49 protein-coding genes and 6 pseudogenes are annotated in these 49,523 nt (G+C 71.4%); 19 read left to right on the top strand and 36 right to left on the bottom strand.

All coding sequences use genetic code 11. The features are described 5' to 3' along the window. From ACWC2T_RS39210 to ACWC2T_RS39185, 6 genes and pseudogenes are all read right to left on the bottom strand, one after another. Positions 1-638 (bottom strand): annotated as a pseudogene (locus tag ACWC2T_RS39210) (proton-conducting transporter membrane subunit); the annotation flags it as partial. Beyond that, positions 638-1,330 (bottom strand): hypothetical protein, encoded by a 693-nt coding sequence (locus ACWC2T_RS39205; RefSeq protein WP_450675099.1) that lies wholly within the window; start codon positions 1,328-1,330, stop codon positions 638-640. The pseudogene ACWC2T_RS39210 and the gene ACWC2T_RS39205, both read right to left, overlap by 1 nt. Next, the gene (locus tag ACWC2T_RS39200) at positions 1,327-2,283 is read right to left on the bottom strand and encodes a respiratory chain complex I subunit 1 family protein (RefSeq protein WP_450675098.1); all 957 of its coding nucleotides are present in this window, start codon (positions 2,281-2,283) and stop codon (positions 1,327-1,329) included. The genes ACWC2T_RS39205 and ACWC2T_RS39200 overlap by 4 nt, the downstream gene beginning before the upstream one ends. Further along, positions 2,283-4,316 (bottom strand): proton-conducting transporter transmembrane domain-containing protein, encoded by a 2,034-nt coding sequence (locus tag ACWC2T_RS39195; RefSeq protein ID WP_450675097.1) that lies wholly within the window; start codon positions 4,314-4,316, stop codon positions 2,283-2,285. Before ACWC2T_RS39195 ends, ACWC2T_RS39200 begins: the two co-directional genes overlap by 1 nt. Further along, the gene (locus tag ACWC2T_RS39190) at positions 4,313-4,795 is read right to left on the bottom strand and encodes an NADH-quinone oxidoreductase subunit B family protein (protein WP_450675096.1); all 483 of its coding nucleotides are present in this window, start codon (positions 4,793-4,795) and stop codon (positions 4,313-4,315) included. The genes ACWC2T_RS39195 and ACWC2T_RS39190 overlap by 4 nt, the downstream gene beginning before the upstream one ends. A 145-nt stretch (positions 4,796-4,940) precedes the next feature. Further along, positions 4,941-5,291 carry an ArsR/SmtB family transcription factor gene (locus ACWC2T_RS39185; protein WP_450675095.1) on the bottom strand — a complete coding sequence of 117 codons (351 nt, stop codon included), beginning with the start codon at positions 5,289-5,291 and terminating at the stop codon, positions 4,941-4,943. 75 nt (positions 5,292-5,366) lie between these two features. Between ACWC2T_RS39185 and ACWC2T_RS39180 the strand changes: the two genes are divergently transcribed. After that, on the top strand, positions 5,367-5,552 hold the full coding sequence (locus ACWC2T_RS39180) for a hypothetical protein (protein WP_450675094.1): 186 nt from the start codon (positions 5,367-5,369) through the stop codon (positions 5,550-5,552). Between the two features lie 23 nt (positions 5,553-5,575). Here the strand turns inward: ACWC2T_RS39180 and ACWC2T_RS39175 are convergent, their stop codons facing one another. The 7 genes and pseudogenes from ACWC2T_RS39175 to ACWC2T_RS39145 form a co-directional block, all read right to left on the bottom strand. Further along, a complete protein-coding gene (locus ACWC2T_RS39175) occupies positions 5,576-5,989 on the bottom strand; it encodes an anti-sigma factor antagonist (RefSeq protein ID WP_450675093.1) in 414 nt (137 codons plus the stop codon). Between the two features lie 58 nt (positions 5,990-6,047). Continuing rightward, complete coding sequence (locus tag ACWC2T_RS39170) at positions 6,048-6,473, bottom strand: ATP-binding protein (RefSeq protein WP_450675092.1); 426 nt, start codon at positions 6,471-6,473, stop codon at positions 6,048-6,050. Beyond that, the gene (locus tag ACWC2T_RS39165) at positions 6,473-6,880 is read right to left on the bottom strand and encodes a pyridoxamine 5'-phosphate oxidase family protein (protein ID WP_450675091.1); all 408 of its coding nucleotides are present in this window, start codon (positions 6,878-6,880) and stop codon (positions 6,473-6,475) included. Before ACWC2T_RS39165 ends, ACWC2T_RS39170 begins: the two co-directional genes overlap by 1 nt. Then, complete coding sequence (locus tag ACWC2T_RS39160) at positions 6,877-8,601, bottom strand: SulP family inorganic anion transporter (protein ID WP_450675090.1); 1,725 nt, start codon at positions 8,599-8,601, stop codon at positions 6,877-6,879. The genes ACWC2T_RS39165 and ACWC2T_RS39160 overlap by 4 nt, the downstream gene beginning before the upstream one ends. Continuing rightward, positions 8,598-8,939: an ArsR/SmtB family transcription factor gene (locus ACWC2T_RS39155; protein WP_450675089.1), complete on the bottom strand. Its 342-nt coding sequence runs from the start codon at positions 8,937-8,939 to the stop codon at positions 8,598-8,600. The genes ACWC2T_RS39160 and ACWC2T_RS39155 overlap by 4 nt, the downstream gene beginning before the upstream one ends. A 166-nt stretch (positions 8,940-9,105) precedes the next feature. Continuing rightward, positions 9,106-9,411, bottom strand: coding sequence for a zinc ribbon domain-containing protein YjdM (locus ACWC2T_RS39150; protein ID WP_450675102.1), 306 nt, complete (start codon positions 9,409-9,411; stop codon positions 9,106-9,108). Next, positions 9,394-10,133, bottom strand: a pseudogene (locus tag ACWC2T_RS39145) (type I glyceraldehyde-3-phosphate dehydrogenase); the annotation flags it as partial. The pseudogene ACWC2T_RS39145 and the gene ACWC2T_RS39150, both read right to left, overlap by 18 nt. A 133-nt stretch (positions 10,134-10,266) precedes the next feature. Here ACWC2T_RS39145 and ppk2 point away from each other — a divergent pair. Further along, positions 10,267-11,070: a polyphosphate kinase 2 gene (ppk2, locus tag ACWC2T_RS39140; protein ID WP_450675088.1), complete on the top strand. Its 804-nt coding sequence runs from the start codon at positions 10,267-10,269 to the stop codon at positions 11,068-11,070. Between the two features lie 17 nt (positions 11,071-11,087). Here ppk2 and ACWC2T_RS39135 read toward each other — a convergent pair whose 3' ends face one another. The 6 genes and pseudogenes from ACWC2T_RS39135 to ACWC2T_RS39110 all read right to left on the bottom strand — a co-directional run bounded on the left by ACWC2T_RS39135 (position 11,088) and on the right by ACWC2T_RS39110 (position 16,274). After that, positions 11,088-11,957, bottom strand: a complete 870-nt coding sequence (locus ACWC2T_RS39135) for a universal stress protein (protein WP_450675087.1) — start codon at positions 11,955-11,957, stop codon at positions 11,088-11,090. A 5-nt stretch (positions 11,958-11,962) separates the two neighbouring features. Next, entirely contained in the window at positions 11,963-12,985 is a 1,023-nt protein-coding gene (gene adhP, locus ACWC2T_RS39130) for an alcohol dehydrogenase AdhP (protein WP_450675086.1), read from the bottom strand. A 42-nt stretch (positions 12,986-13,027) separates the two neighbouring features. Then, the gene (locus ACWC2T_RS39125) at positions 13,028-13,933 is read right to left on the bottom strand and encodes a universal stress protein (RefSeq protein WP_450675085.1); all 906 of its coding nucleotides are present in this window, start codon (positions 13,931-13,933) and stop codon (positions 13,028-13,030) included. Between the two features lie 301 nt (positions 13,934-14,234). Further along, the gene (locus ACWC2T_RS39120) at positions 14,235-14,837 is read right to left on the bottom strand and encodes an APC family permease (protein WP_450675101.1); all 603 of its coding nucleotides are present in this window, start codon (positions 14,835-14,837) and stop codon (positions 14,235-14,237) included. Further along, positions 14,762-15,322: an amino acid permease gene (locus ACWC2T_RS39115; RefSeq protein ID WP_450675084.1), complete on the bottom strand. Its 561-nt coding sequence runs from the start codon at positions 15,320-15,322 to the stop codon at positions 14,762-14,764. The genes ACWC2T_RS39120 and ACWC2T_RS39115 overlap by 76 nt, the downstream gene beginning before the upstream one ends. A 258-nt stretch (positions 15,323-15,580) precedes the next feature. Then, positions 15,581-16,274, bottom strand: a pseudogene (locus tag ACWC2T_RS39110) (response regulator). 187 nt (positions 16,275-16,461) lie between these two features. On the opposite strand from ACWC2T_RS39110, the gene ACWC2T_RS39105 reads away from it, so the two are divergent. After that, positions 16,462-17,043 carry a hypothetical protein gene (locus tag ACWC2T_RS39105; protein WP_450675083.1) on the top strand — a complete coding sequence of 194 codons (582 nt, stop codon included), beginning with the start codon at positions 16,462-16,464 and terminating at the stop codon, positions 17,041-17,043. Positions 17,044-17,222: 179 nt separating this feature from the next. Further along, entirely contained in the window at positions 17,223-17,687 is a 465-nt protein-coding gene (locus tag ACWC2T_RS39100; RefSeq protein ID WP_450675082.1) for a pyridoxamine 5'-phosphate oxidase family protein, read from the top strand. Positions 17,688-18,071: 384 nt separating this feature from the next. Here the strand turns inward: ACWC2T_RS39100 and ACWC2T_RS39095 are convergent. The 4 genes and pseudogenes from ACWC2T_RS39095 to ACWC2T_RS39080 form a co-directional block, all read right to left on the bottom strand. Further along, positions 18,072-18,335 (bottom strand): annotated as a pseudogene (locus ACWC2T_RS39095) (radical SAM protein); the annotation flags it as partial. Beyond that, positions 18,332-18,585 (bottom strand): annotated as a pseudogene (locus ACWC2T_RS39090) (glycine radical domain-containing protein); the annotation flags it as partial. The pseudogenes ACWC2T_RS39090 and ACWC2T_RS39095, both read right to left, overlap by 4 nt. Positions 18,586-18,852: 267 nt before the next feature. Beyond that, positions 18,853-19,197, bottom strand: coding sequence for a pyridoxamine 5'-phosphate oxidase family protein (locus ACWC2T_RS39085; RefSeq protein WP_450675081.1), 345 nt, complete (start codon positions 19,195-19,197; stop codon positions 18,853-18,855). An 11-nt stretch (positions 19,198-19,208) separates the two neighbouring features. Further along, entirely contained in the window at positions 19,209-19,571 is a 363-nt protein-coding gene (locus ACWC2T_RS39080) for a hypothetical protein (protein WP_450675080.1), read from the bottom strand. A 154-nt stretch (positions 19,572-19,725) separates the two neighbouring features. Between ACWC2T_RS39080 and ACWC2T_RS39075 the strand changes: the two genes are divergently transcribed. Then, a complete protein-coding gene (locus tag ACWC2T_RS39075) occupies positions 19,726-20,160 on the top strand; it encodes an Rv1733c family protein (RefSeq protein ID WP_450675079.1) in 435 nt (144 codons plus the stop codon). Positions 20,161-20,480: 320 nt separating this feature from the next. Here the strand turns inward: ACWC2T_RS39075 and ACWC2T_RS39070 are convergent, their stop codons facing one another. The 3 genes from ACWC2T_RS39070 to ACWC2T_RS39060 all read right to left on the bottom strand — a co-directional run bounded on the left by ACWC2T_RS39070 (position 20,481) and on the right by ACWC2T_RS39060 (position 24,056). Beyond that, positions 20,481-21,932 (bottom strand): protein kinase domain-containing protein, encoded by a 1,452-nt coding sequence (locus tag ACWC2T_RS39070; protein WP_450675078.1) that lies wholly within the window; start codon positions 21,930-21,932, stop codon positions 20,481-20,483. A 395-nt stretch (positions 21,933-22,327) separates the two neighbouring features. Then, positions 22,328-23,515 carry a DUF6397 family protein gene (locus ACWC2T_RS39065; protein ID WP_450675077.1) on the bottom strand — a complete coding sequence of 396 codons (1,188 nt, stop codon included), beginning with the start codon at positions 23,513-23,515 and terminating at the stop codon, positions 22,328-22,330. 127 nt (positions 23,516-23,642) lie between these two features. Then, the gene (locus ACWC2T_RS39060) at positions 23,643-24,056 is read right to left on the bottom strand and encodes a roadblock/LC7 domain-containing protein (protein ID WP_450675076.1); all 414 of its coding nucleotides are present in this window, start codon (positions 24,054-24,056) and stop codon (positions 23,643-23,645) included. Positions 24,057-24,147: 91 nt separating this feature from the next. Here ACWC2T_RS39060 and ACWC2T_RS39055 point away from each other — a divergent pair, with 91 nt between their 5' ends. Beyond that, positions 24,148-24,576 carry a PPOX class F420-dependent oxidoreductase gene (locus ACWC2T_RS39055; protein WP_450675075.1) on the top strand — a complete coding sequence of 143 codons (429 nt, stop codon included), beginning with the start codon at positions 24,148-24,150 and terminating at the stop codon, positions 24,574-24,576. Between the two features lie 8 nt (positions 24,577-24,584). On the opposite strand, the gene ACWC2T_RS39050 is transcribed toward ACWC2T_RS39055, so the two are convergent. The 5 genes from ACWC2T_RS39050 to ACWC2T_RS39030 form a co-directional block, all read right to left on the bottom strand. Beyond that, on the bottom strand, positions 24,585-25,187 hold the full coding sequence (locus ACWC2T_RS39050; RefSeq protein WP_351204768.1) for a GTP-binding protein: 603 nt from the start codon (positions 25,185-25,187) through the stop codon (positions 24,585-24,587). Positions 25,188-25,384: 197 nt separating this feature from the next. Further along, entirely contained in the window at positions 25,385-25,795 is a 411-nt protein-coding gene (locus ACWC2T_RS39045) for a DUF742 domain-containing protein (protein WP_450675074.1), read from the bottom strand. A 19-nt stretch (positions 25,796-25,814) separates the two neighbouring features. Then, the gene (locus ACWC2T_RS39040; RefSeq protein WP_450675073.1) at positions 25,815-26,252 is read right to left on the bottom strand and encodes a roadblock/LC7 domain-containing protein; all 438 of its coding nucleotides are present in this window, start codon (positions 26,250-26,252) and stop codon (positions 25,815-25,817) included. Then, the gene (locus tag ACWC2T_RS39035) at positions 26,249-28,798 is read right to left on the bottom strand and encodes a sensor histidine kinase (protein WP_450675072.1); all 2,550 of its coding nucleotides are present in this window, start codon (positions 28,796-28,798) and stop codon (positions 26,249-26,251) included. Before ACWC2T_RS39035 ends, ACWC2T_RS39040 begins: the two co-directional genes overlap by 4 nt. Before the next feature lie 48 nt (positions 28,799-28,846). After that, positions 28,847-29,620 (bottom strand): MHYT domain-containing protein, encoded by a 774-nt coding sequence (locus ACWC2T_RS39030; protein WP_450675071.1) that lies wholly within the window; start codon positions 29,618-29,620, stop codon positions 28,847-28,849. A gap of 151 nt (positions 29,621-29,771) precedes the next feature. Here ACWC2T_RS39030 and ACWC2T_RS39025 point away from each other — a divergent pair, with 151 nt between their 5' ends. After that, a complete protein-coding gene (locus ACWC2T_RS39025) occupies positions 29,772-30,371 on the top strand; it encodes a class I SAM-dependent methyltransferase (protein ID WP_450675070.1) in 600 nt (199 codons plus the stop codon). Positions 30,372-30,398: 27 nt separating this feature from the next. Here ACWC2T_RS39025 and ACWC2T_RS39020 read toward each other — a convergent pair whose 3' ends face one another. Continuing rightward, positions 30,399-31,154, bottom strand: coding sequence for an alpha/beta fold hydrolase (locus tag ACWC2T_RS39020; RefSeq protein WP_450675069.1), 756 nt, complete (start codon positions 31,152-31,154; stop codon positions 30,399-30,401). A 110-nt stretch (positions 31,155-31,264) separates the two neighbouring features. Between ACWC2T_RS39020 and ACWC2T_RS39015 the strand changes: the two genes are divergently transcribed. Continuing rightward, positions 31,265-31,798, top strand: coding sequence for a PadR family transcriptional regulator (locus tag ACWC2T_RS39015; protein WP_450675068.1), 534 nt, complete (start codon positions 31,265-31,267; stop codon positions 31,796-31,798). Here the strand turns inward: ACWC2T_RS39015 and ACWC2T_RS39010 are convergent. Next, a complete protein-coding gene (locus ACWC2T_RS39010; protein WP_450675067.1) occupies positions 31,775-32,683 on the bottom strand; it encodes an oxygenase MpaB family protein in 909 nt (302 codons plus the stop codon). The two genes, ACWC2T_RS39015 and ACWC2T_RS39010, sit on opposite strands and share 24 nt — an antisense overlap. A gap of 95 nt (positions 32,684-32,778) precedes the next feature. Here ACWC2T_RS39010 and ACWC2T_RS39005 point away from each other — a divergent pair, with 95 nt between their 5' ends. Together ACWC2T_RS39005 and ACWC2T_RS39000 are read left to right on the top strand one after the other, a co-directional pair. Continuing rightward, on the top strand, positions 32,779-33,075 hold the full coding sequence (locus tag ACWC2T_RS39005) for a hypothetical protein (protein ID WP_450675066.1): 297 nt from the start codon (positions 32,779-32,781) through the stop codon (positions 33,073-33,075). Between the two features lie 142 nt (positions 33,076-33,217). After that, the gene (locus tag ACWC2T_RS39000; RefSeq protein WP_450675065.1) at positions 33,218-34,096 is read left to right on the top strand and encodes a hypothetical protein; all 879 of its coding nucleotides are present in this window, start codon (positions 33,218-33,220) and stop codon (positions 34,094-34,096) included. A gap of 439 nt (positions 34,097-34,535) precedes the next feature. On the opposite strand, the gene ACWC2T_RS38995 is transcribed toward ACWC2T_RS39000, so the two are convergent. Beyond that, complete coding sequence (locus tag ACWC2T_RS38995) at positions 34,536-34,718, bottom strand: hypothetical protein (protein WP_031226809.1); 183 nt, start codon at positions 34,716-34,718, stop codon at positions 34,536-34,538. A gap of 870 nt (positions 34,719-35,588) precedes the next feature. Between ACWC2T_RS38995 and ACWC2T_RS38990 the strand changes: the two genes are divergently transcribed. Next, positions 35,589-35,756, top strand: coding sequence for a hypothetical protein (locus tag ACWC2T_RS38990; RefSeq protein ID WP_450675064.1), 168 nt, complete (start codon positions 35,589-35,591; stop codon positions 35,754-35,756). A 222-nt stretch (positions 35,757-35,978) separates the two neighbouring features. Then, positions 35,979-37,349, top strand: a pseudogene (locus ACWC2T_RS38985) (esterase-like activity of phytase family protein). Here the strand turns inward: ACWC2T_RS38985 and xylA are convergent. Next, complete coding sequence (gene xylA / locus ACWC2T_RS38980) at positions 37,310-38,476, bottom strand: xylose isomerase (RefSeq protein ID WP_450675063.1); 1,167 nt, start codon at positions 38,474-38,476, stop codon at positions 37,310-37,312. The pseudogene ACWC2T_RS38985 and the gene xylA overlap by 40 nt on opposite strands. Before the next feature lie 153 nt (positions 38,477-38,629). Between xylA and xylB the strand changes: the two genes are divergently transcribed. From xylB to adh, 7 genes are all read left to right on the top strand, one after another. Further along, a complete protein-coding gene (gene xylB / locus ACWC2T_RS38975; RefSeq protein WP_450675062.1) occupies positions 38,630-40,084 on the top strand; it encodes a xylulokinase in 1,455 nt (484 codons plus the stop codon). A 34-nt stretch (positions 40,085-40,118) separates the two neighbouring features. Further along, on the top strand, positions 40,119-41,327 hold the full coding sequence (locus tag ACWC2T_RS38970; protein WP_450675061.1) for an ROK family protein: 1,209 nt from the start codon (positions 40,119-40,121) through the stop codon (positions 41,325-41,327). A gap of 269 nt (positions 41,328-41,596) precedes the next feature. Then, the gene (locus ACWC2T_RS38965) at positions 41,597-43,084 is read left to right on the top strand and encodes an APC family permease (RefSeq protein ID WP_450675060.1); all 1,488 of its coding nucleotides are present in this window, start codon (positions 41,597-41,599) and stop codon (positions 43,082-43,084) included. A gap of 85 nt (positions 43,085-43,169) precedes the next feature. Further along, on the top strand, positions 43,170-44,183 hold the full coding sequence (locus ACWC2T_RS38960) for an acetamidase/formamidase family protein (RefSeq protein ID WP_450675059.1): 1,014 nt from the start codon (positions 43,170-43,172) through the stop codon (positions 44,181-44,183). Between the two features lie 111 nt (positions 44,184-44,294). Beyond that, entirely contained in the window at positions 44,295-44,939 is a 645-nt protein-coding gene (locus ACWC2T_RS38955) for an N-acetylmuramoyl-L-alanine amidase (RefSeq protein ID WP_450675100.1), read from the top strand. Between the two features lie 57 nt (positions 44,940-44,996). Next, the gene (locus ACWC2T_RS38950) at positions 44,997-46,304 is read left to right on the top strand and encodes a GAF domain-containing protein (protein ID WP_450675058.1); all 1,308 of its coding nucleotides are present in this window, start codon (positions 44,997-44,999) and stop codon (positions 46,302-46,304) included. A gap of 57 nt (positions 46,305-46,361) precedes the next feature. Next, a complete protein-coding gene (adh, locus tag ACWC2T_RS38945; protein WP_450675057.1) occupies positions 46,362-47,885 on the top strand; it encodes an aldehyde dehydrogenase in 1,524 nt (507 codons plus the stop codon). Between the two features lie 162 nt (positions 47,886-48,047). Here the strand turns inward: adh and ACWC2T_RS38940 are convergent, their stop codons facing one another. After that, positions 48,048-49,376 (bottom strand): tyrosine-type recombinase/integrase, encoded by a 1,329-nt coding sequence (locus tag ACWC2T_RS38940; protein ID WP_450675056.1) that lies wholly within the window; start codon positions 49,374-49,376, stop codon positions 48,048-48,050. Positions 49,377-49,523: the final 147 nt, after the last annotated feature.

Below are 49,523 nucleotides of genomic sequence, written 5' to 3'. Positions count from 1 at the left end.
ATCCCGGCCGAGCAGATCACCACGTACTTCCAGGCCGCCTCCACGGAGGCGCGCGTGTGGCGGTGGCCCACGAGGAAGGCGGTGACGATCGTGGTGGCCTCCACCGCAACCCACAGCACGCCCAGGTTCGCGGTGACCACGGCCAGGGACATGGCGGCCAGGAACGCCTGCACCAACGCGTGATAGCGCCACACGGTACGGTCGTTCGCCCGCCCGGCGACCCGCTCACCTCTCAGAAACGCGGGGGCGGAGCCGCAGGCGATCAGTGCGACGGCGCCGACCACCAGCAGCATCCACGCGGTCAGCGCATCCGCTCGCAGCAAGCCCGAGTACGCCCGCCGCGGTCCTCCGCCGACCACATCCCTCGCCAGCAGGCTCCCGCAGGTGAGGATCACGGCGGGCGAGACGAGCCCGGCCCAGTCCCGCGCATCCCACCTGGGCACCTTGCCGGGCTCGGGCGCCTCGGCCACCAGGACGGAGCCCTGTGCGGACACGCGCTGCCGGGCCTCGGTGAACGTCACGGCGAGGGTTGCGGCAGCCGTGCGCGTGCGCAGTGCGGCGAGTGCGTACCCGCCGGCCACGACCAGCGGAACAGCGGCGGGCGCGGTGAGGAGCATCGCGGAAGCAGTCGGGCTCATCAGTCGTGCAGCTCCCGCAGGTCGTCGATGTCGGTCGTGCCGAACGCCTCCCGCATCCGGGTGGTGAGGATCTGCAGCACCAGCACCGCCAGCAACACGTCGAAGGAGACGCCCAGTTCGACGATCAGCGGCACGCCGGAGGTGGCGAGGAAGGCGGTGGCGGTGATGCCGTTGTCCAGCAGCAGGAAGCCGACCACCTGGGCCAGCGCCCGCCTGCGGGTGACCAGCACGAAGAAGCCGATCAGGACGACGGCCAGGCCCACCGGCAGGGCGCGGGTGGCCGGCGTGGGGTCCAGTGCGGTCAGGGGCCGGGCGACGGCGTAGGCGAGCAGGGTGAGCAGGGAGGCGGTGAGCAGCGAAGCGGCGACGTTGACCAGTGGCTGGGTCTCCCGGGTCTCGGCGCCTCCGGTGCCGTGGCCTTGCCGGTCCTCGGCGAGCGCGGCCAGGGCATGCCGCATGAGATACGGCAGGACGCCCGCCCTCAGTACGCCGACACCGAGGCCCACGGCGACCAGGTCCCACCGCTCTTCGTGCACACCGAGCAGGACGGCGATCGCGGCCAGGGCGACGCCCTGGAGGGCGAAGACTCGGACGATCGCGGCGAGTTCGCGCCGCCACAGCACGATGACGGCGGCCAGCAGGAAGGCACCGCAGGCCAGGTCGAGGAGCTGGGTGTAGAGGCCGCCGCTCATGGTGCTCCGTTCAGGAAGTAGGAGGAGGTCACCGCGAGCAGCGCCAGCAGGAAGGAACCGGCAAGCAGTTCCGGCACCCGGAACAGCCGCACCTTGGCCCAGAACACCTCGGCCGCGGCCAGTACCGCACCCAGCAGCACGAGCTTCGCCGTGAACAGCACCAGCGCGACCACGAGAGCGGCCCAGGAGGTGCCGGTGGCGATGCCCCACGGCAGGAACAGGGAGGACAGCAGGCCGAGCAGCAGGGTGAGCCGCATCTGGGCGCCGAGTTCGACCAGTGCGAGGTCCGGGCCGGCGTACTCCAGGACCATCGCTTCGTGGATCATGGTGAGTTCGAGGTGGGTGGAGGGGTTGTCGACCGGGATCCGCCCGGTCTCCGCGAGCACGGCCACCGCGAGCGCGGCGGTGGCGAGCAGCCCGGCCGGGGACGCGAGGCGGGCCGGGTCCCGGGCGGCACCGGAGACGATCGCCGGGATGTTGGTCGTGCCGGCCGGTATCGACAGCGCGAACACCGACAGCAGGATGGTCGGCTCCACCAGGGCGGCGACCGTCATCTCCCGGGAGGCGCCCATCCCGCCGAACGCGGTGCCGGTGTCGAGTCCGGCCAGGGCGAGGGCGAGGGTGCCGAGTGCGATCAGCGCGACCACCACGATGAGGTCCGCGTGCGAGCTGACCGGGGTGTCGGTGGACAGCAGCGGCACCAGGGCGGCGGCCACCAGGGTGGTGGCGACCAGCAGCGCGGGGGCGGCGCGGAACGCGAGCCCGGTTCCCACCGGGGTGATGGGCTCCTTGCGCAGCAGCTTGCGTGCATCACGCCAGGGCTGGAGGATTCCGGCTCCGGCCCGGCCCTCCAGGCGGGCCCGCACCTGCCGCATCCACCCGGTCAGCAGCGGCGCTGCGGCCACGACGGCCACGACCTGGCCGACGACGGTCACGTACCCGATTGCGTTCATCACCAGCCCACCGCCAACGCCAACAGCAGGACGACCAGCCCGGCGAAGCCGTAGCCGAGATACAGGTGCACGCTGCCGCCCGCCAGCCGCCGCGCCGCCTGCCCGGTCCCGGCCAGTGCCCGCAGCACCGGCTCGTACAGCCGGTGCTCGATCCGGTCGGGCACCCGGTGCTGGAAGCGCACCCGTTCCACCAGGTACGCCGACTCGCGCACCGGGGTGACATTCACGTCCTGCTCCGGGGCGAGGATGTCATCGAAGACCCGCTGCAAAGGCTCCGCGAACGAGGTCGCCGTGTACGCCATGCGCGGCGTCGGCGCCCCGCCCCCGCAGTCCCACAACCGCGCGTGCACCCGACGCTTGTGGCGGCCGTAGAGCCTGGGCAGCCCGGCCGCGAGCAGGATCGCGGCCGTGAGGGCAGCCACCACCCACACCGGCGACAGGGAGGCGGAGATGCCGGCGAGTTGCACCTTCAGCCCGCCACCCGTGAGTGCCCCGCTGCCCGGCAGCCCGACCGCGCCGATGGCCCGGTCGAGGCCGTCACCCAGCAAGCCCGGCACCACCGCCAGCGCCACGACACCGACGGCGAGCAAAGTCATCCCGGCGAGCATCAGCGGCGGCGCCTCCCGCGCGGATGCGGCCCGCTCGTCGTGCGGCCGGGCGGAGAACCCGACACCGAGCGCCTTGACGAACACGGCCGCCGCGATGCCCGCCGACAGGGCGATCAGCGCCACCGACAGTGGCAGCACCACGGCGACGGCGACGCCGGGCACGCGGAGCCCGTGGATGAGGGACTGCAGCAGCAGCCACTCGCTGACGAAGCCGTTGCCCGGCGGCAGCGCCACCGCACCGAGCGCGGCCAGCGCGAAGAACCCGGCGGTGGCGGGCATCCGGGCCCGCAGCCCGCCCATCCGGTCCAGATCGCGTAGCCCGGTGGCGCGCAGGACCGACCCCGCCGCACAGAACAACAGGGCCTTGAACGCTGCGTGGTTGACCACGTGCAGCAGCGCCGCCGCCAGCGCCAGCGCGGCCAGCGGCCGGTCGCCGTAGGAGGCGAACAGCCCGGACGCCCCGACCCCGATCAGGACCAGGCCCATGTTCTCGCTGGTCGAGTACGCCAGCAGCCGCTTCAGGTCGGAGGCCATCGCCGCCTGCAGAATGCCGTACACGGCACTTACCCCGCCCACCGCCAGCAGCCCCAGCCACCACCACCCCGGACCACCGCCGAGCAGATCCAGCCCGGTACGAACCAGGCCGTAGACGCCGAGGTTGACCATGGCGGCACTCATCAAAGCCGAGACGGGACTGGGCGCCTCCGGATGGGCCCGCGGCAGCCAGGCGTGCAGCGGCACCGCACCCGCCTTCGACGTGAACGCCGCCGCCACCAGCACGAACACCAGCCCGCGCACGGTCGGCGAGATGCCGTGTGCGCCCGCCCGCAGCGCGGCGAAGGTCTCCCCGCCCGCCCGCGCGGCGAACAGCGCAAGCCCGGCCAGCAGCAGCACCAGGCCGAGGTGGCTCATCACCGCGTACCAGACACCCGCCTGCCTGACCGAGGCCCGCTCCCGGTGCTCGCTCAGCACCAGCAGCAGCGAGCCGAGCGCCATCAGCTCCCACAGCAGCAGGAACGTGGACACCGACGCCGCCACCGGCACGAGCACCAGCGTGAGCGCGAACAACGGCAGCACCGCCTGCGCCGTACGCGAGCCGAGCCCATGCGCGCCATGCCCCGCCGCATAGCCGATGCCGTACACACCGACCGCGGCCACGACGAACCCGGCCACCGCCATGAACAGCCCCGCCAGCGCATCCACCGCCACATGCGCCCCGGCCAGCGGCACCACCCCCGGGTAGACAGCCGCCCACCGGCTCCCGCCCAGTGCAGCCACACCCGCCGCGCCACCACTCACCCCCACACCCGCCGTCAGCACGCCAACGACCGGGATGCGCACACGGTACGGCAGCACAACTCCGGCCGGCGTGCCCGCGCCGCCCAGTGCTGCGGCCGTCGCCAGGGCGGCCGGAATCACGCTCACCGACCGGTCACCCTCCTCAGCGCCGCCACGATCGCCTCCGGCTCCGGCGGGCAGCCGGGCACGGCCAGATCCACCGGTACGACGTCGCAGACCGCGCCCTCGACGCCGTACCCGCCGGCGAACTCACCGCAGTCGATCGCGCAGTCCCCGACCGCGACCACCAGCCGTGGCTCCCCCATCGCGGCGACCGTCCGGCGCAGCGGCTCGGCCATGTTCCGGGTCACCGGGCCGGTCACCAGCGCCACGTCCGCATGCCGGGGCGAGGCCACCAACCGGGCTCCGTACCGCTCGGCGTCGTACACCGGATTGAACGCGACAGCGATCTCGATCTCACAGCCGTTGCACGAGCCCGCATCCACGCACCGCACCTGCACCGAACCACCCAACTGCCGGGCCTTCTCCGGCACTTCGGCGCGCGGGTGGGGCGGCGCCGGTTCGGCCACCCGCCCGGTCTCGCGGATCTTGCGCAACAGGCCCATGAACCTCTCCCCGAAACGGTGAGAATCCGTCTGCGCGTGGCCAACGGGCCACACCACAAGTGGAGTTACTGCCGCTTTCCGATATTTTGCCCTGGTTTACGAAATGTTGTCGCAGAGGAAGGCGATCGCCGTCCGATGGCCGTCGCTACGACGGCGGCTTCCCCTCCAGCTGGGCCGCCTGCAGGTCGGCAAGCAGTTCGGCTTGCCCGGCCAGCACGCCGGAGAGGATGGTGCGGGCGATCCTGAGGAGCTCGGCCACGTGGGGACTGGTCAGGGAGTAGTACACGGTCGAGCCCTCCTTACGCGTCTTGACCAGGTTCGCCCGGCGCAGCACCGCCAGCTGCTGGGACAGGTGCGCGGGCTCGATACCCACCTCGGGCAGCATCTCCGCGACCGCGTGCTCGCGTTCGCTCAGCAGTTCCAGGACACGGATCCGGGCCGGGTGACCGAGCGTCTTGAAGAACTCGGCCTTCAGTTGGTACAGCGGCGTACTCATCGTTCCCGATTCAGCGGTGACGACCTCAGTAATTGCTAACATTAGCAATTACTGAGGTCTCGTGAGGAGGATTGCGTGAGGATCACCCCACTGCGCGGCGCAGGCATCACGTGGCTCACGTGCCCCGCCTGCCGCCTCAAGTGCCGCCCTGCTGCCGTCGGCCAGGACGGCAACTGCCCGCGCTGCGGCCACCACCACATGCTCAAGCTGTCCCTCGGCGGCCGTCCCGCTCAGCAGGCCCCGGAGAGCGACCGCAGCTGACCTGCGCGCACGGTCACCCGGGATTACTCTCCTGGCCGGTCTCCCGTCGGCCACCCCGTCGTACGCCACTCATGGCGTCCCTCCACCTGCTCCCCTGGCTCCGCGCTGTGCGCGGCGAGCGCGGCGGCCAGGTGGGCGTGCACCGGGATGAGCGGGCGGTCCCCGTCCGGGACGAGGGAGCCGTCGGCGGGGATGGCGGCCAGTTCCAGGCTCCGGCCCGCCTCCGCGAGGCGGCGGGCGGCATCGGTGATCGCCAGTTGGCCGTCGGCGGACCAGCCGCGCAGCCGGGTCAGGTCGATGATGACCGGGCCGGTACCGCGGGCGACGACCCAGCCGATGGCGCCGGTGAAGCGCCGCACGGCATCCGGCCCGAGGTATCCGGCGACGGACAGGATGCCGAGGTTCTCCTCGACGGTGTAACGCCAGTCGATGGTCATCGTCGTGAACTTTCTTGTGCGGGTGGCCAGTCGGGGATCGGCTCGGGGATCAGGCGGGTCAGAGGGGAAGGGTGATCCATACGCTCTTGCCCTCGCCGTCGGCGTCCGGTCGGACGACCGCGGTGCCACTCAGACCGAGAACGAGCTCCATGACGGTGCCGAGACCGCCCGTGCTGCCTCCGGTCACTGATCCGTACAGCGGCGGTTGGTAGGGGTGGCGGTCATGGACGGCAAAGGCCAGGCAGTCCCTGCCCGCCGCATAGATCACCGTGAGCTGCGGGGAGCGGACGGCGGCGTGCCGGACGCTGTTGGTGACGAGTTCGCTGAGGATCAGCAGGGCCGGGCCCACCGTGGGGTGACGCCGCCCGATCCCCCACTCCACCACCGCCAGCTCCGCGGTTTCGCGGGCGATCCGGACCGCGGACGGTTCGCTGGGCAGCGTGAGCACATGCCGGTACGGCAGGGCTTCCAGCTGCGTCGACATCACACGTCTGCCTGCGCGAGGCGGAATCCAGTGACGGTTTTGGGGTGGATCCGCAGGACCGCGTCGTGCGGACCGTGGACCCAGCCGGCCAGGGTGCGCCGGTAGTGGGCGACCTCGTCGCGATCCGTGATCACTTCGGCGGGGCCGACCACGGTCACGGTCCAGCCCGTACCCGTCGCTTCCTGGATCTCGTCGACGTAGTACGTCGCGGTCTCGGGCACCGCCACGGTCGGGGCGGGCGTGCGCACGACCAGTCGCCCGTACTCGAACACATGGCGGGCCGGGCGGATGACAGGCCGCTCCCGCAGCACGTAGAGCAGGTGTCCCAGGCTGCCGCCCTCCAGCAGCCACAGCGCCTCGGCGCCGGACAGATCGAGCATGCGCAGCGGGCTGGGAGACGCGTTCATCGGATGGCTTCCTCCGGCGAGGGACTGGTCGCGGGGGCGGGGACGGCGGGCAGGACTCCGGCGTACTCCAGGTGGTCGCGGGCGCCGCGGATCGCCTCGGGCGTGGTGGTGTACTCCCGGCCCTCGTGACGCAGCAGCTCCAGCGCGCCGACGGAGTCGAGGACCTGGCGCTGGCCGGGGCGTATGCCGGAAGCCAGGACGAGGATGCCGCGTCGGCTGAGTTTCTCGACCGCGTCCTTGAGGACCAGGGCGCCGGTCGCGTCCATGGTCGACACCCTGGACATGCGCAGGACGACGACGCGGACGTCCGCCACTTCGGTCAGCTCCAGCAGGAAGCGGTGGGCGGCGGCGAAGAACAGCGGACCGTCGATGCGATAGGCGACGATGTGCTCGGCGAGCAGGGCGTGTTCCTCGGCGCTGTGGTTCCCCTGATCGAGCGGCACCTGGTCGAGGCTGGCCTGCTTGGCCACCGCACGCAGGGCGAGCGCGCCCGCGACGACCAGGCCGATGATCACGGCGTAGACGAGGTCCAGGGCGAGTGTCGCGACAGCGGTCAGGACGAGTATCACCGCGTCCGAGCGGGTCGCCTTGGCCATCGCCCGCAGCGAGCCGACCTCCACCATGCGGATCGCCGTGGCGAGCAGGACACCGGCGAGGGCGGCGAGCGGGATCTTGGACACCAGAGGCGCTGCGGCGAAGACGATGACGGCGAGGACGGCGGCGTGGGTGAGCGCGGCGAGCCGGGAGCCGGCGCCTGTGCGGACGTTGACGGCGGTGCGGGCGATCGCGCCGGTCGCCGGGACGCCGCCGAACAGGGGTGCGGCGATGTTGGCCAGTCCCTGGCCGAACAGCTCCCGGTCCGGGTCGTGCTTCTGGCCCACCGTCATGCCGTCGGCGACCGAGGCCGACAGCAGTGACTCCAGCGCGGCCAGGGCCGCGACCGCGACGGCCGGGGCCAGCAGGGTGCCCAGGGAGCCCACGTCCAGGAAGGACAGCGAGGGCACCGGCAGCCCCGTCGGCAGGGCGCCGATCGGCTTCGCCGCGTCCAGGCCGGCAACCTGGGCCACGATCGTCGCGGCGATCACCGCGACGATGGAGAACGGGATCGTCGGCCGCCACCGGGCGCCGACCAGCATGACCACGGCCACGGCGGCCGCGAAGGCGAGGGAGGTCCAGTTCGGGGCCTTCGCGAACTCCTCGATCGCTCGCCAGGTGACGACCAGGACCCGGTCGCCCTCGGGCTTGGGAACGCCCAGGGCGTTCGGGATCTGCTGGAGCCCGATCACGCAGGCGATGCCGAGCGTGAAGCCCTCGACCACGGGGGCGGGCACGTACTGCATGTACTTCCCGGCGCGCAGCGCGGCGAGCGCGACGAGCATCAGGCCGGCCATCAGACCGACGGTGAGGACGCCGGACGGGCCGTACTTGCCGACGATCGGCACGAGGACGACCGTCATCGCCCCGGTCGGCCCCGACACCTGCAGATTCGAGCCTCCGAAGATCGCGGCGAGCGCACCGGCGACCACGGCGGTCGCCAGGCCCGCCTCCGCACCCAGTCCGGAGGAGACCCCGAAGCCGAGCGCGAGCGGCAGCGCGACGATCGCCACGGTCAGTCCGGCCAGCAGATCCCGGCGCGGGTCGCGCCGGATCTGATCCAGATCGGCGCGGACAGGCAGCAGCGAGGTGATCCGGGCCCGGACCCGGCTGATCCCCGAGGTCATCGCGCGGCGACCTCGGCTTCCCGCAGCTCGGCCAGCAGCTCGTTCCGCCCCGCCAGCATCTCGGTCAGGATCCGCCGGGCCGCCTTCATCAGGTCGGCGACATCGCCGCCCGCCAGCTCGTAGACCACCGTGGAGCCATCCCGGGTGGAGGTGACGATCCCGGAGCGGCGCAGTACGGCCAGCTGCTGCGACAGGCTGGACGGCTCCACCTCTATCTCCGCGAGCAGGTCCCGTACCGGCTTCGGCCCGTCCTGCAGGAGCTCCAGCACCCGTATCCGCACGGGATGACCGAGCATCCGGAAGAACTCGGCCTTGGCCTGGTACAGCGGAACGGACACGACCCCTCAGCTTCCCCTTCAAGGCCCCCATCTGGGGGCGGACGCGCGTGGCTGTGCCCGCGGCTATCTGCAGGCACAGCCAACACAGCATCTAACCAATTGCGAAATTTTGCAATTCAGCATCAGTCTGCAGCCCGGCGCCCCTGCACCGGCGGTGCAGGGGCGATCAGGCCTTCTTGACCACGCTGGACTTGAGCTGCATCGCCCCGAAGCCCTCGATCTTGCAGTCGATGTCGTGCCCGTCCACCCCGTCGACCAGCCGGATGTTGCGCACCTTGGTGCCGGCCTTGATCCCCGAGGGGCTCCCCTTCACCTTGAGGGCCTTCACGACGACCACGGAGTCGCCGTCCTGCAGCACATTGCCGACAGAGTCCTTGACGACCCGCTCCCCGGTGTCCCCGCCTTCAGACGCGCCCTCGGCGGGCACCCATTCATGGCCGCACTCCGGGCACACCACAAGGGCGTTCAGCAGGCCGTCGGTCGCCGCGGCGAAGGCGGCGTTGATCTCGTCGGCCGTGACCTCGCGGTTCAGCACGACCGTCAGGTCGGTGAGCGAGCCGCCCTCCACGGGCACCCGGACGGCGATCCCGGCCAGCGCCCCGGCCAGCTCCGGCAGTACAAGGCCGACGGCGCGGGCGGCACCGGTGCTGGTCGGGATGATGCTCAGGGCCGCCGAGCGGGCGCGGCGCAGGTCCTGGTGGGGGCCGTCGAGCAGCGACTGCTCGTTGGTGTAGCCGTGGACAGTGGTCAGCAGGCCGCGGTCGATGCCGAAATTCTCGTCGAGCACCTTGACCTCGGGGCAAGACAGTTGGTGGTGCAGGAGGCGGCCGAGATGATCCGGTCACGGTGCCGGTCGTAGGTGTGGTCGTTGACGCCCATCACGATGGTGGCGTCCACGCCCTTGCCCGGCGCCGGCAGCAGCACGGCGTGGGCGCCTGCCTTCAGGTGCAGGGCCGCCGGGTCGCGCTCTGCGGTGATGTTGATGCGGCGGCCGTCGACGGTGAGGGAGCTGTCGTCGTGGATGACCTCGCGTCCGATGTGCCCGAACGTGGAGTCGTACTCCAGGAGGTGGGCGAGGGTGGCGGGAGGGGCAATGTCGTTGATCACGACGACGTGGACGTCCTGGGTGCCCGCCTCCGCTCGGTCGAGGGCCGCGCGGAGACAGGTGCGGCCGATGCGGCCGAAGCCGTTGATGCCGACACGGGTGGTGGCAGCCCCAAGGGCCTACGGTGATGGCGTACCGTTCTTCGCCGGACAACACGGTGATGTAGTGGTGTTTCGACCTGGTTGTGCGTGACGTTGTGAGTTGTCGGGCGATGGAGGCGGCGTGGCCGGTAAGAAGGCGGCGAAGCTGCCAGTCGCGGTGTACGAGAAGGAACTTCTGCGCCTGCAGACGGAGTTGGTGAAGCTGCAGGAGTGGGTGAAGGCGGAGGGCGCCCGGCTGGTGATCGTCTTCGAGGGGCGGGACGCGGCGGGCAAGGGCGGCACCATCAAGCGGGTCGCGGAGCACCTCAATCCGCGGGTGGCGCGGATCGTGGCCCTGCCCAAGCCGACGGAGCGCGAGCGCACCCAGTGGTACTTCCAGCGGTACGTCGAGCACCTGCCGGCCGCCGGGGAGATCGTGCTGTTCGACCGCTCCTGGTACAACCGGGCCGGCGTGGAGCACGTGATGGGCTTCTGTACCAATGAGGAGTACCAGCTCTTCCTGCGGCAGTGCCCGATCTTCGAGCGGATGCTGGTGGAGGACGGGATCCTGCTGCGCAAGTACTGGTTCTCGGTGAGCGACGCCGAGCAGCAGGAGCGGTTCCGGCGTCGCCTGGAGGATCCGCTGCGCCGATGGAAGCTGTCGCCGATGGACCTGGACTCGATCACGCGCTGGGAGGCCTACTCGCGGGCCAAGGACGCGATGCTGGTGCACACCGACATCCCGGAGGCGCCCTGGTACGTCGTGGAGAGCGACGACAAGCGGCGAGCGCGGCTGAACATGATCGCCCATCTGCTGGACTCCGTGCCGTACCACGACGTGCCGCCGCCGGTCCTTGAGCTGCCGCACCGGCCGCCGTCGACCGGCTACGAACGCCCGCCGCGCGATCTGCAGACCTACGTCCCCGACCACGCGGCGAGTCTCTGAGCGGCCGGCCGCCTCCCTCACGTCCGCTGGGGTACGACGGCGACCGGGCAGGCGGAGTGATGCAGCACCGCGTGCGCAACGCGGCCCAGCTGAAGGCCGTAGTGGCCCTCGCGGCGCCGAGCCCCGACCACGAGCAGGTCGGCGTCGGCCGAGGCGTCCAGCAGCACGTCGCGGACGTGGCCCTCGACGGTACGCCGGTGCACCTCGACGTCGGCCGGGATCTCCTGCAAGGCCGCTGCCAACGCGTCGACGGCCTGTTGCTCGTGCAGCCGGGCGGGTTCGCCGGCCGGCAGGGGGTGGCCGGTCGTCTCGTGCGCGGGGCAGCGCCAGGCTCGTACGGCCTCCAGTGGCACGCCTCGACGTCGCGCCTCCTCGACGGCGAAGTGCACGGCCGCTGTGTCCTCCGGCTTGTCGCCGACGCCCAGGACGATGCGGCGCGCCCCGGAGCGGACCCGGTTGTCATGGCTGCCACGCAGCACGATCACCGGGCAGTGCGCGTGCCCGGCCACGGTCACACTGACGGAGCCGAGAAGGGCCTCAGCCAGGGTGCTGCGACCGCGCGAGCCCAGGACCATCGCGGCGGCGGCGCGGCTCTCCCGTACCAGCGCGTACTCCGGTTCCTCGGGCAGCACGTCGGTGGTGACCTTCACGTCGGGCTGACGGCTGTGCGCCCTACGCGCGGCCGACTCGACGATGTCCTCGGCCATCACCTGCTCGGACGGCTTGGCGACATCATCCGCGAGCGAGGTTCCTTCGTACCGTTCCCACAGCGAGGCGTACACCAGCCTGAGCGGCAGCCCGCACAGGGCGGCCTCGTCGGCCGCCCAGTCGACGGCGCGCAGGCTCGGCTCCGAGCCGTCCACGCCGACGACGAGAGGGAGCTCCATCGTCCTCACCTTCCCGCGCCCAGGTCGAAGACGATCCGGGCCTTGATCTCGCCGCGCAGCACCGCGTCGACGGACTCGTTCACGGAGGCGAGCGGGCGGGTCTCGTAGATGACCTTCGTGCGGCCGGCCGCGTGGAGCTGGAAGACCTCGGTGAGGTCCTGCCGCGTGCCCACGATCGAGCCGATGACGGACGTGCCGTTCAGCACGGTGCCGAAGATCGGGACCTGAAGGGTGCCGTGCGCGGGCAGGGCCACCATGACGAGCTTTCCGCCGCGCCGCAGACCGGAGTTGACCGCCTCGAACGCGGCCGGGTTCACCGCGAGCGCGATCGCGGCGTGGGCGCCGCCGTGCCGCTTCAGCTCCTCGCCGACATCCTGCTTACGGGCGTCGATGACGAGGTCGGCGCCCAGCTCCGTGGCGAGCTGAAGCTTGTCGTCGGTGACGTCGATGGCCGCGACGGTGGCTCCGGCGATCTTGGCGTACTGCAGGGCGAGGTGGCCGAGACCGCCGATCCCGGAGATCGCGACGAGCTGGGCGGGCCGGACATCGGCGACCTTCAGCGCCTTGTAGGTGGTGACGCCGGCGCAGGTCAGGGGGGCGGCGTCCAACGGGGTGACGCCCTCGGGCACGGGATGGGCGAAGTCGGCCCAGGCCAGCATCTTCTCGGCGTATCCGCCGTCGCAGCCGTAGCCGGTGTTGGTCTGCTGCTCGCACAGGGTCTCCCAGCCGGACAGGCAGTGCTCGCACCGCCCGCAGGCCCTGCCGAGCCATGGCACCGCGACGCGCTGTCCGATCGACAGGTGGGTGACGCCCTCGCCGAGTTCCTCGACCAGGCCGACGCCTTCGTGGCCGGGCACGAACGGCGGGGTGGGCTTGACGGGCCAGTCGCCGTGCGCGGCGTGGATGTCGGTGTGGCACAGCCCGGAGGCCTCGACGCGGATGCGGACCTGGCCCGGGCCTGGTTCGGGGTCGGGGCGTTCCTCGATGACCAGGGGCTCGCCGAAAGCTCGTACGACCGCTGCCTTCATGATCTTCACTCCTTGGGGGCTACGGGGTTCAGGGGTGTGCGTTCAGGCGTGCGCGACGACGGCGACAGGGGCGGCGGAGTGGTGCAGGACGGCGTGGGTGACGGTGCCGATGCGGGCGCCGACGGAGGAGCGGCGGATGCGCCGGCCGACGACGACCAGGGAGGCGTCGCGGGAGGCCTCGATCAGGATGAGCGAGGGGCTGCCGTAGTGCGACTGCTCGACGACCTCGACGTCGGGGTACTTCCGCCGCCACGGGCGCAGCACTTCGCTGAGGATTACGGCGTCGCCCTTCGCCATCTCCCGCTCGACCGCAGGTTCCAGGGCCATGCCATAGGCGTAGTAGGGCGGCGGGTTCCAGCCGTGGAGGACCCGCAGCGACACCTCACGCCGGGCGGCGGCCTCGAACGCGAACCCGATCAGCGTCTCGTCGGGGCCGGCGACGTCGAGTCCGAGCACGACGGGACGCAGCGGTGTGGCCGCGGACGGGATGCCCGAAGGGTCCGTCTCGTGCTCGTCCGCGGCCTGTTCGCCGGCGCGGACCAGGACGACGGGCCGCTCGGTGTGCGCCACGACCGCGAGGCCGGCCGAGCCGACGAGGAAGCCGCCGATCCCGCCCAGGCCTCGCGATCCGAGGACGAGCAGCTCGGCGTCCTGAGCCGCCCGGACCAGGGCGTCGGCGGGCAGTCCGGTGAGCTGTTCGGTGGTCACCTCGACGCCGGGGTGGCACAGGCGCAGGCTCTCGGCGGCCTCGCGGGGGATCCTCTCCGTCCAGTGCTGGAGGGTCTCGGCCCCGCGGTGGGTGGCTTCGGCCAGGTGCTCGGGGATCGGCTCCCAGGCGTGGACGAGCTTCACCGGCAGTCCGCGCAGCTCCGCCTCGCGGGCCGCCCACTCCGCCGCGGCGCGGCTCTCAGGCGAGCCGTCGAGGCCTACGGTGATGGTGCGGGGCATGTTCTCCACCTCCCGAATCGGGGCCCCGAGGGGACCCGATTCCAGCGTTGGGATGTATGAGCCGTCGACTTCTTGACGTCCCTCACTCTCGTCGGCTGCGAGGGGGCCGCGCCGGATGCCGAAGGTCTCCGGCCGTGGGGCTGAACGTCCCTGTCCACAGGGTCTGTTGGGCAGGAGATGCGCAAGCCCGCCGACGAGACGCCGCATCGGTCTCGCGGCCATGGACGCTGAGTAGACGGTCTGGTAGCCGCTGTGGATCGACCAGTACGAGAAGGCGAGGGCGAGCCCGGCGACGGTGACGTCACGGGCGAGAGTGCGGGGGCTGAGGCTCTCCCGGCCGCGCACGAGCAGCCAGTACAGCTGGGCGGCGGCGGAGAAGAGGTAGGGGGATCACAGCGGTGAGCACGCTGAGCAGCACGATCTTGGTGAAGACGTTGTCGAAGCGGGTGTAGCTGGACACCGTGATCAGCGAGGCCGGCACGGTGGATGCGACGATGCCGAAGGCCGGCACGTCGCTCTCGCCGCGCAGCCGGGCCAAGGCGCGCGGGAAGAGACCGTCGCGGGCGGCCGCGTGCGGCATCTCCGCGCACAGCATGGTCCAGCCGTTGAGGGCGCCGATGCCGGAGATGATCGCGGCGACCGCGACGATGTCGCCGGCCCAGCTGCCGCCGAAGATGTTGTTCGCGGCGTCGGTGAACGGCGCGATGGAGTCGTCCAGTTTGCCGTGCGCGACGGTGCCGAAGACGGCGAGGGTGCCCAGGATGTAGATGACGGCGCAGACGAGCGTGCCGTAGACGGTGGCCCGGGGGACGTTGCGCCCCGGCTCGCTCACGCGTCCGGCGACGACGGAGGCGGCTTCGAGGCCCAGGTAGCTGAACTGGGCGATGGCGCCCGCGGCCGAGATCGCGCCCAGCGCCGACTGGCCTCCGGCGTTGAACGGGCCGAAGTTGTGGGCGTCGACGAACAGCAGCCCGACGGTGCCATGAAGACCAGCGGGACGAACTTCAGTACGGTGGTGATCACCTGGAACGCGCCCATGGTGCGGACGCCGGTGAGGTTGATCGCGGCGGGAATCCAGAGCCCGACCAGCGCGAGCAGCACCGAAATCCACTTCCTGTGCCCGGTGTTGACGAAGGCCTCGCGGGCGTACACATACGGGCCGCCACTCGCGGGAACGCGCTTGGACAGAGCACCGATGGTCAGCGCGAGCGCGCCGAGGGTGACGGCGACGAACGCGACCAGGGAGATCGGCCCGTACGGGGCGAGGGCGGACGGCAGCGCGAAGACTCCGGTGCCGATGATGCTGCCGATCACGAGAGCGGAGGCGGCGGGAAGGTCGAGCCCCGCCGTGGGCGCCGTCCCCTTTCCGCCTCCTGTGGTTCTGGGCATGGCTGAGGCTCCTTACGGACCGGTGTGGGTGAGTCGGTCCGCGACTGATCCTTCTGCTCCTCGACCGCACGCAGTCAGCGGCCACACGGCCCACGCGCGACCCCGATGGTCCCGCTGCCGTAGGCAGCGACCATCCAGCTTCCCGGGCTCCAGCAAGGCGGCCCAGGCCAGTCAAGCGCAGGGCATCGAAGCCGCTGAACAGTGCTCGCGTACTGCCGCGTGGGGCTCAGCTTTCGGGAGATACCGGGCCGGCGGATGTCAGTGCCCTTCCTGCCTCTGCCGGTCCTGGACCTGGGTGGCGATGACGGCGGCCTGGATGCGGCGTTCCACGCCGAGCTTGGCCAGCAGGCGGGAGATGTGGTTCTTCACCGTCTTCTCGGCCAGGTAGAGCCGCTGGCCGATCTGACGGTTGGTCAGACCTTCGCCGATCAGAGCCAGGATCTCCCGCTCGCGCTCGGTCAGGCCTTGCAGGCCGTCCGACTGCTGTTCCTCCTGTTGGCCACCGCGCAGCCGGGCCATCAGCTTGGTGGTGGCGCTCGCGTCAAGGAGGGACTGTCCGGCAGCCACGGTGCGGACGGCGGACACCAGGTCCGAGCCCTGGATCTGCTTCAGGACGTATCCGGAGGCGCCCGCCATGATCGAGTCGAGCAGGGCTTCTTCGTCGTCGAAGGAGGTCAGCATCAGGCAGGCCAGCTCGGGCATGCGGCGACCGGAGTTCCCGGCACACGGTCACACCGTCGCCGTCGGGCAGGCGGACGTCGAGCACGGCAACCTGCGGTCGCAACGCGGGGACACGCACCAGCGCCTGCTCCACCGTGCCGGCCTCGCCGATCACCTCGATGTCCGGCTCGTCGTTCAGCAGGTCGCCTACGCCGCGCCGTACCACCTCGTGGTCGTCCAGCAGGAAGACCCGGATCGGGCTGCCGGTGCCGGGCTGCTCGCCGTCCGCCATCAAACTGCTCCCTGGTTTCGTGTTCCACACCGATCCCGCGCGTGGACGGAATCGGCCCTCCGCAGCGAGATCCTTCTCGAATCCGGGCCGGACGGCCAGGGCCAGTCGGCCCCATTCCCCATGGTCTCCCGCGGCCAAACGCTGCCGCTGCCTCCGGGGTGCGAAGTGGCCCGGCGTTCCGCACCAGATGACTGCCAAAGACACCGACGCCCACCTCACCACCACCGACGCCGTACGGGTGCGCGTGCAGGGCGATGTGGACGAGGAAGCCGTCGCATACGTCCGGGGAAAGATCGACGCGGTCCTCGGCCGACCCGGGGTTCCGGCCGTGAGCGGTGCGGTGAGGGTCGCCAAGGCGGTGGCGCACCACGCCGAGCGGCCCTGGTCCGCCGGGGCCGAACTCGTCGTGGGGAAGAACCTCGTCGTCGTGCATGCCCAGGAGGCCACCGCACATGAACTGGCGGACGGGTTGCAGGATCGGCTGCGCAGCCAGATGGATCGTGCCCTGCACCGCAAGCAGGAGGCCGCAGGTCGGCCACGCCGCCTCCGTGGCGCGGCGGCCGTGCCGACGGCGGCCGGGATGAGAGCCCCACGGTGCTCCGGTGACCAGTGCCGCCAGCCCTCGGGCCGGGCGAGAGTGGAGGGGGACCATGGACACGGACACGGACGCAAACGCAGATGCAGACGCAGACGCAGACGCAGACGCAGACGCAGACGAGGGCCGAACGACCCTGGCGTGAACAGCTCCAGTGCCGTTCCAATGACCTGATCGAGCCTGTCCGTGGCCTCCGCCCGGGCACCGCGGACGGGCAGCCGCCCCGGCCTCGAAGGGACGACGCACATGCCCCACCGGTGCAACTGCCGCCGCCGCGACAGGCCACGCACTCGCCTCGCCACGCCGACCGAACACACACAGCAGTGAGCAACGAACCCGCACGGAAGCCACCCATGAGCATCGACACCCCACAGACCGTCCCAGCCGGGCCACGCCGGAGCATGGAGCTGGACAGGGACGAAGCAGTGCGGCTGCTGGAGAGCGTGTCCTTCGGAAGGATCGTCTTCACCCGCCACGCGCTGCCGACCGTCCGCCCGGTCAACCACGTCCTGGACGACGGCGAGATCATCATCCGCACCCACGAGGGCGCGGCCCTGACCGCGCACGCCGGGCAGGCCGACGGCCAGGGCGTCGTGGTGGCATACGAGGCCGACTCCATAGACCCCGACACCCACCTCGGCTGGAGCGTCGTGGTGACCGGCTACGCCTGCCTGGTGACCGACCCGCAAGAGCTGGCCCGCTACCAGGAACTGCTCACCCCCTGGGTGAACCAGACCATGGACTACGCGGTCCGCATCCGGCCCGATCTGATCACCGGCGTCCGGCTCACCGCCGACGGCGAGACCGGCGGCGCCTGATCACGCTCCCTCTCAAGCTGATACGGCATAGGAAGCCTCAGAAGCCTCCGGGTTCTCACGCCGCATTCAGTCGGAAACCGGATCTGCTCACCGCGCCCAGGGGCGCGTACAGGTACGGCTGCCGCCCATGAGCGTGGACGAGGTGCAGCGGAACGTCACGGAGCAGGGCTTCCCCGGCCGCCCAGTCGACGTCTGTCAGGCTCGCTGGTCTCTGGGGATCCGTTGGGACTGCGGTGATGGTGCGGGCATCTCGGTCTCCTTCAAAGTCACGACTTCAGTGTTGAGGGCAGTCACTTGGGACAGGAGGGACCTCAAGGTCCCTGTGCGGAGGCCGAGTGGCCCACACTCGCGTGAAGGTGCGGCGGGCATCGGCCGGCTCACAGCGCCCGCAGCCCGTGCTCCCGTGTGACGTCCGGCTTCCTTGCAGCAGTGCAGGAGGGAGCCGGTGAACGCCGGCTGGAGCAGCGGCTCGCCGCCAGTGATGGTCACCCCTCGCCCGGCCGTGCTCAGGAGGCCCCGGTACTTCTCGATCTCCTCCACGACGTCGTCGACCGAGGTGGCCCGCCCGTCGCGCATGTGCCAGGTACCGGGGTTGGCGCAGTAGAGGCTGCGCAGCGGGCAGCCGCTGACGAACAGGACGAACCGAGACGGACGAAGTTGACCGCGTACCCGGAGACTCGAATGGTCAACTCGGGTTATCAGGGTGTTCCATGGCATCCTCGATCAGCGCCTGGTTCACGACGTTGACGTTCATGTGGAAACCGCCGAAGGCCATGTACCCGTCGAGGATGCCGACTGGGTTGCCGGCCCGCTCCACAAGATTGTGGCCGAGTCACTCGGGTGTGATGGTCGTGGTCAGCGAGATGCCGTCTCGGGCCTCCTCGTACGGCAGCTCCGCCTATAGCCCCGTACGTCGATCCGGGCTCGGCCAGCGAATCCACGCCAGGCCTCGGCGGGTGCGTCGACGTCCGGACGGGATGCCACGGTCGTCACTGCCTCCGCATCGTTCGCGACACCGCACACGGACGGTTCCGTGAGCGGCTCCGCTGACGATGCTCCCCGTGTGCCCCTGCCCGGGGCAGGGCCGGCGGGAACCCGTCGCCGCGCCGTCCGGCCCCGCACCGTTGGGTGCTTCGGGTCAGGTCACGGCGCAGATGCCCAGCGGTCAGGCGGAGAGGTGCAGGCCGTACATCGTGCGGCCCCCGACGAGTTCCCGCCCGGTGACCAGTTCGGGCTCGATGCGCACGAAGACCTCTACGGGCGAGGGAGCCCAGGAAGACGGGCCGATCCGCTCCAGGCGCGCCACCTCGGCCGGATCCGTCACGATCTCGGCCCGGCCGGTGACGACGACGCTCCAGCCGAAGTGCGTCTCCACATCGGCCGCCCGGTCGGGGTCGGCTCGGTTGCGGTACTCGGCTTCCGTGGCCACGCGGAGCACCCGAGCCGTCTGTGCGGCCCCAGGCTTCAGCGGAAGCGGCTTGCCGGAGAAGGGGAACCTGCTGCTGTGCATGCGCCAGATCATCAGGTAGAGGTCGGCGCGGTGCCCCAGAGTGTGCCGCTGGCCCGTCCCGGCCAGCTGAAGGTGGCCGGCAGGCCTGGGTCCTCGGGGTCCGGCAGCGGGCGTACGACAGGTGCCCAGCCGAAGTGGGCCGCAGCGACGCGGAGGTTGAAGACAGCGGCATTGGCAGACAGATGCAACGCCCGGCCGACAGGATCGGCGTGGCGCAAGCCACGCTCGGGTGCGGCACGCAGCTCCAGCGCGACGTTGTCCGGGTCAAGCCGGAAGCGCCACGGCTGGGTGTTGTAGAGCGAGGGCGCGGCCCCGGCGGCCGAGATGCAGGCTTCCAGGGTCGCAGCGTCGAGGGGCGCGGTGCGCGCGGCCACAGAACCTCGGTGTGTCAACAACCTGCTGGACCGAACGGCCCAGCAGGGGCCCTGACTTGGCCCGATCGTCCCTTCGTTTCCGCCTGACCGGACCCTGCCATGGCAAGGCCTGCGGCTGTCACCTTCATGTGTGACGACGAGGAGGTGCGGAGTCATGTACGAGAGCAGGCCCGCGAACAGGAAGCGCAGGCGCACGAGGGTGCCGCTGTGGAGATGGCGGAATAACCCGATCTGGCGACGCGACGACGTCCTCGAGGCATGGCTCGTGCTGGCCGTATGGGTGCTCATCGCGGTGGGTGGCACGGCCGCCGGTGTGGTGACGGCCCACACTCCCGACCAGGTCTTCGCCCTGCAACGGGCCGAACGGACCCCCGTTCCCGCCGTTCTCCTCGACGACGTCCCGCGCACCGCGACCTCGGAGGTGGGCAAAGACCTGGCCTCGGCAAAGGTCCGCTGGACGACCTCGGACGGCTCCACGCGCAGCGGCATGACGCTGGTGACCACCGGAAAGACGGCAGGCTCCACGGTCAGGATCTGGCTCGACGGCCAGGGGAAGCTGAGCTTCCAGCCGCCGACCGTCACCAGGTAGGCCGTCGAGGCGGGACTTTTCGGTGCTTCGGCCGCCCTCGCCGTGAGCGGCGTGGTGTTCGGCATCGGGAACGCCGGCCGGACGTACCTCGACCGTCGGCGCATCCAGCAGTGGGACAGGGAATGGACCCTGATCGGGCCGAAGTGGAGCCACGGGACCAGCTGACCGGCGAACGCCGTGCAGTCCCCGTCAGACTCACCCGGGCGCGTCGGCAGTGCAGCCCCGCCTCATGGGTACGCACACGAGGAGCCTGTTACCGGCTGGGCCCGAACGGCGGCGGCGACAAGCCCCCGCGCTCATGAGCCGACGGCCACGCGGCGTCACGCCGGTGGCAGCAACGGTCCTTCCGGCGCTGTCCGCCTGTCTCGGGCCCTGCGCCGCACGAGTGTGACGGTCTCCCAGGTCACGGCGGCCGTGGCCACCAGCGACAGCAGCAGGTAGAAGACGAAGAGCTTGTGCAGGTCGTCGAGGAAGTACCAGATCGATGCGGTGGCACTGAACCAGAAGGCGACCAGTGAGCCGGCGCCGCGCTCCTGGCTGCGGACCGCGCTGACCAGGCAGCAGGCGGCGGCAAGTGCCAGCAAGGCGGCGATGGCGACGTACGAGTGGGCCCAGCCGACGTCGGCGCGCCGCAGTTCGGAGTTGACCGCCACGGCTTCGGCCACCGGCCCCCATGCCATCACGCACGCCAGGCGCGCCGACCACGGCAGCGTCACCACGCCCAGGACGCCGGCCGCAATGGCGACCCAGCCGAAGTGAGCGGTGTCCACCAGGTGACCATGTGCGCACAGCAGCGACAGCAGGCATCCGAGCAGGGCCAGAGCGCGGTCGGTGGACGGGCGCAGCGAGATACGGAACGTGTCCCGGACAGCGGTTCGGCCGCCGGACCGCGTCGCCGGGGGCCGCGGCGCGGGGGCCTGGGCTGTCGGCACGGATGTCTGTGTCAGGGCGTCGGTGAGGGCCGCGCGCATCTGTCCCGCGTCGGCGAATCGTTCCGCCGGGTCCTTGCGCAGTGCGCGCAGGATCACTGCCGCAACCGCCGGCGGCACCTGTGGCCGGAGCCGGGAGGCCGGCTCGGGTTCGGTGTACAGGTGCTGGTGCATGACGGCGAACGGCGAATCGCCACGGAACGGGGTCTGCCCGGTGAGGAGTTCGTGCAGCAGGCACCCCATCGCGTACAGATCGGCCCGATGGTCGATCTCCGCGCCACTGATCTGCTCGGGCGAGAGGTAGGCGGGGGTGCCTATGGTCGCGCCGCTGCCGGTTATGCGGGTGGCGGCCTCGCTGAACGCCTTGGCGATGCCGAAGTCGAGGACCTTCACGGTGTCAGGCCCGATGAGCATGATGTTCGAGGGCTTGATGTCCCTGTGCACGATGCCGCGTTCGTGGCTGTGCCGCAACGCGTCCAGTACCGCGCAGGCCACCTTGATCGCTTCGGCGACGGGGAGTGGGCCGTCGCGCAGGGCCTCCGCGAGGGTGGCGCCTTGCACGTACTCCATGACCAGGTAGGGGCGCGGGCCGTCCGGGTGCGGCTCCTCGCCGACGTCGTGGATGGTGGCCACCGCAGGGTGGTTCAGCGCGGCGACCGCGTGCGCCTCGCGCCGGAAGCGGGCTCGCGACTGCGGATCGTGGGCCAACTCCGAGGAGAGCAGCTTGACCGCGACGGTGCGGCGCAGCTGCCGGTCCACTCCCCGATGGACCGTTCCCATGCCACCCTGCCCGAGCTTCTCGACCAGCTCGTACCGGCCACCGAGGACCATATCCCGCCCCACTCACGCCTCCCGTGAATCTGAAACCCGGCGCAGCTTACGGCGCGACCTCGGCGGGCCGACGTCACCGCGACAGTCCGGCGGGTCGCAGAGCGGGAGCGCGAGCCCACCGGCGAGCTCACGTGACCAGTCGACCATCGCCCAGGACGCTGCCGTTCCGGGCTATGGTCAGCGTTCCGTACAGGCGCACAGCGAGTTCACCCGTACGGCCACGGTCACAGCTCAAGATCCGGACCCTGCCCAGGCCAGGGCACGCTATGCAGCAACTCGTTGAATGCACTGGCTACCACCCACCGCCCGCGTGTGATTGCTCGGTGACCTGCATGCTTCTCGGTCGTCCAGAAGGGCCTGTTCAGGTCCCTGTGACGAGCAAAGGCCGGGCCCTGCGGCCGGGTGGTTCAGACCCGCGCGGGCCGGGGCCTTCTCCCCCGCAGCCAGGCGCGCAGGCCTCGCTTGGCCCGCGTCGGGGACTGCTCGGGCCTGCGGTGTCCCCGGCGGGTCGACGACGGCGCGGCCATGGGCACCGTCGGCGTCGCGTGCCACTCGAACGCCCGGACCACGGGCTTGTCCTTCGGCGCAGGCGGCCCCGGCAGCGGTCCGCCACTTGATCCGCAGGCCACTGTCACCGGCCTGTTCTCCGGCGCGGGCGATCCGGGCAGCGGCTCGGCTGCCCGGGCCGCGGCCCACTCCGCCCCGGGCTCCGAGGGCGCCGGCAGGCTCGGCGCCGTGGGTCGTGTGACCGTGCCGGCCATCGGCGGCACGGGCGTGACAGGACGCACGGTCACCGCGACGCGACGGGCGGCCGGACGCGGGGCCTGTGAGACGGCGCGCGCTTCCTCGAGCAGATGGGCCAGTTCGCTGCGGAGCCACTCGATCTCGTCCGCGTCCTGCGCGATGGTGATCCGCTCGGCAAGGTGCGCGGCAGGCGATCCCGCCGTGGCCTGACCGGGTGGCGCGGGCCGGAACCGGTGCAGATAGGCACGATCGTATGGATCCCGGACGACATCGGCGATCTCGACAGCTGAGAGGAAGGCTGCGACGGCACCGGCCCGAACCCATGGATCCTCCGCCTGCCGCAGCAGGAACCCGAGGTGGCGTCCCCGCCAGTTGCGGGCGCGCAGGTCCACCCCGGCCTCCAGCTGGCCGCGCAGGTTCTCGGGCATGCGCCCCTTGAGCAGGTGGGCGTTCTTGGTGTCCGAGGTGAAGTTCCGCAGGTCTTCGGCCAGATACAGCCAGACCACGGCTCGGTAGCGGTTGAGGTACCACTTCACCGGCACGAGCAGGCCCAGGCGGGCGAGGCGGGTGAACCGCCCGGCCGGGATCTCCATGAGCGAGGCGCCCTCGGTGGTACCGACCACCCGCACACGCGCGCGGAGGGCGTCCTGGCAGCCCTCCCGTGCACGAAGGCGGTCGATCTCGGCGCGCTCCACCCTGCGGCCCCCTCCTCCGCCGTCGTCGGGCACACTCCGGATGTGCCCGAGGTGCACGGCGAGGTCGAACTCGCCCCGTTTGAGGCCCAGTTCCCGAGCGGCATGGCCCGGTGTGCAGGTAGTGGGCCGGGGCGGACCGAAGGTGCTTGTCGACATGGTCGTACTCCCCCGTGGAGTCGTTTGGCTCACGCCTCGTGCGTTCGCCGTACGCACACGGTAGCCAATGCGGCGCAGAGCGTGGCGGCCTGTGGATAACTCCGGAACCGCGGGGGAAAATCGCAGGTCAGACGTCTTTAGTGGGAGTGCGCTCCGGTTGTCTGGCGTCGACGCCGAGGTGCTCGCCGACGCGGTTGACGAGCAGGGCCATCTCGTAGGCGATCTGCCCGATGTCGGCCTCCGCGCCGCTGAGCACGCACAGACAGCTGCCGGTCCCTGCCGCGGTGACGAACAGCACCGCGTCGTCGTACTCGATCATGGTCTGGCGTACCGTGCCGGCGCCGAAGTGGCGGCCCGACCCCTTGGCCAGGCTGTGCAACCCCGATGCCACGGCGGCCAGATGCTCGGCGTCCTCACGGCGTAGGCCCGTGCTCGCGCCCGTGACCAGCCCGTCGTTCGACAGGACCAGCGCGTGCCGCACGTCGTCCACTCGCTCGGTCAGATCGTCCAGGAGCCAGCCGAGTCCCTGGTTCTGCGCCATCTCCGTCTCCCCGTGTGATGTCTCCCCCTGGCTGGAGGAACTCCCCGCCAGCCTTCCCCACGTCCGGCGTCCGGGCAAGCAGGATGGGCGCATGGCACAGAAGATGACCGACGAGGAATGGCGGGCGTTCGTCTCGCACGGCACCCGGACCGGAAAACTGTCCACCGTACGCGCCGATGGGAGCCCTCATGTGGCCCCGATCTGGTTTCTGCTGGACGGGAACGAACTGGTCTTCAACACGGGCAAGGACACCGTCAAGGGGCGCAATCTCGCCCGGGACGGGCGGGTCTCCCTGTGCGTGGACGACGATCGGCCGCCGTTCCACTTCGTGGTGCTGAACGGCCGCGCACGGCTGTCGGAGAACCTGGACGAGGTGCGTCATTGGGCCACCCGGATCGCCGCCCGGTACATGGGTGAGGACCGCGCCGAGGAGTACGGCGCCCGCAACGGTGTTCCGGGCGAGCTGCTGGTCCGGGTACCGGTCGACCAGGTGGTCGCCGTGAAGGATCTGGCGGCCTGAGCGGCGGGTCAGCCGACCGAGTCCAGGAGCCGGGCGGTGTGCATCCGCCCGGCGTACTCCACGAGCCGGATCAGGACTTCCTTGCCGGAGTCCCGGTCACGCGCGTCGCACAGCACCACGGGGGTGCCGCGGTCGAGGTCGAGGGCGCGTGAGACGTCGTGTGCGCCGTAGGTGCGGGCGCCCGCGAAGCAGTTGACGGCCACCACGAACGGGATGCGCCGGTGCTCGAAGTAGTCGACCGCGGGGAAGCAGTCCTCCAGGCGCCGGGTGTCCGCGAGGACGACGGCGCCGAGCGCACCCTGGGACAACTCGTCCCAGAGGAACCAGAAGCGGTCCTGTCCCGGTGTGCCGAAGAGGTAGAGGGACAGGCCGGAGCGGATGGTGATGCGGCCGAAGTCCATGGCGACGGTGGTGGTGACCTTCTGGTCCACGCCGTCGGTGTCGTCCACCAGCTGCCCTGCCTCGCTGAGGAGTTCCTCGGTGCGCAGCGGCCGGATCTCGCTGACGGCCCCGACCAGGGTCGTCTTGCCGACGCCGAAGCCGCCGGCAACCAGTATCTTCAGCGCCAGGGCGGTGGTGTCGCCGACGGCTTCGGAGTGCTCGGTGACCATGATCACTTCTCTCGGGAGGGCCGGCTGCGGGCGGCGTCCGTCTGCTGCGGGCGCGAAGGCAGCATCATGACAACGGAGCCACGACTGCGGGCTGTTGGACCGGAATGCACCTGATGTGACCGACTCGCGCCCATTCGGGGGCGGAGCGCGTACGGATCGGGATGCTGCGCGGCGCACGGCGGCCTCGGCACGTTCATCTACAGCGCCCGCAATCCCTCGATGACCTCGCGGAGAATCCGCTCGTCGGGCAGGTGAGCCGGCGGCACCGGACGGCTGATGACCACGCAGCCGAGTTCCAGGAGGTCACCAAGGAGCACCCTGACGACGCCGACGGGAAGGTCGGCGTCCGCCGCGAGTTCGGCGACGGACTGTGTCTCCGTGCGGCACAGTTCGATCAGGGTCCGGTGCTCGGGTCCCAGCGCGGCCTCCTCGAGTGCCGGCGCCGCGGGGTCGAGGGTGACGAGCGCGATCAGGTCGAAGCGCACCCCGGTGGGACCCGGCTGGGTGCGCCCGCCCGTCATCGCGTACGGGCGCACGAGTGGTCCGGCCTCGCCGTCGTACCACTGACTGCCGGGCTCCCACGGGCCGGTGCCTGGGTTCTCGGTCATCTGTGCCGCCTGTTCCGCGTCATCCGGCCGCGGGCGGCTGCGCGGCGACCCGCGGCGGCGTGTACAGGTGCTCGCCGACCCGCTTGACCAGGCGCGCCATCTCGTAGGCGACCAACCCGATATCGGCGGTGACGGCGGTGAGCACCGCGAGGCAGGAACCGTCGCCGGCGGCGGCCACGAACAGGAACGCGTCGTCCATCTCGACCATGGTCTGCCGCACGCCGCCCGCTCCGAAGTGCCGTCCCGCGCCCTTGGCGAGACTGTTGAACCCGGAGGCCACGGCGGCGAGGTGCTCGGCGTCCTCCCGCGCGAGACCGCTGGAGGCACCGACGGCCAGTCCGTCGTTGGAGAGCACGACGGCGTGCCGTACCTCGCTCACACGCATCACCAGGTCGTCGAGCAACCAGTCCAGTTCGCCGGAGTGCCGGTCGGCCCTCTTGGTCGGGTCCTGGATCATGCCGGGTCTCCTTCGCTGCTGTCACTGCCCGTTCCGGGTTCCGGGGCGGCCGCGCGCCCGGGTTGTCTGCCGCCGCCGCGAGTCCAGCCGTCGCGGTACGCGGCCATGCGGTCCCGTACGAGTTCGGGGGTCCGCCGTTCGTCGCCGTGCGGTCCGGTCTCCTGCGCCGGCGATTCGGGGCGCTGCTGTCGTAGCTGGGGCGCGAGGCTCGCCTGGCGCACACGGCGTGGGAGGTCGTCGGAGCTCTCGGAGTCGTTCGGCGGTCGGTGCGGCCTCAAGGCAGTGACTCCGGGCGGTGGAATGTCGTCGGTCACCTGCGGGCGCGGGTCGTCGACGGCGCCCTGGAGGCCGGGGGCGGTGGCCGCGAGGGCGGGCCGGTCGGACCGTGCGGTCACGGCCTCTTGCAGCGGACTTGTACCGGGCACGCGCGCGTACTCGCGTTCCAGCTCCTGACGGGACTGCTCGCCTTGGCGGGAGCCCTGGTGGGAGGGACGTTCCGCCGCGCCATTGTGCAGCAGGGCGGTGGGCACCAGGACGACCGCGGTGGTTCCTCCGTAGGGGGAGGGCCGCAGGTGCACCTTGACGTCGTGCCGGGAGGCGAGTCGGCTGACCACGAACAGTCCGAGCCGGTCGCTGTCGAACAGGTCGAGGGCCTCCGACTGTTCGATGCGGCGATTGGCTTCCGCGAGGGTCTCGGCGCCCATGCCGAGTCCCCGGTCCTCGATCTCCAGGGCGTAGCCGTTGCCCACGGGCTCGCCGGTGACGCGTACGCGGGTGTGCGGCGGGGAGAACTGGGCTGCGTTCTCGACGAGTTCGGCGAGCAGGTGGGTGAGGTCGGCGACGGCGGTGCCGATGACTTGGGCCTCGGGGAGCTGACGCACCTCCACGCGTGCGTAGTCCTCGACTTCCGACACGGCGGCCCGTACGACGTTGGTCAGGGACACCGGCATGCGCCAGGCCCGGCCGGGTGCGGCGCCGGAGAGGATGATCAGGCTCTCGGCATGCCGCCGCATGCGCGTGGTGAGGTGGTCGAGGCGGAACAGGTCGCTCAGCTCGTTGGGGTCGTCCGAGCGGCGCTCCATGCTGTCGAGGAGGCTGAGCTGGCGGTGGACCAGCACCTGGCTGCGACGAGCGAGGTTGACGAAGACGCCGGAGATGCCGCTGGCGAGTTCGGCGCGCTCCACGGCGGCGCGCAGGGCTGCGCGGTGCACGGTGGTCAGCGCTTCCGAGACCTGGCCCGTCTCGTCCTCCGCGGGTGGTCCGGCGGGCGCCTCCGCCTGGATGTCGATCTCCTCGCCGGCGCGCAGTCTGCGCATCGCTTCGGGGAGTTTGCGGCGGGCGATCTCCAGGGCGTCGTTGCGCAGGCTCACGAGCTCGACCACGAGACCGCGTCCGATGCGGACGGAGATGACGAGCGAGGCGGCGACGGCGGCGAGGCCGAGGAGCACGGCGGCGCCCGCGGGGCTGAGCAGTCCGCGCGTGACCGGGTCGGCCCGGCCCGCGACGGCCCGGCCCGTGTCCGCAGCGATGCCCTGCATTCCGTCCTGCACGCGCGCGTGGGCGGCGTTCCAGACGGCTTGTGCTGCCGCGTCGGCCGGCCTGCCGCCGGGCCCGGCGGCGACGATCCTGTCCTCTGTGGCGCCGAGGGCGGTGTAGGCGTCGCTGCCGGCCAGATCCTGCCAGGCGGCACGCTGGGCGGCGGGCAGATCGGCGACCGCGGCCTCGGTGAGGGTACGGCGCGCGGCGACGGCGGCGTCGAACAGCCGTAGCCGTTCGCCCTGCAGCTGCCCGGCGGTGCGCGCGCTGCCGAGCAGCGTGTCCTCCTGGGCCAGTGCCTCGGCGGCGCGGCTGAATTCGAGGAGCACGCGCGCGTCGGAGCCGACGTCGGCCTGCTGGATGCCGGTGAGGGCGCCGTCCACGGCGTAGGCCGCGCCGATGGTCTTCGTGTACTGCGCGTACACCGTGTCCCAGCCGGTCCTGCGGTCGAGTACGGCCGTGCGCAGGGCGCGCAGGTGCTCGGCGCCGGTGACGAAGGCGTCGAGGCGCCCGGAGACGCCCGGGGGCAGTTCCTCGCTGTCGGCGACGGTGTTGTGGCCGCCGAGCCGCAGCTTGGCCACGGCCTGGTCGGTGCGGGCGGCCAGGCTGCGCAGGTCGCCGCCGTCGTCCGTGCCCGGCGCGGTGGCGTGGCGCACTGCTGTGGTGCGTTCGGCCTGGAGGGCGGTGACGGCCGCGGCCAGCGGGGTGCGCAGTTCGGCGTCTACGCGCTGGGACTGCCGCAGCCGGGCCACGTCCTGGGCGGTGGTGACGGTGGCGTACGCCCACAGGGCGAGCAGGGAGACGACCGGCACCATCAGCAGGCTGACCACCTTGGCGCGCACGGTGCGGGGGCGCAGGTGCCGGCGGTTGCCACGCACGCGTGCCTTGGCGGTTGGGGTGCCGAGCGGGCGGTCACCGCCCTCGGCGGCGGGCGGTCCGGCGTGTGCGCGGCGCCCGCGTGGCGGATGGGCGGGAGTGCCGGCTTTCGGGGTGGTACGGGGTGGGCGCATGGCCTCCTCGCTCGGGACGTGGGTCGGGGCGCTCGGGCCGGGCTTCCGCTAGCGGGCGATGCTCTCGACGGGCTGCTGGGCGGAGGCGGACGCCTCTCGCTCGTCGGCCGTGGGCGAGAGGGCGACGAAGGCCGAGGTGATGAACAGGTAGGACCCGAGGCCGACGGCGAGGGGGAAGATGAACTGCATCGCCGTGGCCCCGGGCAGGGATTGGCCGGAGGGGTTCACGCGCACGCTCACCGCGAACATCCCGGTGTAGTGCATGCTGCTGACGGCCGCTCCCATGACGAGGGAGGCGACGGTGACCGCGAGGGGCGACTTGATGTTGAGCCCGGCCCACAGGGCCGCGGTCGCCGCCACGACGGCGATCAGCACCGACACTCCGACGAGGACGGGGTCGTACCGGATGTCGCCGTGCAGCCGGACCGCCGCCATGCCCAGGTAGTGCATGCTCGCGACACCCAGCCCGGTGGTGAGACCGCCGAGGAGGAGCGCCCGGGTGCGGTCGCGACCGTAGCCGACGGCGAAGACGCCGGCGCAGACGACGACCATGGCGACGAGGAGGCTGAGGATGGTCAGGGGCACGTTGTAGCGGATGTCGGTGCCGCTGACGCGGAAGCCGAGCATGGCCACGAAGTGCATGGTCCAGATGCCGGTTCCGATGGCGGAGGCCGCGGTGACGAGCCAGTTGCGGCGCGAGCGGCCGGTGGTGCCGAGCGCGCGTACGGTGCAGCGCAGTCCGAGCGCGGCGCCCACGCAGGCCATGGCGTACGACAGTGCGGGGGTCAGCCAGCCGAAGGCGGCGTGGTCCAGGTGTCCCATGGCCAAGGGACGCTAGGGGGGCACGGGCGCACAAAGGGGGCGCATTTCGAAAGCTGTTGGAATATGACACACAGATGCGACGGAACGATCGGGTCCGGCCCGAACATGTGCACCTATGAGTCCCCCGCGACGGTGAGGAATTATGCGGAACATGAGCGACGACCACACACACGTGCAGGAGTTCTTCGCCGCCCGCGCGGCCGACTGGGACAGCAGGTTCCCCCACGACGGCCCCGCCTACGCCGCCGCCGTCGCCGCGCTCGGGCTGCGGCCCGGCGACCGCGTGCTGGACGCGGGCTGCGGCACGGGGCGCGCCCTGCCACCGCTGCGGGCCGCCGTCGGCGCGTCCGGGGTGGTGATGGGCGCCGATCTGACGCCTGCGATGCTCGAGGCCGCCGTGCGCGCGGGCCGGGACCGGGCCGGGCGGCTGCTGCTCGCGGACGTCACCGCGCTGCCGCTGCGGTCCGGGGCGTTGGACGCCGTGTTCGCGGCCGGCCTGATCGCCCATCTGCCGCACCCGGAGAAGAACCTGCGGGAGCTGGCCCGGGTGGTGCGGCCCGGCGGCACGCTCGCGCTGTTCCATCCCATCGGGCGCGCGGCCCTGGCGGCACGTCAGGGCCGGCAGATCACGCCCGACGACCTTCGAGCCGAGGCCAACCTCCGCCCTCTGCTGGCCCGTTCGCGATGGAGCATGACGTCGTACGTCGACGAGGACGCCCGTTTCCTGACGCTCGCGGTGCGTGAGGCCTGAGCGTCCTGTCGCTGAGGCCCATGCTGCTCAGTCCGTACCGGCGACGACCGCCGCGAAGGCGTCGGGGTTGTCGAACATGACGTTGTGCCCGGCGCCCGGCACCGTCACCACACGCACCCCGGCGGCTTCCAGGCTCTCCCGGCCTGCCAGTTCCCCGCTCAGTTCGCCCTGGAGGTAGACCCGCTCGACGGGCAGCTTCTCCAGGATCGTGCGCATCACAGGACGCGATCCCTGCCGCAGGCCGACGGCGCTGCGGTGCAGCGCGCGTGGGTCGGCCAGGCGCATGGTGGCCGCCCACAGCGAACCGACGGCCGCGAGCACGCGCGCGTGCTGCTCGTCGACGAATTCGTCCTCTTCATATGAGGCGATTCCGCTGCTGCCGGCGGTGCGCGGCGCGGGAGCGTCCAGGTTGCCCTCCGTGAGGACAAGCCGGGAGGCGAGGTCGGGCCGCCGGTGAGCGAGCACGATGGCAACGGAACCGCCCATGCTGTGCGCGATCAGTTCGGCGCCGCGGACGCCGGCTTCGTCCAGCGCGACGGCCACCGCGTCGGCGTGCTCCTCCAGCGTGTACCCGAACGTCCCGGGCCGGTCGCTGAGGCCGTGTCCCGGCAGGTCCACGAACAGGCTGCGTCGGCCCGCGAGTTCGGCACGGGCCGCGATGTGCGCGTGATAGACGGCGGACATCGCACCGAGCCCGTGCAGATACACCCGCGCGGGTTCCGCCCCCGGCGCCTCCGTCCAGCGGATCCGGCTGCCCTCGCTGTCGAACACGGCCTGCTTCACAATGCCCTCCCCCTCGTCCTCCGACGTTGCGACTATACATCGCGACCGAGGTATAACCGCAAGGATGTATTCAGTTGTCGAGGTAGACCGCTCCGCGCGAGAATGCCGCCGTGCTCGAACTCGCCATCCTCGGCTTCCTCTACGACGCCCCGCTGCACGGATACGTCCTGCGCCGGCACATCGCGGCCCTCACCGGCCATGTGCGGCCCGTGGCCGAGAGCACGCTGTACCCGGCGATCAAGCGGCTGGAGAAAGCGGGCCTGCTGGTCCGGGCCACCGAGCCCGGCGCCGTGGCCGCGCCGCGCCACGTACTGAGGCTGACCGAGGAGGGCAGGCGTGAGCTCAGGCGACGGCTCGCCGAGCCCGCGCAGCGTGAGATCACCGACGAGAACCAGTGGTTCACGGTGCTCGCGTTCCTGCGGCACCTGGATGATGCGGCCGCCCAGGCGGCCGTGCTGCGGCGACGGCTGGCCTTTCTGGAGGAGCCGGCGAGTTTCTTCTACGACGGCGAGCGGCCGGTGCGCGCCGAGGAGTTGGACGACCCGTTCCGGCGCGGTGTCCTCACCATCGCGCGTGCCACGAGCCGGGCCGAACTGGCCTGGCTGCGCGACACCCTCGCCTCACTCGACGACGTCGGTCGCTGAGGTGTCCCGGTGCCGCACCGGGCAGCCTCGCAGCCCGGGAACCGGGCGGGTACCCAGGTCCGCCACCCGGTAGCCTTCCGGATAGCCCTTGACCTCCCAGTTCTGCCGAGCAAAGTGTGGGACACGGCGCGGCGGCAGCAGCCGGACCAACCGGCCGCGCGTGCGTACGGCCCGGCGCACGAACGCCGAGGTGGCCGCTCCGGGCGGGGGGTAGCGAAAGGCGCGCAGCAGTGGCTCGTCGAGCAGGGCGAGCGTCGCGGTGCGCAGCAACGGAGCCAGAGGGCGCGGATACCAGGACGCCATCAGGTCGAGTGTGGCGTCCGATACCCGCCGGGACTGCTCGTCCCAGCCGAATTGTTCCTCCTCATACGCGTCGAGGAGTGCCTCGAAGCCCTCGTACGTCGTGGGGACGCCGGGAATTCCCATGTGCCTCCCGAGGGTGCGGTAGTACTCGGTGGCGGCGACGATCTCGTGCCGCGACAGCCGCCGCCAGCCATAGGCGTCGATCCAGCGCCTCGGCATCACGACGAAGGTGCTCAGCACGTACCGCATGTCGTCGTCACTGATGTCGTAGCTGCGGTGCATCTGGTTGATGCGGCGGATCGCGGTACGGCCCTCCTCGGAGGCGAAACCGTGCTCGACGACGGTGTCGAGGAGCAGCACGGTGTCGTCGTACCGCTTCTGCGTGCGCTCGGTCAGCTCCGCCGTCCGCGCGAGCAGTCGCCCGATGCTCGGCACGGCGTACGTGCGGTACAAGGCCAGCTCGAGGGCGCGGGTGTAGTCCCAGGGGAACTCGAACGCCACACTGAGCCGGTAGATCTCCAGGGCGTCCGCCACCGGATCCAGCCGGCGGATCTGCCGAAGCCGCTCGAAGCGCTTGACCACGTCGTCCCCCTTCTGCCGCAGAAAGTCCAACTCTACGTTGAGAGAGAGCAGATGAACGATCGACGACGACCCCGTTCGGGGGGAGGGTGGTCCGCGTGTTCGGTCAGATACGCAAGTACGCCGCCAGACTCCGCACCTCCACGCACGCGCAGCCGGCGAGCACTCGGGCAAGATGTGCGCACAACTTGTTCGAAGCCGCGGCTACGTATGTCGTGGCGCGTGCGGAGGACGATCAGGACCGGATCGAGGAGGCGGCGGCCTGGGTGTCACCGGAGGCCCTGTCGTTCGGGGTGAGCGAGCTCGCCTGCCGGGCCGTCGTCGCGTTGGCCCGGGAGCGCGAGGTGTCGCCCGCGGCCGTGGCCCGCGATCTCCTCGGGCTGCCCACGGGCTGAGCGGAAGCTCCCCGTCCATCGTGGTCGTTTCGCCCCCGTCCAGGCGGAAACCTGCAGCTCCGCGTGGTGTGAGCAGTCGTGACAAGCGGCTTCCGCTCGCACTAGGGTGCGCGCCGATGGACGAACCACTGGGGAGGCAGGGATGGCCGGAACCGACGATGAGGCCGTCGCCGCCGCGGACGATGCGCTGTACGTGCTGACGGCGGTGCTGCTGACGCCGGCACAGTTTCCGAGCGTTCTGGGCGACGACTATCCGGAGGCGTGTGCGGCACTGGGGCTGGCACCGCTCGCCGACGGGTACGGCCTGGTGCTGGGTCAGGACGGAGAGGGCGCGCGCTGGACGGTCGTGATCGACGACGTCTCGCTGGTCGCCGTCGCGATCGCGTCCTGGGACTGCGGCATGGAGTACGAGCTGTCCCCGGACGAGCGCGCCGTCGTGGCCGCCCTGCCGGGCTGGCCGTTGGCCGTCGCCGTAGCGGCTCCCGGTGTCCCCGCCCCGCACGACCCCGATCCCGAGGTGGCGGACCGGCCTGCGCTGAGCCCGCCGGACACCAGCACCTGGGGACCGGCCCAGCGCCGCCTGGGCGCCGACGAGATAGCCCTGCAGTGGGCTGTGTGGCGGGAGCAGATCGACGACGAGCGGTTCTCCGTGCCGGACGGGCAGGCGGATGCGGACGGGCAGGGGAAGCCCGGCGAGCCGGAAAAGGCCGCGGAGTCGTCGCCGGAGGGCGGACAGGGCGTGCCGCAGAGCGGCCACCAGGGGATCAGGCGGGTACTCACGGAGGCACGCGCCTACGTCGACTCGCCGCCGCCGCTCGGCCGGGTCCGCTCGTCGTTCGCCCCCGGTGACGCCCGTACGCTGCGCGCGGACGGGCCCGGCTGGTCGATCGTGGCCCGCACGGACGACATCGCCTTCGTCCTGCTCGACGAGGAGCCCGGCGAGGTCCTGCCGGTGGGCAGGGGCCCCGAGTTGCCGGGCCTGCTGGAGGCACTCGACAAGATGGCCGTACGGCCCATCTGAGGCCGTACGGCGCCGGGGCGGGCACGCCAGGCGGGGCACCCCTGGAACGCACCGCCCGATGCACGGCCCCCACGGCCTCCGCGTGTTGCCGGGCGCACATACGGCCGCCGTTCGAGGGCAAGGAGCGGCGGCAAGCTCGCCATCCGGGACCGGACGATCGCAGGCCCGCTGCCACCGAGGCCGGACGGCACCTGCACGGTTCCCGCGGGGGGCCTGGACCGGGGCCCTGCCTACGTGTGCCCGCAACGGCGGCCCGGCCGGTGCCGAGCGCCGGCAGCCACGCGGTGGCGGCAGGCTCCGGGGGCAGGTGCCCGGCCCTGCCGCGAGGGCCAGGTGCACCCCGAGCGCCGGGCATCCCGGAGCGCCCGTCAGCCCCGAGAATCATCCGGCGGCCCCCGCGGTCACCTCCGCACGCCTGCCGACGTCGCCGGCAGTCGCGTCAGCGGCCGAGTTCCTTGCGTGTGACCCTGCGGAGCCTGCGCCGCTGTGAGGGGTCGAGGGCGAGGTACGCGGCCACCGGGACCCCGACCACGATCAGGAACGCCACCCACCAGGGCAGCCAGATCAGCAGGATCAGCCCGACGGCCACACCCCCGACGGCGATCTTCGCATTGTTGGACATGAGCGTCGCCTCCTTCGCGGCCACTGCCGCTCTCTGCTCTGAGAACGGTGCCCCGCCCCGCGCGGTTCCAGAGCCGCCCCTGAGACATCCCTGAGGCCCACCCCTAGTGGATCCGACTCGCTGCCCTTGCGGCCGTCCGTGCCCACGAATGCCACGATAGTCGGCCACCACTCGAACAGAATGTGAAATGGCCCGGATCACGACGCCAGTACGCCGGGGCCACCTCGGCGCGCTGCACCCTCGGCGACTCCGACCCCAGGTAGTCAAATTTGAGGAGTGTGGCAGAGCTGTGCAGACCCTTCCCACGGCACCACCCTCCGAGCTCTCCGAACTGGCCCGCTCCTGCGTGGTGTTCGCCCACCCTCCTGCTACCCGTGCATCACGCCCTGCCGTTGCTCATGCGCGCGCGTGCACTGCACCAAGGGCATCGCTCGGCCGGCTTCTGGGGCGCCGCCTGCCAACTGGCCCTGCACTTCCTCGCGCGAGGCCTGCTGCTGCCGGGGCTCTCCGCCGGCGATCACGATGCCTGGCGGGTGGGCCCGCTGTCCGCGCGGGACGCGGAGCTGGTCCGCCGACTCGCCGCCGCCATGCCCCCGGAAGCCCATGCGCTGCCGCTCGCGGCCGAGGGGCCACCTCGACCCGGCTCGGAACCCTCCACTTCCGCCGTCGGGGGCGTGGACGCGGCGGAGGCGTGGGCGGCAGGCGACATCCTGCCTCCGCTGCCCGAGCCACCTCGCGGGCCGCACCGCGGCGGAGGCGTACCGGCTCCTCACGGAGGTCATTCGCCCGGGGCCTTGGGACGGCAGTACTGCTCTGACGGCCGCCCAGGACGCCGTGCGGCTCGCGCGCGGAGCGCCCTGCGGCGCCGTCATGGAGCGGCTCGTGAAAGCGGCGGGCCGTGGCAGCACGGGGCTGGCGACGGCTGTCCGCGCCTGGTGCGCCGGTGGCGTCCCGTCGCTGGCCATGCTCGACGAGGAGTGGCAGGTGGAGGGTGTGGCGCTCGCACGCGCGCGTGCGGCGCTCGAGGCGGGTCACTGAGTTCCTGCGGGCGGGCCGGACCGTGATCCGGTGACGGCACTGGCGGCGGCACATCTCGGCGTCGAGCAGGAGGACGGTCTTTGAGGAGCCATCACCCCTGAGGCGTCCGTGATCCGATGAGCGGTGGTCGACTCGGACTGTTCACCCGGCGGCCGCGCGGCGTTCCTCATGGAGCCCAAATCTGGCCGCTGTCACCGAACTTGTTCCCCCGCAGGAGGCCCGATGCACCCGCACGATGCCCGCCGGCGGCGCGTCCGCCGTTCCGTCGCCACGGGCCTGCCCCTGGCCCTGGCAGCCATTCTCGTGGCCGCGGGAACGGCCACGGCGGCGCCGTCCCGGGACGCCCGCGTCATCCGCACGGCGACGCTCGGCGAGATCCCGCTCGGCGCGTTCAGCAACGCACTGCTGCCCGGCAGCGTCGGCGACGACCACGGGATGAAGCTCGGCGGCATCGGCAGCGACATCTACCCGGTGGGCCGCCAGGGCGAGTACTGGACGGTGACCGACCGTGGCCCCAACGGACAGATCAAGGTGGACGGCAAGAAGCGCCGCACGTTCCCGGTGCCGGAATTCGACCCCGCCATCGTGAAGATCCGGGTGTCCAAAGACACCGTCCAGGTCATCGACGCGATCCCGCTGACCACCGCCTCAGGGAAGGCCGTCACCGGACTGCCCGATCAGCAGGGCCGCGACGTTCTGGCTCGTCGACGAGTACGGCCCCTCGCTGATCCACGTCTCCGCGCGCGGGACGGTGCTCACCCAGTATGTGCCCAAGGGGCTCGCCCTGACGGGCGCCGACTACCCGGTGGTGGAGGCGCTGCCGTCGGTCTTCCTGCACCGCAAGATCAACCGGGGGTTCGAGGGGCTGGCGCAGCTGCCCGGCGGTGACCTGGAGATGGCTCTGCAGAGCCCGTTGTCGCTGCCGGACGGGGACGCCGGGGACGCCTCGCGCACCACGCGGCTGTTGCGCTTCTCGCCGCGCGAGAAGGCCGTCACCGCCGAGTACGCCTACCGGTTCGACCCGGTGAACGTGGTCGACCCGAGCGAAGACGACACCTCGAGCTGAAGATCTCCTCGGTGGTGGCCGTGGGCGGCGACCGGCTGCTGGTCGAGGAGCGCACCGACAAGGCAGCCCGGCTCCAACTGGTCGAGCTGGGGCGCGGGTCGAGCATCCTGGGCAGCTCCTGGGACGACGACACGACCTCGTCGTCCCTGGAGCAGCTGGACGATCCGGCCGCCGTCAGCGTGCCGGTGCTCGCCAAGCGGCTGGTGGTCGACCTGTACAAGGTCGACGGCGTGCAGCAGAAGATCGAGGGCATCGCGCGCGTGGACCGTGACACGCTCGCCTTGATCAACGACAACGACTTCGGAATGACCGACGGCGCGGGCGCCTTCGACGCGCAGGGCCGACTGGTCGACAGCGGGGTCAGGACGATCGTGACGTACGTGCGGCCGCCCGAGGAACTGCGACCTCCTGAACTGCACAGTCGGAAAAGTGGACTGACGGAGGGCCGGGGCCGGCGGCGCGTGCCGCGCCCCGGCTCTCCCGGTGTTCAGCCCCGCGCCCCCAGCAGGTGGTCCATGGCGAGCTGATCGAGCCGTTCGAAGGCCATCCCGCGTGCGGCAGCGGCCTCGACGTCGAAGTCCTCGAAGGCGGAGCGGTCGGCGAGCAGTGCCTGCAGGCCGTCCGCGGCGGTGGGCCGGGCCAGCTGGTCCAGGCGCGCGGCGCGCAGCGCCTCCTGCACCTCCGCATCGGCGCGGAAAGCGGCTGAACGCTCCTTGAGGATCAGGTAGTTGCGCATGCATCCGGCCGCCGAGGCCCACACGCCCTCGAGGTCCTCGGTCCGTGGCGGCTTGAAGTCGAAGTGCCGCGGACCCTCGTAGCCGGCGCTCTCCAGCAGGTCCACCAGCCAGAACGCCGCCCGCAGATCGCCGGCGCCGAACCGCAGGTCCTGGTCGTACTTGATGCCCGACTGGCCGTTGAGGTCGATGTGGAAGAGCTTGCCCGCCCAGAGTGCCTGCGCGATGCCGTGGGGGAAGTTCAGGCCCGCCATCTGCTCGTGCCCGACCTCCGGGTTGACGCCGTACAGCTCAGGGCGCTCCAGCCGCTCGATGAAGGCCAGGGCGTGGCCGACGGTGGGCAGCAGGATGTCGCCGCGCGGCTCGTTCGGCTTGGGCTCGATGGCGAAGCGGAGGTCGTAGCCCTGGGCGGTGACGTACTCGCCGAGCAGGTCGAAGGCCTCCTTCATCCGGTCCAGGGCGGCGCGGACGTCCTTCGCGGCACCTGACTCGGCTCCTTCCCGGCCGCCCCAGGCGACGTACGTCTTCGCGCCCAGCTCGACGGCCAGGTCGATGTTGCGGATCGTCTTGCGCAGCGCGTAGCGGCGCACGTCGCGGTCGTTGGCGGTGAACGCGCCGTCCTTGAAGACGGGGTGCGTGAACAGGTTGGTGGTGGCCATCGGCACGGTCATGCCGGTGGCGTCCAGGGCCTGGCGGAACCGCTTGATGTGCGACTCGCGCTCGGTCTCCGACGACCCGAAGGGGATCAGGTCGTCGTCGTGGAAGGTCACCCCGTGGGCGCCCAGCTCGGCCAGGCGCTGCACCGTCTCGACCGGGTCCAGGGCACGGCGGGTGGCGTCGCCGAACGGGTCCCTTCCCTGCCAGCCGACGGTCCACAGGCCGAAGGTGAACCTGTCTTCGGGGGTGGGCTGGTAGCTCATGCCGCGGCTCCTTGCTGCGTTGCGACTATTTCGTCATGGCGGTTTACAAATTAGTATGCGCTCGCGCCTCTGGGAAGAGACAAGATGTCTTTGTCCCGCGGAGTCGCGGAAAATCACGGAAGTCGCGGAACGTCGCGGAAAAGGGAGAGCCCGATGTCAGCAGCCGAGGGTCCGCTCGTCGTCGGCGTGGACACATCCACTCAGTCCACGAAGGCACTGGTCGTCGACGCGGCCACCGGCCAGGTGGTGGCCAGCGGCCAGGCGCCGCACACCGTGTCCGCCGGCGCGGGCCGCGAGAGCGACCCGCGTCAGTGGTGGGACGCGCTGTGCGAGGCATTGCGCCAGTGCGGTGACGCGGCGCACGAGGCGGCCGCCGTGTCGGTCGGCGGCCAGCAGCACGGCCTGGTCACCCTGGACGAGCGGGGCGAACCGGTGCGTCCGGCGCTGCTGTGGAACGACGTCCGCTCGGCGCCGCAGGCCCGGCGACTGGTGGAGGAACTGGGCGGGCCGAAGGCCTGGGCGGAGCGCACCGGCAGCGTGCCCGGCGCGTCGTTCACGGTCACGAAGTGGGCGTGGCTGGCCGAGCACGAGCCGGAGTCGGTCCGCGCGACCAAGGCGGTACGGCTCCCCCACGACTACCTCACCGAGCGCCTGACCGGGCAGGGCACCACCGACCGCGGCGACGCGTCCGGCACCGGCTGGTGGGCCTCCGGCACGCAGACGTACGACGCGGAGACCCTCGCGCATGTCGGTCTCGACCCGGCGCTGCTGCCTCGGGTGGTGCGGCCCGGAGAGGTGGCCGGCACCGTGCGCGACAGCCACGACCTGCCGTTCTCCAAGGGCACGCTGGTCGCTCCCGGCACCGGCGACAACGCGGCGGCGGCCCTCGGGCTCGGCCTGCGGCCCGGCACCCCGGTGCTCAGCCTCGGCACATCCGGCACCGTGTACGCCGTCTCCAGGCACCGACCGGCCGATCCGACCGGCACGGTGGCCGGATTCGCCGACGCGCACGGGGACTGGTTGCCCCTGGCCTGCACCCTGAACTGCACGCTCGCGGTGGACCGCGTCGCGGCGCTGCTGGGCCTGGACCGCGAGGCCGTGGAGCCCGGCGGCTCCGTGACCCTGCTGCCGTACCTGGACGGCGAGCGCACCCCGAACCTGCCCAACGCCTCCGGACTGCTGCACGGACTGCGCCACGACACGACCGCGGGGCAACTGCTCCAGGCCGCGTACGACGGGGCCGTGCACTCGCTGCTGGGCGCGCTCGACCTGGTCCTGGACGAGGAAGCGGACCGCAGCACCCCGCTGCTGCTGATCGGCGGCGGGGCCCGCGGGACGGCCTGGCAGCACACGGTACGGCGGCTGTCCGGGCGGCCGGTCCAGGTACCCGAGGCCAGGGAACTGGTCGCCCTCGGCGCCGCGGCACAGGCCGCCGGCCTGCTCACCGGCGAGGACCCGGCCGCGGTGGCCCGCCGCTGGAACACGGCCGCGGGCCCGGTGCTGGAGGCCGTGGAGCGGGACCAGGGGACGCTGGAGCGGATCACCGGGGTACTCTCCGACGCGGCCCCGCTGCTGGAGCGGGCGACAGAGACCGAACCGCGCGCATGAGCCGGGTGGCAGAGACCGAGGACTGACTTCAGGCATGACCGCACCGCTGCACGAGGCCCGCCCGCCGGCCGCCGGCCGCGCTCTGCCGGACACCCAGCAGGGCATGCGCCGGCGCAATCTGGCCCGTGTGCTGCACGCCGTCAGCGCGGAGGGTTCGCTGTCGCGGGCCGCGGTCGCCTCGCGCATCGGGCTGACGCGGGCGGCCGTGTCGACGCTGGTGGACGAGCTGATCCGGTGGGGTCTGCTGGAGGAACTGGGTCCGCAGCGGCCGGGCCGGGTGGGCCGGCCCGGGTCGGCGCTCGCGGTGAGCGGCCGCGGACCGGCCGGAATCGGGGCGGAGATCGGCGTCGATCACCTCGCGGTGTGCGCGGTGGACCTGCGCGGCGTGGTCCGGGCGCGGGCCGTACGGCACGGGGCGAACCGGGGCCGGGCACCCGAACCGGTGGTCGAGGAGCTGACCGGGCTGGTCCGCCGGGTCGTCGCGGAGGCCGAGCGGGAGGCGCTCTGGCCCGCTGGGCTCGCGGTCGCCGTGCCCGGACTCGTGGCGCGGAACGGCCGTACGGTCGTACGCGCCCCGAACCTCCACTGGCGCGACACCGACCTCGGCGCCCTGCTGCCCGACGCATGGCCGCTGACCGTGGACAACGAGGCCAACTTCGGTGCGCTCGCGGAGTTGTGGCTCGGCGACGGCACCCCGCGTGACTTCCTGCACGTGTCGGCCGAGATCGGCATCGGCGCCGCGGTCGTCGTGGACGGCGGGCTGCTGCGCGGCACCCGCGGCTTCGCCGGCGAGCTGGGTCACGTACCCGTACGGCCGGACGGACCGCGCTGTCCGTGCGGCGGCCGGGGCTGCCTGGAACAGTACGCGGGCGAGGAGGCGGTGCTGCGCGCGGCGGGGCTGGAGCCGCGCGAGGACCTGGTGGGCCTGCTCGCGGAGCGCGCCGAGCAGGGCGACGAGGGCGTGCGGGCGGCCCTGCGGGACGCCGGTACGGCGCTCGGCATCGCCCTGACCGGCGCGGTGAACCTCCTCGACCCCGAGGCGGTGGTGCTGGGCGGCGCGCTGGCCGGTCTCTCCCCCTGGCTGCTGCCGTCCCTGGAGACGGAGCTGACGAGCCGCACGGCGGGCCCGTCCTGCCCCGTGACGGTGTCCGGACTGGGGCCCGAGGGCCCTCTGCTGGGCGCGGCGCACTCGGTGGTCCGGGGCGTGCTGGACGATCCGGCGGTGGTCGCGGGCCGTTCCTGACCTCTCCGATCGAGGTCAGGGGCTCCTCGGGCCGCCCGCATGCGAGATCGTGGCGACCGCCGTGTTCACCCGATCGGGTGTCCGGGATATCCACAAGTGGCGGCTTCTCCACGGATGCGGTGTGCGCTCTTCTGCCCAACCCGCCCGCACCGTACCGTGATTCACGCGAGGCACGGCCGACGGACCGTCAAGGGCGTCGGCGGCCGAACGGTTGACGGTATCTCACAGGCATCGGGTGGCATTGGGCTGACAGACATCGGGGGACACACATGCACGAGGAGACGACCGGGGCACTGCGGCGTGACGCCGTCGGGTTGCGCGAGGTGCTGTTCCAGAGCGTCACGGCCATGGCGCCGGCGGCCGCCGTGGCCGCTTCGATACCGGCCGGTGCCGCCTTCGCGGGCGGCAGCCTGCCGCTTGCGGTGCTGATCGCCCTGGTGGCCTGCCTGTTCACCGCGTCGTGCGTGGCCGAGCTGGCCCGGGAGCTGCCGGCCGCGGGCTCGGTGGCCACGTATGCGGCACGGGGGCTGCACCCCGCCGTCGGGTTCCTCGTCGGCTGGGGCTACGTCTTCGTGGAGATGCTGGTCCCACCGCTGTTGCTCCTCCAGCTGGGCTTCACGGCGGCGGGAACGCTGCACGAGGAGTGGTCCTCCTGTCCGGCGGACCTGTGGTGGCCGTGGTCCCTGGCGGGCGCCGTCGTGATCGCCGCCGCGGGTTATCTGGGGGTCCGTGCCTCGGCCCGCTTCGGCACCGTCCTCGGCGTCTTCGAGATCGTTGTCTTCCTGGTGTTCGCGGTCCTGCTCATCGGCAAGGCGGGCGACGCCAACACCCTTTCGGTGTTCGGCACTTCGCACACCGCCGACGGGTATCCCGGGATCAGTGGCGTGTTCGCCGGGTCTGTGTACACGGTGCTGGCGTTCGCGGGGTTCGAGGCCGCGGCGCCGCTCGCCGAGGAGACGCGCGACCCCCGGCGGACGATGCACCGCGCGGTCCTCGGAGCAGCCCTGGGCATCGGCCTGTTCTACGTGATCACGACATATGCGATGACCGTCTACTTCGGCCCGGACCACTTCGCGAAGTTCGGTGTCTCGGGCGTGGCCTCCTGGGACGGCGTCGCCCGGGCCTCCTTCGGTCTCTTCTGGGTGCTGGTCTTCCTGGCGGTGATCAACTCCACGATCGCCAACGCCAACGCATGCGCCAACGTCTCGACCCGTACGGCCTTCGCCCTGGCCCGCATCCGGGTGCTGCCCCGCCTGCTCGCCACACTCCACCCCCGGCACCGCTCCCCCGTGGCCGGGATCGCACTGCAGACCCTCGTGGCGGTCGGGGCAGTCCTGGGACTCGGTTTCGGCTACGACCCCGTGACGGCCTTCCTGCTGCTCGCCACGGTGATCGTCACGGTGGTCGTCGGTGTCTACATCGTCGTGAACCTCGCCTGCGCCGGCTACTTCCTGCGGGCTGGCCGGGACGCCGTCAAGCCGGTACGGCATCTGTTGTTCCCGGTGCTCGGCATCGCGGCCTTCGTCCCCGCCCTGCTGACGGCCGCCGGCCTCCCGGCCTTCGACTTCGTCACCGAACTGACGGCCCCGGTCTCCTACGCCGGCCCGATCGTCGGCGTCTGGATGGCGGCCGGTGTCGTGGTGCTGCTCCTGCTGATACGGCGTCACCCCGAGCGCATAGCCGAGACCGCCCGGGTGCACCTCGACTCGTACGACCCGGCCGCCGGTCCGCGGACGGACGGGCCCGTACCCCGCTGACCCGCCGGAGCCGTGCAGAGAGCCCGCGCCGGCCTGCGCAAGTCCCGTCCCACGACCGCTCCCGTCAGAAGGGACCAGCTCCACCATGACCGACCCCCGGATCCTCACCGTGCGCCCGGAACCGGACGCATACGCCTGGACGTTCGGCGGCGCAGCGCCCGTGGCGCGGATCGCGCCAGGCACGATTCTCGACCTGTACACGGAGGACTGCTTCGCCGGCCGGGTGCGCTCCGAGAAGGACCTCGTCTCCGAGGTCTGCGAGTTCCCCTTCCTGAATCCGCAGACCGGCCCCTTCCACATAGAGGGCGCCGAGCCGGGCGACACGGTGGCCGTGCACTTCGTGTCGATCGAACCGGCCCGCGACTGGGCGGCGTCGACGACGGTCCCGCTCTTCGGCGCGCTCACCTCCACGCACACCACGGCCACGCTGCAGCCCCCGCTGCCGGAACGCGTCTGGATCTGGCAGCTGGACCGCGCGCGGCGCACCGCCCTCTTCCAAGCACAGGACAGCGACATCGAGGTGGAGCTGCCCATGGACCCGATGCACGGCACGGTGGGCGTGGCCCCCGCCAATCTCGAGGTGCGCTCGGCCCTGGTGCCGGACGCGCACGGCGGGAACATGGACACACCCGAGATGCGGGCCGGCGTCACCTGCTATCTGGGGGTCAACGTCGAGGGCGCCCTGCTCAGCCTCGGCGACGGCCACGCCCGGCAGGGCGAGGGTGAGACCTGCGGTGTGGCCGTGGAGTGCGCGATGAACACCGTGGTGGTCGTCGAGCTCCTCAAGGACCTCGCCACGCCGTGGCCCCGGCTGGAGTCGGACACCCACATCATCTCGACCGGTTCGGCCCGCCCGCTGGAGGACGCGTTCCGGATATCGCAGCTGGACCTGGTGCAGTGGCTGGCACGCGACTACGGGTTCAGTGAGCCGGACGCGTACCAATTCGCAACCCAGGCGGTCGAATCGCCGTTGGCCAACGTGTGCGACACGAACTACACGTGCGTGGCCAAGCTGCGCAAGGAGTGGCTGCCGGAACGGGAGACGTACCGGGGCGTGCACGCGCGGATGCGGCAGACCGCGCGGGGCCTGCGGGGCTGACGCCGGCCACGTCCCCACGACGCGCTCCCGACTCGTGACGCACCTCCCCACCCCGCACACCTTCTGAAAATCCCCCACACCCCGAAAGGCACCCGCGCGATGGACATGGACATGGAGCCGGCCGGATCCGCACCGCGAAGAGAGCCGGTGCAACCGGCGAGCCAGGGCGGGCCGCGCCTGAGCAGACGACGGCTGCTGAAGGGTGCGGCACTCGCCGCCGTCCCCTACGCGCTGCTCCCCGACCCCCGAGCCGATGCGCAGTCCGGGACCGTCGACTACCCGCCCGCCGAGTGGCAGCCGGCGAGCCCCTCCAACTACACCGCGTCCGACCGCCCCGGCAGCTACGCCATCGACCGTGTGATCATCCATGTCACGCAGGAGACGTACGCCAACACGCTTTCGATCTTCGGCAATCCCGAGAAGAAGGTGTCCGCGCACTATCTGGTCCGCTCGGCGGACGGGCACGTCGCGCAGTGCGTGCACGAGGCCGACGTCGCCTGGCACGCGGGCAACTGGGACTACAACACCCGCAGCATCGGCATCGAGCACGAAGGGTGGGTGGACCAGCCGGCCTACTTCACCGACGCCCTCTACGAGGAGTCGGCCAAGCTCACGGCGGCGATCTGCGACAAGTACCGCATCCCGAAGGACAGGGAGCACATCATCGGCCACTACCAGGTGCCCGGCACCGATCACACCGATCCGGGCCCGTACTGGGACTGGGTCCGCTACGTGAGGCTGGTCAACTTCGCCTAGCCGGACGACGATGGGCGCAGGACCGACACAGCCGTTTCACCGTCCGGGGAGGCCGAGTTGACCGATCCGTGGGTGGCCCTGGAGCCCGGGGCCGACCCCGCCGAACGGGTCCGTGCGCTGCGCCGGGCGCACGAGACGTTCACCACGGTGGGGACGGTGCCGCGCCCGGTGCGGTCGGTGGTGGCGGAGTCGTGGCGGCGCAGCGCGCGGGCCGGCGTCGGACCGGACGGCACCGCGAGCGTGGAGCTGACCGACGGCGACCTCGGCGCCTACCGGGCCGATCACCCGCTGGCCAGGGTGATGCCCCTGTTCCGGGAGTTGCTGGGCACCTTTGCGGCCGACGGCGAGCATCTGCTGGCGGTGTGCGACGCGCACGGCAGGCTGCTGTGGGTCGAGGGGCACCCGGCGACCCGGCGCCGGGCGGACGGGATGAACTTCGTACCGGGGGCACGCTGGTCGGAGAGCGCGGTCGGCACGAACGCGCCGGGTACCGCGGTCGCCGTGGACCGGCCGGTGCAGGTGTTCGCCGCGGAGCACTTCATACGGCGGGTCCAGCCGTGGACGTGTGCGGCGGCGCCGGTGCACGACCCGCGCACCGGGCGGGTCCTGGGCGCCGTGGACATCACCGGCGGGGACGGGCTGGCGCATCCGCACAGCCTCGGGTTCGTGCAGGCGGTGGCGCGGGCCGCGGAGGCGCAGCTCGCGCTCCTCGATCCGCCGGGGGGCTCGGTGGACACGCCGCTGCTCGGCGTGCTGGGCCGGGACGAGGCCGAGTTCGTCCTGGACGGCAACCGGATCCGGCTCAGCCGTCGGCACAGCGAAATCCTTCTGCTGCTGGCCCGGCACCCCGAGGGGATGAGCGGCGACGAGCTGCTGTGTGCGCTGTACGCGGACGAGTCGGTGACACCGGTGACCCTGCGGGCCGAACTGGCCCGGTTGCGCAGGCTGTTGGGCCCCGGACTGCTCGCCTCGCGGCCGTACCGGCTGACGGCCGCGGTCGAGTCGGACGTCACCGTGGTGGAGCGCCGCCTCAGGGCGGGTGCCGTCGCGGCGGCGGCGGAGGCGTACGCCGGTCCGCTACTGCCCGGTTCGCAGGCGCCGGCGATTGTACGGCTGCGCGACCGCCTCGCCGACGGGCTGCGGACGGCACTCATCGCCCACCGCGACCCGGACCTGCTGGCGGACTGGGCGCACGCGCCGTGGGGCGAGGACGACCTTCAGGTGTGGCGGGCGCTGGCCGCGGTGCGGCCCACGGCGCCGGTGCGGTCCCGGCTCGCCGCGCTGGAGGCCGAGCTGGCGGCGCCGGTCGGCCGGGCGCCTGGGCGGGCCCGCGGCGCAACGTGGTTGCAACGTCCGCCCGCCTAGCCTCGCGCCCGAGAGCTGCCCAACGGCGGGCAGCGCTGCACCAGGAGGCAGGCCAGCATGACTCGTTACGCGGCGCCGGGCACCGAGGGCGCGATCGTCTCCTACCAGGCGCGCTACGACCACTTCATCGGCGGGGAGTACGTGCCTCCGCTGCGCGGGCAGTACTTCGAGAATCCGTCGCCGGTCAACGGACAGCCATTCACCGAGATCGCGCGCGGCACCGCGGAGGACGTCGAGCGGGCGCTGGACGCCGCGCACGAGGCCGCGCCGGCGTGGGGCCGTACGCCGGTGGCGGAACGCAGCGACATCCTGCTGAAGATCGCCGACCGCATGGCGGCCCATCTGGAGCCCCTGGCGGTGGCCGAGAGCTGGGAGAACGGCAAGCCGGTCCGCGAGACGCTGGCGGCCGACATCCCGCTGGCGATCGACCACTTCCGTTACTTCGCGGGCGCGATCCGGGCGCAGGAGGGGTCGCTCGGCGAGATCGACGACGACACGGTGGCGTACCACTTCCACGAGCCACTCGGGGTCGTCGCGCAGATCATCCCGTGGAACTTCCCGATTCTGATGGCGGCGTGGAAGCTCGCGCCGGCGCTCGCCGCGGGCAACGCGGTCGTCCTCAAGCCCGCCGAGCAGACCCCGGCCTCCATCCACTACTGGGTGAGCCTGATCGCGGACCTGCTGCCGCCCGGTGTCCTGAACATCGTCAACGGCTTCGGGGTGGAGGCGGGCAAGCCGCTGGCGTCCAGCCCGCGCGTGGCGAAGGTGGCGTTCACCGGGGAGACCACGACCGGGCGGCTGATCATGCAGTACGCCTCGGAGAACATCAAGCCGGTCACCCTCGAACTCGGCGGCAAGTCCCCGAACATCTTCTTCGACGACGTGTGGGCGCACGACGACGACTTCCGCGACAAGGCGCTCGAGGGCTTCACCATGTTCGCCCTCAACCAGGGCGAGGTCTGCACCTGTCCGTCCCGGGCGCTGATCCAGCGCGGCCACTATGCGGAGTTCCTCGAGGCGGCGATCGAGCGTACCCGGCGGATCAAGCCGGGGCACCCCCTCGACACCGACACGATGATCGGTGCCCAGGCCTCCAACGACCAGCTGGAGAAGATCCTCTCCTACCTCGACATCGGCCGGCAGGAGGGCGCGAAGGTCCTCACCGGCGGTGAGCGCATCGAGCACGACGGCGAGCTGAAGGGCGGCTCCTACGTGCAGCCGACCATCTTCGAGGGCGACAACCGGATGCGGATCTTCCAGGAGGAGATCTTCGGTCCGGTCGTCTCGGTGACCTCCTTCGACGACTTCGACGACGCCATCAAGATCGCCAACGACACTCTGTACGGCCTCGGCGCGGGCGTATGGACCCGGGACGCCAACACCGCGTACCGCGCGGGCCGCGCGATCCAGGCGGGTCGGGTGTGGACCAACTGCTACCACGCCTACCCCGCGCACGCGGCGTTCGGCGGCTACAAGCAGTCCGGGATCGGCCGCGAGACGCACAAGATGATGCTGGAGCACTACCAGCAGACGAAGAACCTCCTGGTGTCGTACTCGCCGAAGAAGCTCGGCTTCTTCTAGACGCACGAGAAAAGGCGCCTGACCTGGTCTTTTGCCCGTCAGGCGCCTTCGACGGAGCCTGCTCAGAGCGGGGCCCGGATTACGTTGTAACTCCCAGTTCCTCCCACCGCTATCCCGCTCCTGACCAGTGCTTCCGGACCAGTCACGGACCAAAGCCCCCGGTTACCCAGCAGGTGCCGCATCCTGGCTGACGCGGTCCCACTCCTGCATGGACTGCTCGATGAGGCGGTTGGCCTGCTCCCGAACGCCGTCCAGAAACTTGGCGTAGTGACGGAAGAGGACCTCGATGCTCTGGCCCGCGCGGCGAGCGCATTCGGCTGGGTCCACACCTGAGTACAGCCAGAACGAGATCCCGGCGTGCCGGAGATCGTAGGGCCGCTTTGCCAGGCCGGAAGCGAGCTCCGTGCAAGTCAGAACGTACTTCCGTGCCCGCGCCCACGTCGTGCCATACGCAGCTGCATCCACGTAGTTGCCGGCCTGGTTCCGAAACAGCCGACCGTCAGGCGCCACGCCGAACCGTTCGATGTGTGCATGGAGGATCCGCACGAACTGCGGCGGGACGGGCACGGGCCGCGTCGCTGTAGCCGCACGACGCTTAAGCGAGTGCACCTCATGCACCGCGCCGTCGTCCGTCCACTCCTTGCCTGCGGTCACGACCCCGCCCGACAGATTGAGCAGCCCCCACCCGGTCTGGGGGAGATGGCACTGCTCGAGACGGAGGTGAATGACCTCGGCCGGCCGCATCGCGGCGTAGTACATGCAACCGAAGAACGCCTCCAGGTGAGGGCCTCGCCCACGCTGCTGAGCAACCGCCGCGAGTAGCCGGGCTACCTGGGCTGGATTGGGAACGGAAGCGGGGTCTACCTCCTCGTTGGCTGCCGGAGCGCTCCACCTGAGCCCGTTGAGCGGGTTCTTCGCGAAGTATCCTTTTTCTACTGCGGTGTTGAGGACTTCGTTGAAGGCGGCCCTCTTGCGCCGCGCCGTCTTGGCTGCAGCCGCCTTCCCGTCCAGCTTGCGGCACAGTGCGTCCAACGCCCGTCGCAGCACATCGGCTTCCGCGAGAGCGCTAACGGGCAGGGAGTTCCGCTTAATCCACTCCAGGGCCTTCCGCCACTCCTCGTTCGGCTCATGGGCCCACGCCTTCTTGTTGAACGCCCACGAGTACAGGGCGCGGCGCAGCACCCGCGGCTCCGGGTAGGACGCGCCAGGGTGCACCAGAGCAGGCGTGATGGTGGCGAACGCGTCGGCCAGGGTACGGCGGGTGTTTCCCGGCGTACGGTCCCATCGTTGGTCGAGGTATTCGTGGGCAAGGTCGTACCACGTCGTCCTCTGCTTGATAGCTCGCAGCTCGGACGCCGGCAAACCCGTATGCGTATCGAAAGGCTCGCCGTCGCGCGCTGCCGTCATCAGCTTTGCGCGTCTGCTGTCGGCAAGCCCGACCGTCATGAATGACTCTGATTTTTCTCGCCCGTCTACCGTCCACCGGACCATAAACGGCTTGCGTCGATCGGGGCGCTCACGTATGTCCCAGAAGCGGACATTGTAAGAGATTGTCTCACGTGGCGAGTTTCGCGAGTTTCTTGTAGCAGGTCAGGGCGGCGGCCAGGCCGAGGAAGGCGAGGAAGTGGGAGCCCTTTC

This window comes from Streptomyces sp. NPDC001393, assembly GCF_053597455.1.
This window is presented reverse-complemented; position numbering and strand designations above follow the sequence as displayed.

Coding starts and splice junctions, on each gene's coding strand:
- ACWC2T_RS39075 (WP_450675079.1), top strand. CDS start 19,726: ATGTACGAGAGCAGGCCCGCGAACAGGAAGCGCAGGCGCACGAGGGTG.
- ACWC2T_RS38970 (WP_450675061.1), top strand. CDS start 40,119: ATGACCGCACCGCTGCACGAGGCCCGCCCGCCGGCCGCCGGCCGCGCT.
- ACWC2T_RS39160 (WP_450675090.1), bottom strand. CDS start 8,601: ATGACCTCGGGGATCAGCCGGGTCCGGGCCCGGATCACCTCGCTGCTG.
- ACWC2T_RS39205 (WP_450675099.1), bottom strand. CDS start 1,330: ATGAGCGGCGGCCTCTACACCCAGCTCCTCGACCTGGCCTGCGGTGCC.
- ACWC2T_RS39060 (WP_450675076.1), bottom strand. CDS start 24,056: ATGGCGCAGAACCAGGGACTCGGCTGGCTCCTGGACGATCTGACCGAG.
- ACWC2T_RS39200 (WP_450675098.1), bottom strand. CDS start 2,283: ATGAACGCAATCGGGTACGTGACCGTCGTCGGCCAGGTCGTGGCCGTC.
- ACWC2T_RS38940 (WP_450675056.1), bottom strand. CDS start 49,376: ATGGTCCGGTGGACGGTAGACGGGCGAGAAAAATCAGAGTCATTCATG.
- ACWC2T_RS39050 (WP_351204768.1), bottom strand. CDS start 25,187: ATGGTCACCGAGCACTCCGAAGCCGTCGGCGACACCACCGCCCTGGCG.
- xylA (WP_450675063.1), bottom strand. CDS start 38,476: ATGAGCTACCAGCCCACCCCCGAAGACAGGTTCACCTTCGGCCTGTGG.
- ACWC2T_RS39025 (WP_450675070.1), top strand. CDS start 29,772: ATGAGCGACGACCACACACACGTGCAGGAGTTCTTCGCCGCCCGCGCG.
- ACWC2T_RS39065 (WP_450675077.1), bottom strand. CDS start 23,515: ATGTCGACAAGCACCTTCGGTCCGCCCCGGCCCACTACCTGCACACCG.
- ACWC2T_RS39105 (WP_450675083.1), top strand. CDS start 16,462: ATGACTGCCAAAGACACCGACGCCCACCTCACCACCACCGACGCCGTA.
- ACWC2T_RS39125 (WP_450675085.1), bottom strand. CDS start 13,933: ATGCCCCGCACCATCACCGTAGGCCTCGACGGCTCGCCTGAGAGCCGC.
- ACWC2T_RS39185 (WP_450675095.1), bottom strand. CDS start 5,291: ATGAGTACGCCGCTGTACCAACTGAAGGCCGAGTTCTTCAAGACGCTC.
- ACWC2T_RS38965 (WP_450675060.1), top strand. CDS start 41,597: ATGCACGAGGAGACGACCGGGGCACTGCGGCGTGACGCCGTCGGGTTG.
- adh (WP_450675057.1), top strand. CDS start 46,362: ATGACTCGTTACGCGGCGCCGGGCACCGAGGGCGCGATCGTCTCCTAC.
- ACWC2T_RS38995 (WP_031226809.1), bottom strand. CDS start 34,718: ATGTCCAACAATGCGAAGATCGCCGTCGGGGGTGTGGCCGTCGGGCTG.
- ACWC2T_RS38960 (WP_450675059.1), top strand. CDS start 43,170: ATGACCGACCCCCGGATCCTCACCGTGCGCCCGGAACCGGACGCATAC.
- ACWC2T_RS39045 (WP_450675074.1), bottom strand. CDS start 25,795: ATGACCGAGAACCCAGGCACCGGCCCGTGGGAGCCCGGCAGTCAGTGG.
- ACWC2T_RS39170 (WP_450675092.1), bottom strand. CDS start 6,473: ATGTCGACGCAGCTGGAAGCCCTGCCGTACCGGCATGTGCTCACGCTG.
- xylB (WP_450675062.1), top strand. CDS start 38,630: ATGTCAGCAGCCGAGGGTCCGCTCGTCGTCGGCGTGGACACATCCACT.
- ACWC2T_RS39165 (WP_450675091.1), bottom strand. CDS start 6,880: ATGAACGCGTCTCCCAGCCCGCTGCGCATGCTCGATCTGTCCGGCGCC.
- ACWC2T_RS39055 (WP_450675075.1), top strand. CDS start 24,148: ATGGCACAGAAGATGACCGACGAGGAATGGCGGGCGTTCGTCTCGCAC.
- ACWC2T_RS39035 (WP_450675072.1), bottom strand. CDS start 28,798: ATGCGCCCACCCCGTACCACCCCGAAAGCCGGCACTCCCGCCCATCCG.
- ACWC2T_RS39040 (WP_450675073.1), bottom strand. CDS start 26,252: ATGATCCAGGACCCGACCAAGAGGGCCGACCGGCACTCCGGCGAACTG.
- adhP (WP_450675086.1), bottom strand. CDS start 12,985: ATGAAGGCAGCGGTCGTACGAGCTTTCGGCGAGCCCCTGGTCATCGAG.
- ACWC2T_RS39175 (WP_450675093.1), bottom strand. CDS start 5,989: ATGACCATCGACTGGCGTTACACCGTCGAGGAGAACCTCGGCATCCTG.
- ACWC2T_RS39030 (WP_450675071.1), bottom strand. CDS start 29,620: ATGGGACACCTGGACCACGCCGCCTTCGGCTGGCTGACCCCCGCACTG.
- ACWC2T_RS39000 (WP_450675065.1), top strand. CDS start 33,218: ATGGCCGGAACCGACGATGAGGCCGTCGCCGCCGCGGACGATGCGCTG.
- ACWC2T_RS39135 (WP_450675087.1), bottom strand. CDS start 11,957: ATGGAGCTCCCTCTCGTCGTCGGCGTGGACGGCTCGGAGCCGAGCCTG.
- ACWC2T_RS39100 (WP_450675082.1), top strand. CDS start 17,223: ATGAGCATCGACACCCCACAGACCGTCCCAGCCGGGCCACGCCGGAGC.
- ACWC2T_RS39190 (WP_450675096.1), bottom strand. CDS start 4,795: ATGGGCCTGTTGCGCAAGATCCGCGAGACCGGGCGGGTGGCCGAACCG.
- ACWC2T_RS39085 (WP_450675081.1), bottom strand. CDS start 19,197: ATGCACAGCAGCAGGTTCCCCTTCTCCGGCAAGCCGCTTCCGCTGAAG.
- ACWC2T_RS39115 (WP_450675084.1), bottom strand. CDS start 15,322: ATGCCCAGAACCACAGGAGGCGGAAAGGGGACGGCGCCCACGGCGGGG.
- ACWC2T_RS38955 (WP_450675100.1), top strand. CDS start 44,295: ATGGAGCCGGCCGGATCCGCACCGCGAAGAGAGCCGGTGCAACCGGCG.
- ACWC2T_RS38990 (WP_450675064.1), top strand. CDS start 35,589: ATGGAGCGGCTCGTGAAAGCGGCGGGCCGTGGCAGCACGGGGCTGGCG.